The following is a 57,136-nucleotide window of genomic DNA, read 5'->3' as shown; positions in this document are numbered from 1 at the left end:
GCGGGCTCGGCTTCGCCGTTGACGCCGGCCAGATCTGCGCACTGCTCGGCCCGAACGGGGCGGGCAAGACCTCCACGATGCGGATGCTGGTCGGCCTGTCGTCCCCGGACACTGGCAGCGCGAGCATCCTGGGTGAACCGGTCGGGCTGGGCGCGGAGGTGCTGCGCGGTGTCGGCGTTCTCATCGACGGCCCGGCGTTCGTGCCGCACCTCACCGGCCGGGCCAACCTGCGGCTCCTGTGGTCGGCGACGCGACAGGCATGGCCGCCCCCCGCTTTGGACGACGCGCTGGACCTCGCCGGGCTGGGCGAGGCGCTCGACCGCAAGGTCAAGGGCTATTCGATGGGGATGAAGCAGCGGCTGATGCTGGCCCAGGCCCTGATGCGGAAGCCGGACGTGCTGATCCTGGACGAGCCGGCCAACGGACTGGACCCCGGCGAGGTCCGGGCTCTGCGCGAGTACCTGGGGGAGTTGGCCCGGCGAGGGGCCACCGTGCTCGTCTCCAGCCACCAGCTCGCCGAGGTGCAGCAGCTGGCGACCCACGTCGTCGTGATGAACCACGGCCGGCTGATCGCCGCAGGACCGATGGACGAGTTGCTCGGCGCCGCCGGCACCTACCGCCTCCAGGTGGACGACACCGAGAAGGGGGCCGCCGTACTGCGCGCACTGCCCGGCGTCGCGACGGCCACGACGCAGCGGGACGAGATCGTCGTCACCGCCCCCGGTGTGCTCTCCCGCGACCTGGTCCGCGCGCTGGTCACGGAGGGCATCGGCGTCACGTCCGTGCAGCAGGAGAGCAAGTCCCTGGAAGAAGCGTTCCTCACCATGACCGAAGGGGCCGGCGAGCATGCTGCGCGTTGAACTGACCACCCAACTACTGCGGATCCGCACCCTCGTCGTGCTCGCCTGTCTGGCCACCGTCCCCGTGCTGTCCGGCTTTTCGTACGCATCCCAGGCGGGGCATCGCAACGGCCGTCAGACCGGCCTGTTCGGCGCCTCCCCCTACTCCGCGCTCAACCACTCCATGGCGAGCATGGCGTTCATCGAACCGCTGCTCCTCCCAATCATGGTGGCTCTGCCGGCCGCCGCGATCGCCTCGTCCGACCGGGAGTGGGGAACCCTGCGCTACCTGTACGTTGCGCCCGTGAGCCGAGCACGCCTGCTGGCGGCCAAGCTCAGAGCTCTGGCCGTCTGGACTGCGACCGCCACCTTGTGTGTGCTGGCGGCCGGCCTGCTTGCCGGTGTTGCCATCTACGGCTGGCATCCGTTCCACATCGTTGGTGCTCCGAATCTCACCGGCGGGGAGACAGCCACCCGGGTCCTGTCGGCGACCGGCTACTGCCTGCTGTGCATGCTGAGCATCGCGACGATCGCGTTCGTCCTGGGACTCCTGCTGCCCCGCGGCCTCGAAGCCCTCGGCACCGCCGTGGCCTTGGTGATCGCTGCCGGCATCCTCAACGGCACGCACACCCTGCACGCCGTGCAGATCGTCCTGCCCATGCACTACTGGCGGGACTGGACCCACCTGTTCGACCCCTCTGGGACCGCCCACCTCGGCACCGGCATCGTGGTCCAGATCACCGCGATCGTCGTGGCCACCTGCGCCGCCGTCCTCGTGCTCCACCGACGGGACCCCGCGGCATGACACCCGCTCCGCCCGCGATGCCCGAACTCCGCGACGAGTTTCGCAGCTCCCTGCGCGGTCGGCGAGACGGTGGAGACCGCCGCGCCGACGACGGCCAATGCGACGCGCAACTACACCTCGGCCACGACGATGTAGAACGTCACCGCCGCGAAGAAGGGGCCACGCGTGAGATGGCTCAGCCAGGCTTCCGCCGCCCGGTCGCTGAAGTAGCCGGCTTCGACGGCGCGCCGAGTGGTGCGTTCCAGGCCGAGGATCCTGTCCGCGACCTGGACATCCCGGAAGAGCGGTGTGACAGGGATGACCGTGGGCACCGTGAAACCGCTCTCGGCCGCCAGCCGCGCCAACTGCCTGCCGATCCCCGCGTTGCGGACCACCCGTTCGGCAATATGGCGGGTGTAGACACGCGTCAGGTTGCTGTCCGGATGGTCGACGGCCAGGGTTTCCCAGTCGGGCTCGCCCATGACGAGCCGCCCGCCCGGCCGCAGGACCCGGCGGATCTCACCGAGCGCTGTCAGGGGATCTGCGACGTGCTGCAGGACCCGGTCGGTTCGGGCACGGTCGGCAGTGTGGTCGGGCACCGGCAGGTCGTGGATGTCTGCGTGCCGGACGTCCACCATGGCCTGGCCGGCGGTGCGTGTCCGCGCGGCGTCGACCATGTTCTGGTCGTGGTCGAAGCCGATGACAGCGCCGGTCGAGGTGACTGCCCGGGCGAGCGCCTGAAGGTCCGTACCGGGGCCGCAGCCGAGGTCGAGCACCCTGTGTCCGGCACGCAAGTCGAGTTCGTCGAGCATCCGCCGCTTGTAGGAGCGGCCGAGATCGCTTGCAGCGAGCCGGTCGAGATAGCTGACGGGATCGGGCTTGGCCGTCTCGAACGCAGCTGGTGTCATGCGTCCAGTCAACCAACTACCCAGCCCGCCATAGGCGTTGTATCGCGACAAAAACATGGCTCGGCCGCTCAAGCCGTACCGATGCGCTACTCCGGATCGGTGTCTTCGTTGACATTGCCCAAATGCACAGGGGCTCGATCAAGGCCCACGGCCGACAGGGCATCGGGCAGGAGAGAAGCCATCCTCTTCGGCCGGACGGTCTCCGCAGTGGCAGCGAGTTCCGCTGCCGACCACCAACGATGCCCGTAACGAGCCTCCTCCGTCCGGACGTTCATACCGCGGACCTCATCGGCCGTGACGCGGGCAAGGCGGTATTCCTCGTACTGGTCGAAGACACGGCCGTCGACGCTGAAGATCGCCTGCCGGGTCCAGACAACGGGGCTCAAACGCCCAGCGGGAAGAGACAGCGCCGTCTCCTCCCAGACTTCACGCACGGCAGCCTGAGGATAGTTCTCGCCGTCCTCGACAGCACCACCGACGGTGAACCACCATCGTGCCCCTGGACTGCGCGGATCACGGCCGCACAGCAGGAGCAGACGATCGTCGCCGTCCACCAGGAGAACACGGGAAGTCCACCGCAGCGTCAGCGTCATGAACCCCGATGCTATCCACGGATCACATGGTGAGGAGAAGGACTGGACTCTCCTGCGGAGGGACACATGAAGGTGGGGTCATGGACGGCGGCACCCTTTACTCGATCGGTGAACTGGCTCGGCGCACCGGGCTGACGGTCAAAAGGATCCGGTTCTGTTCCGACCGCGGCAGCGTGACGCAGGCCGATCGCACCCCCGCCGGATACCGCCGCTACGGCCCGGACGCCGTCGCTCGTCCGGCCCTCGTCCGGCCACTGCGCGAGCTCGGCCTCGGCCTCGACGTGATCCGGCGTGTCACGAACCCTGCGAACGCAGCCGCTCTCGCCATTGCTCCGGGCGCCGGCTGGCCGGCTCCGTCGTCGCGATGAAGTTCTCCAGAACGGAAAGGAAGCGTTGCGGATCTGTGTGGAACGGGAAGTGCCCCGAGCCCTCGAAGATCTCCAGACGGCTGCCGGGCATGGCGGCATGGGCCACCTCGGCGTGCAGGGCGGGCACGACCTGGTCGCGCGAGCCCCACACCAGCAGGGTCGGCATACCTGCGGTGAGATGGCAGCGGTCGAGCATGGTCACTACTTGACCGCGCCAGTCGACCACAGCGCGCAGCGTACGAATGAACGCCTCACGGGAGGCCGTATCGGGCAGGGCATCCACCACACGCAAGAGATCCGGCGCGTCCACGCCGAGCCCCGTGCCGAACAGCTGCAGCAGCCGGATCGCGATGGCGGTCTGCGTCCGTACCGTCGGAAGCCGCAACGCGGCCAGAGCCAGCTGGGCCCCGGGAAGCGAGGCCAGGCGCAGCGCCGGAGTGACACCGCGTCCCACCCCGCCCGTGCTCACCAGTGCCAGCCGCTCGGTCCGGTCCGGGAACTGGTACGCGAATTGCATGGCCACACCGCCGCCGAGGGAGTGTCCGACCAGCGTCGCCCGGTCGACGTCCAGCACTCCCAGTAGGTCCCGCATGCCGTTGGCGTACGCGGGCACCGAGTAGTCTCCGCGCGGCTTGTCGGAGCAACCGTGGCCCAGTAGGTCCGGGGCGATGACCGTGTGGTGCCGGGCCAGCTCGGGGATCAGTTCGGCCCAGGTGTCGGAGGAGTCCCCGATGCCGTGGATCAGCAGCAGGACCGGACCCTTGCCCGCCATGCGGAAGGCCCAGCGGTGACCGTGGATGACCTGGTACTGGCGTGCGAAGGACTTGTGGATCGCACGCAGCCGCGCGGACTCGCGACGCTGCGGAGGAATGCTTGCCACAGCAGCTCCTCTCCCGGGCGGGCAGATGGCCCCTCGGCGGTTAACGTGCTCGTAACGCTCACGTGCTGGGGGAATCTAAGTCGACAAGTCGATTTTCTGGAGTGGGCTACGTCACAGATCGCGACGGTGAATGCGGCACGAAGGAATCCCCAAACGCCGATGCGACCTGGGGTTTCGCATAGTCCGCAGGCGGCCACGACCCCCCTTGACGTGAGGTACGCCACGGCGCTGACGCCCAAAGCCGCAGCACTTTCGGCATGATCCAGTGCTCTGACCGGCAAGGTTCGCCGGGGTAGCGGTTGGATCGGTTGGATCAGTTGAACGGGCGGTGACGTCCATTGCGACGCATGTGAGTGGTCGCGGCGGCCGCCCCGGGCACCTCGATGACCTCCGCGTCCACGACGGTCACATCGCTACTGGGGCCGCTTCCTGGGACGCCCTGGAAAATTTGTGGGCCGTGTCGATCCGGCCACATCCCGTTCGACGTCATGATGTGCGGCGCCTCGCCGCACGATGACACGACAGGACCTGACGAGGACAGACGTGGATCAACTGCTGAGAGTCATGAACTTCAACGTCTCGAGTGACGGAATCGGTGCCGGTGAGCACCAGAGTCTCGAGCGGCCGTTCGGCTGCGACCATCCCGAGCGGCTGTTCGCCTGGGCCGGGGCCACGGCGAGCTGGCCCATGCGCACGGATCCCGGGGGGAGCCGGGGTCTCGACGACTACTTCACGCGGGACTTCGCACGCGACATCGGTGCCGAGATCATGGGCCGCAACAAGTTCGGTCCCCAGCGCGGGCCCTGGCAGGACCATGAGTGGCGCGGCTGGTGGGGGGAGGAGCCCCCGTTCCGCACGCCGGTGTTCGTCATGACCCACCACACGCGTCCGTCGTTCACGCTCTCCGATACCACGTTCCACTTCGTCGACGGAGACCCCGCCACGGTCCTCGAACGGGCGCGGGAAGCGGCGCAGGGCAAGGACGTCCGACTCGGCGGCGGGGTCACCACCATCCGGCAGTTCCTCGATGCCGGCCTCGTCGACACCATGCATGTGGCGGTCTCACCGGTAAAGCTCGGGTCCGGACTACGGCTCTGGGAGTCCCCCGATGAACTGCTCGACCGGTTCCACCTGGAGGTCGTGCCCAGCCCGAGCGGTGTGACGCACCACCTGTTCTGGCGAAAGTGACGCGAGGCCCCCTCGAGTTCAGGCTGCGACTGCGAGAAGGGCGTCCGCCCCAGCGGATGCCCTCCTCGCTTCGGACGCGGGCGCGTTCCCTGCGTTGAGCGGCGAGCACGTCGGGGTGGCGGGCGTTGGCGTTACGCCAGCGCAGGTAGCGGTGCAGGGCCTGGGTCTGCGCGGGACGGCTGCGGTGGTGGGAGTTGGCCAGGGTGAACTGTCGCAGTGGGCCGAAGTGGGCCTCGATCGGGTTGGCCCAGGAGGCGTAGTTCGGGGTGAAGCACAGCTCGACCTTGTTCTTCTTGGCCCAGCGGCGGATGTCCTGACCGGTATGCGATGTATTCCTTGATGATCCCGAGCGGTGCGCCGTCGCAGGATGCGGCGAAGGATGACGGAGACCAGAAGTGATCGCCCCACAGGTATGTACGTGGCCGGGGAACTCCTGCCGCAGGCGTCGAGCCGAGACGCCGTTGAGGCTGCCGACGAGCCTGGAGATGGCGACCTTCGGCGAATAGTGCACCAGTAGGCGGACGTGATCGTGCTCGCCGTTGAACTCCACCGGCTCGGTTTCGAAGTTGGCGCACACGGCGCGCGTGATCTCTTCGCAGTGTCGAAGGATCTCGTCGGTGAACGGTCCGCGCCGGTACTTGGGCGTGAAGACTCACCGATATGCCCGCCGTATGCATTCCAGGCGACGAAGGCGGCCCGCTGTGGCAGTTCCACCCCCGTGGTTCTTGGACCGGCTGATCAACACCAGCCGCCGATCGAATGACCAGGATCACTCCCACCAGTTGAACATCAGCTCGCCGACTGTGCTGGGACGCCAGTACCGCACCTGCCCCAGCTCTGCCTCGGCGAGCTCGCTGGTGTCAGCAGCGGCCAACGGCATGCTCAGTTCTTCGACGTCCAGCAGCCGGAAGCCGCCCAGCTCGAATGCGTCCGCCCAGGCCGGTGGGGATATGAAGTTCGTCAGGGGCCCACCGGGCTGCGGAGGACTCGCCGCAAAGGCAACGACCGGGAGTACCTCGTGGGACAAGACGGTCGTTTTACTGTCTGGGATGGCGATCAGAGCAGTATGGAAGTTCGGCGTTACTCCGGCCAGCGCCACTTCGTCGACCGTGCCCCGAATCGATCGGGCCACCGCATGGCAGACGCTCTTGAAGACAAGGGCGTCCACCTGCGGCAACGTGGCTTCGCCATGCCCCCAGAACCCGGTAGCACCTCGTGAGACACGGATCACGTCACGACTCAGCTCTCATTCCGCCCGTCAGGTCCTCTGAGGGTGCCATGCGGCCTGGCCGAGTGGTCAAGTGCCCACCTCCATGTACCGGAGCGGTTCCCGGCTTCGGAGGGGCCGACACCGGACATGAAGGGCGCACACCAGAAGTCGCGGCGAATGAAGGCCGACCTGTGGCCCTACAGTTGCTGAGTCAACTTGACCCGGCTCTAAAGGGACCGGGCTTGGAGGTGGCGCCCAACTGGCTGCTGGGTGGGCTCCTCCGTCCAGACACCCCGTTATGGGGTGGCAGGGACGCGTGACTCACGCCCCGCAGTCCACACGTTCTCACCCCTGCGGGCGAGGACGCGGGAAGCGTTCCGGTCGGCGTGCGCAACGACGCCGCACGACCGGCATACGAACGTGGCTTGAGAGATTCGGTTGAGCCGGTCCACGTGGCCGCAGTCGGCGCACTCCTTGGAGGAGTAGGCGGGATCGACGTACACCACGGGCACCCCGGCCCGGCGTGCCTTGTAGACGATGAACTCCCCAAGCTGGGCGAAGGCCCAGGAGTGGAGTGCGACCCGTTGGGGCTTGCGGAGCCGTACCCTCTGCCGGATTCCCTTGAGTTCTTCCAGACAGATTCCGGCGGAGGTGCGTGCAGCCTCGGTCACGATCGTCTTGGCGATGATGTGGTTGGTGTTCTTCACGTGCCGCTGCTCGCGGCGGGAGCGCTCCTTGAGCCTGCGCTTGGTGCTCTTGGTGCGCTTCTTCTGGAGCTTGGCCCGCAGGGCGAGCTGACGCTTGCGGTACCGGGTGAGTTGCCGTCCGGTGGCCTGGTAGCCGGTGGACGTGGTGGCGATGTTCACGATCCCGAGGTCCACGCCGATGAAGTGGTCAGGTTCGTACGGGGCGGCCTCGGGAATCTCGCACGTGGCGATCAGGTAGAAGGCGCCGTCACGCTCGATCAGGTCGCTCTCGCCCTTGCGGTACCGCTGGAGCACCTTGAGCGCGTCAGCCGAGCACACGAACCGGACCTTCTTGATCCGACCCCGCATGGTCCAGATGGACACCGTTTGCTGGTCGTACTGCCAGCTCAAACACCGGTCGTCATACGGCTGCGCAGCATCGGGCCGGAACATGATCGGCTTGGACTGCGCCTTGATCCGGCGCTTCGACGTCGACTTGCCGAGGTTCCCGGCATGGATGTTGGCGCGCAGCGTGGTGTAGGCATCGCGCACCTTCTTGATGACGTGCTGCGCGGCCTGCGCCCCCAGCCCGGAGGCTTTGAGGTGGGCGTACGTGTGCTTGCGCAACTCGTACTCACGGGGAACGTCGTTGACGAAGGCGACTTCGGAAACCCAGCACGCCAGGTCGTTGGCCGTGCGCAGAGTGGAGCGCAGCGCGGCGGCATGGTCGGCCTCCGGCATCAGCTTCACCTGCGTCACGATCTTCATACCGGCAACCTACAGTGCCGCACTGACAACGCCTCAGGCCGACAGTGCAGACCCGTGCGAACAAACAGGTCACCCCATCCAGAGAAGATCGGGTAGGGAGGCCGGTTCTCCCGGCCCCCCCTCCCACACCACCGGACATGCGGGCCTCGCATCCGGCGGTTCGTTCAGTTGATCTCAGGCGGTCCTGAGACGCTGCCACAATGCGGCAAAGGACTTGTAGCCCTCAGCGTCCCAGTAGGCGTTGTCCAGGGCGCGGCTCATTTCAATGGAGAGAGATGCTTTCCACTTCCGGTGTCCGGCGACCAACCGCACGTCATCGGGCACCTCTTGGCCAAGCCTTCGCACCATGCGGACTCGGTTGGTGGTTTCGATCCATCGCACCTGGCGAAGCCTCCGGCGGGTCCACTCATCGAGTTGCTTGAACGTCCAAGAGGAGTCCGCAACCTTGAAGTAGGCAACCCGTCCAGTCATGAACCTCCGCAGCTTCTCCAGTCGGTGGTCCATGGACACTCCCCAGGACCTAGAAGTGATCGTCCGGACCGTCTTCTTCAGGCGGTAGACCGCCTTCCGGTCAATCCGGATCCTCACCGGCCCTTTCCCACCGGCTCGGTAGTAGCCAAACCCGAAGAGGGAGACCTTGAACGCTGGAGCCGCTTTGGATTTCTCCCGGTTCACTTTCAGCTTCAGCCGCATCTCGATGAAGGTCGTAACCGACGCGAGCACGCGGCTGGCCGGCCGCTCCGAACGGACGAAGATCATGACATCGTCCGCGTAACGTACGAAGCGGAGGCTGCGCTTGAAGAGTTCGCGGTCAAGGTCGTCCAACATGATGTTGGAAAGCAACCGGGGAAAGCGGGGAGCCTTGCGGCGTCCCCTCCTCCGATGCCACGACCGACCCCTCGGCCATGATGCCGGCCTCCAGGTATCGGCGAATCAGCTTCAGGACCTTCTTGTCCTCCACCCGGCGGGCCACTCGCGCCATGAGCGCGTCGTGATTCACACGGTCGAAGAACTTGTCCAGATCCAGGTCCACCGCCCAGCAGTTCCCGTCCTCGACCGCCCGCTTTCCGACCTTCACGACCTGGTGGGCTGAGCGTCCCGTACGGAACCCGAACGACGCCCCGGAGAAATGAGGGTCGAAGACGGGCACGAGGGCCTGCGCAATAGCCTGCTGAATCAGTCGATCCAGCACACGTGGGACACCCATGTCTCGGCCTGCGCTGAACGGGCGGGCGACAGTCACACGGTGAGGTCACTTGATGGTGAGTGTGCAGGCCGTGGTCGTCGTGTGGGAGCTGTTGCTCAGGTGGATGTGGATGTCGCCGGATTCGACGAGGAACTCGCCCTCGGGGGCGTTCGTCCAGTAGCCGAAGTCCTCTGCGCCGAGGGTAAAGGTCACTGTGGCGCTTCGGCCTGCGGGAAGGTGGATGCGGCGGAAGGCTCGCAGACGACGAACGGGCTGGACGAGGCTTGCCACAGGGTCGTGGATGTAGAGCTGCACGACCTCGTCGCCGGCGCGGGCGCCGGTGTTGCTTACCGTCACGGAGGCTGTGACGGTGGCTCCTTCGAGGAGGGCCTGGGGGCTGAGGGCCATGGTGTCCAAGGTGGGCCGGCCGAGCTCGAACGTGGTGTAGCTGAGGCCGTGGCCGAAGGGGAACCGCGGTCCGTGGTCCAGGTCGAGGTACCGCGAACCGTAGCGCGGGGGCTGGGGTTCGGGGCCGCACGGGCGGCCGGTGTTCTCGTGGTTGTAGTGGATGGGGATCTGGCCTGTGGATCGGGGAAAGGACACCGGGAGTTTGGCACCCGGGTTGACGGCGCCGAACAGTACGTCGGCCACGGCGTGGCCGGCTTCGAGGCCCGGGTGCCAGGCGACCAGCACCGCCGGCACCACGTCGAGCCAGTCGCCGAGGGCGAGGGGGCGGCCGCAGGTCAGTACGACGACGCAGGGGCGGCCCGTGCCGGCGATCGCGGCGACGAGGCGGTCTTGCTGGCCGGGCAGGCCGATGGCGCTGCGCGAGCCGCCTTCGCCGCTCAGGGCCGCCGGCTCGCCGGCCACGACAACGGTCAGGTCGGAGGCCTCGGCCGCGGCGACGGCGGCCGCGATTCCGGACGTGTCCTGGCCCTGCGGGTCGACTCCCTTTGCGCAACGGATCTTTGCTCCCGGCATGGCCTGTCGGATGCCGTCCGCCACGGTGACGGCGGGGAAGGCGGCGGCGGCGGGCCCCGCCCACGCGCCGTTGAGGTCGGTCGACTCGGCGAACGGGCCGACCACCGCGATCGAGGCGACCTCTCGCGGAAGGGGAAGTGCGCTGCGCTCGTTCTTGAGCAGCACCATGGAGCGGGCGGCGGCTGCCCGCGCGGCGCGGCGAGCGTGCGCGGACGGGGTACGGATCTCTGTACGCTCGTCCGTGTAGGGGTGGTCGAAGAGACCGAGCCGGAACTTCAGGCGCAGCACCCGTGCCACCGCGTCGTCCAGACGGCCGGCCGTGAGGTGGCCGCCCGCCAGCAGTCTCGCACCGTGGTCGGCGAAGCAGGTGCTGACCATCTCCATGTCGACACCGGCGCCGAGGGCGAGCCGGGCGGCGTGCGCGGGGTCGGCGGCGAAGCCGTGGGGCACCAGTTCCGCGACGCCCGTCCAGTCGCTGACCACGACGCCGGCGAAGCACCAGTCCCGCTTGAGGATGTCGGTGAGCGTATGGGCGTTGGCGTGGGCCGGTACTCCGCTGAGGGTGTTGAACGCGGCCATGACCGTGGCCACACCTGCCTCGACGGCCGCCCGGAACGGTGGCAGGTGGAGGTTTCGCAACCGTGATTCGGACAGGTCCACCGTGTTGTACTCGCGGCCGCCCTCGACCGCGCCGTAACCGACGAAGTGCTTGGCGCAGGCGGCCATCCGGTCCCGTGCGATCCGTCCGGCGCCGGCGCCTTGGTATCCACGGATCTTGGCGGTCGCGAAGATTGCTGTGAGGCAGGGATCCTCGCCGCAGCTCTCGGAGATCCGACCCCAGCGCGGCTCGGCGGTGACGTCCGTCATGGGAGAGAACGCCCAGTGGACTCCGGCCGACCGCGCCTCCTGCGCGGAGATCCGGGCCTCCTGCTCGGCGATGTCCGGGTCGAAACTCGCCGCCTGGGCCAGCGAGATGGGGAAGGTGGTCCGGAATCCGTGGACGACGTCCATGCCGAAGACCAGCGGAATGCCGAGCCGGCTCTCCTCGACGGCCACGCGCTGGAGGTCGTTGGTTCTGCGGGCACCGTGGAGGTTCAGTACGGACCCCAGCCGGCCGGCGCGCGCGGCATGTCTCACGAGGTGTGACTGGTCGTCGCCGGGCCCGGTGTCGGCGGTCCAGGCGAGTTGCTGGAGCTGGCCCAGTTTCTCGTCGAGGGTCATCCGCGCGAGCAGATCGCAGATCTCGCTCTCGTACGGGGCGGCGTGGTGCTTGCCGGCGTGCTGTGCGACCTGGTCCTTGCCGGCGTGCGGTGCGACCTGGTCCTCGTCGGCGTGTGGTGCGGCGTGGCCGATGGCGTCGTTCGGCACAGTGCGGTCCATGGCGTCGTCTCCTGGGGTGCGAGTGCCCGGTGCGTGTGCACGCAGGACCGCTCGGCGCGCGGGGCGGGCGGCTGTGGTGCGTGGTGTGCCACGGGCACGGGGGAACCGGCGCTGTGCGCCGGGGAGATGAGCGGCGGACCGACGTCCTGACACGGCGGTTCCACTGGGCCGGGAACGATAGTGCACCGGGCCGGTGTCACGTCAACTCCGGGCCGGGCCGGGGGCCCACGGTGAGCCGAGGCCCGGGTGCGTGGAGCCGGTCCTGTCAGGGCAGCAGGCCGCGGCGCCGTGCCGCGACCACTGCCTCCAGCCGGGAGCGTGCCTGGAGTTTGCGTGTGGCGCTGCGCAGATAGCTCTTCACCGTCTCGACGGTGATGCCGAGGTCGGCGGCGACCTGCGGGTTCGTCCAGCCCAGAGCGACGCAGGCGAGCACGTCCACCTCGCGGTCCGACAGCGGTGCTGTCTGGCGTCGCACTGCCGTGCCGGCCGCTGGGCGGGCGTCGCCGCCGGCCGTGGAGAGCTTGTGGCACACCGCCTCGATGCGCTCCCGCAGCGTCGGGTCCTCGGTGTTCTTGGCCAGGATCCGCAGCTCCGCGTAGGCCTCGCGGAGCTGTTCCCGCTGGGTTCCGGCCGGCTCGTGGGTTCCCGCCGCCGTCCTCGGCTCCGGCACCCGCTCGTCGAGCCAGCGCAGTCGCCGCGCGAGTTCGTCGTCGACCGCCAGGTCCTGCTCCAGCTCCCGGGCCATCTCCATGACGGAGTGGACCGTACGGTCCCCGAGCGGTGTGGCGCTGCGGACGGCGCCGTACAGCACACCGCGCACCCGGCCGCGTACCACCAGGGGCACGGCGACCAGGGCGCGCAGGCATTCGGCCTGGATGATGTGGTCGTAGTGGTGGCTGATGCCCGGTGAGCCCACGTAGTCGTTGACCAGTTGCGGTCGGCGCCGTGTCACCACCTTGCCGCCGAGTCCGCGCCCGGGGTCGAGGACGGCCCCGCGCAGCGCCCCCGCGATGGCTCCGACGAACTGCGTGAGCTGCAGTTGCATGTCGCTGTTGACCGCTCCGCCGAAGGTGAGGGGCAGGTCGGTGGCATCCCGCAGCCGGGCGAGTGTGCGCTGTATCCGGGTCTGGTCGTCTGCTGCCACAGAGCGGTTCACGCCGCCTCCTGGAATGAGCCGCGTCGGCGGGGGCCTCCCCCTCAGTCGGGGGTACCTGGCCCTGCCACCGCGCCGGAAACATCTGGTTAACAGTCGGGCATCAAGGTGCCCCATGGATCCGGGAGTCGCAATGACTTTGCCACACGAACGCGTCGCGGGGACCCTGGCGGCGGTCGCCGGTCCGGACGCCGTCGCCGCCGAGTTGCTGTGCGACCGCCATCCGCCGGAGGCCGTCGCCGTGCGGGTGGTCGAGCCGGACCTCACCAGCACCGACCTGACCTACGGCGACCTGCACGACCGCTCGGCACGGCTGGCAACCGCGTTGGCCGGGCTGGGCGTCGAGGCGGGCGACCGGGTGGCCACGCTGATGGCCAAGTCGGCCGACCTGGTCGTGGCGGCCCTGGCGATCTGGCGGCTCGGGGCGGTGCAGGTCCCGCTGTTCACCGCCTTCGCCCGGCCCGCGATCGCCTTGCGGATCACCGGCAACGGCACCAAGGCGGTGCTCTGCGATCCGTCGCAGCGGCCCAAACTCGCTCCGGGCGATGGCATACCGGACGCCCCCGAATGGCGGGTCATCACCACCGGGGCCGCCACCGGAACCGACCTCGCCCTGCACGACCTGCTCACGGCGGAGCCCTGGCCGGAGCCCGTGGCCGTCGGGGACGACGGAATCCTCGTCGAGCTGTTCACCTCGGGCACGACCGGCGCCCCGAAGGCCGTACCGCTTCCGCTGCGGGCCGTGGCGGCGATCCTCATATACCAGGAGTACGGTCTCGACCACCGCCCCGACGACGTCTTCTGGAACGCGGCGGACCCCGGCTGGGCGTACGGCCTGTACTACGGGCTGATCGGCCCGCTCGCCCTCGGCCGGACCACACACCTGCTGCGCAGCACGTTCTCTCCGGAGCTGACCTGGTCCGTCCTGGCGAGGTACCGCGTCACCAACTTCACCGCAGGACCCACGGTGTTCCGCGCGCTGCGCGACCACGCCACCACGCGGACCGAGCCCCTCGCGCTACGGCACTGCTCCTCGGCCGGTGAGCCGCTCGGCGCGGACGTCGTCGCCTGGGCCGAGCGGACGCTGGGGGTGCCCGTGCGCGACCACTACGGTCAGACCGAGCTCGGCATGGTCGTGGCCAACGCCTGGCATCCCGAGATCGCGGCGCCGCTGCGGCCCGGTTCGATGGGCCGTGCGCTACCCGGCTGGCGTCTCGACGTGCTGCGGCCGGACGCGGACGAACCCGCGCCGCGCGGTATGACGGGCCGGCTCGCGGTCGACGTGGAGTCGAGCCCACTGATGTGGTTCACCGGCTACCGCGATGCCCCTGCGCGTACCGCGGAACGCTTCACCGCCGATGGCCGCTGGTACCTCACCGGCGACGCGGCGGCCCAGGACGACGACGGCTATCTCACCTTCGCCTCACGCGACGACGACGTGATCCTGATGGCCGGTTACCGCATCGGCCCGTACGAGGTGGAGAGCCTGCTGGAGCGGCACGAAGCCGTGGCGGAGGCCGCTGTCGTCGGCGCCCCGGACGACCTGCGGGGCGAGATCGTTGTCGCCCACGTGGTGCTGCGGCAGGGCGCCGAGCCGGGCGACGCGCTGGTGAACGAGCTCCAAAAGCATGTGAAGACGCATCTCGCCGCACATGCCTACCCGCGTGAGATCCGTTTCGTGAACCAACTGCCCCGGACTCCCAGCGGCAAGCTCCAGCGCTATCTGCTCCGCGAGAGCGGCGGCTCCCAGCAGTCCTGATCCGCGCCCGACTCCCCGGGCCCTGCCACCCCTCCTCCCTTGCGTCCCTTCCCCTTCCCCCATTCCCTCCCGTTCCTTTTCCACCGTCCCAGGAGGCGACGATGCCCCACATGGACAGACGCAGGTTTCTCACGAGTGCCGCCGCAGCCGCTTCAGCGGTCGTGTTGACGGCCGGCCCCGCCCGGGCCGAGGCTCTGCCGGCCCGGCACGCGGCCAAGAAGGCACGGCGCACGGCCGGCGCATTCGGCGACGCCCGCGTCGTGGCCGAGACCTACGTCGATCCCCGGACCCTCGACCTCACCATCGACTCCCCCGCTCTCGCCGACCCGGCGGTGAAGGTGCGGCTGCTGCTGCCGCCGGGCTGGACCCCGAACCCGGCCCGCACCTGGCCGGTGCTGTATCTGCTGCACGGCGCGGGCGACGACTACTCGTCCTGGACCCGCTCCACCGACGTCGCCGCGCTGACGCAGGACACCGGCGTCCTCGTGGTCATGCCGACCGGTGGCCGCGCCGGTTTCTACTCCGACTGGTGGAACCACGGATTCGGCGGCGCTCCGGCCTGGGAGACGTTCCACCTCGTCGAGCTGGTACGCATCCTGGAAGGCGGCTACGGCGCCGGCACACGGCGCGTCATCGCCGGTCTGTCGATGGGTGGCTTCGGCGCAATGTCGTACGCGGCCCGCCACCCCGGCATGTTCCGTGCCGCGGCCGCGTACAGCGGTGTCGTCCACACCACGTACACCGGGCCGCACGCCCCGAGCCCGTTCGACGGCCCCGCGCTCGTGCGGGGCACCCTCCAGGTGGAGGGGTTCGACCCGGACGCGCTGTGGGGCGACCCGGCCGTCGACCCGGGACGGTGGGCAGCGCACAATCCGTACGACCTCGCGTACCTGCTCAAGGACATCCCGCTGTACGTCTCCAGCGGCAACGGCCAGCCCGGCCCCTTCGAGCCGCCGGGCACACCGGCCGACCCCAACATCGAACCGCTGATCGAGATCATGACCGAGGCGTTCGTCGACCGCCTGCACCAGGTCGGCGCGAACATCACCGCCAACCTCTACGGCCCCGGTATCCACAACTGGCCTTACTGGGAGCGCGAGTTGCACGCGTCCTTCCCGCTCCTGATGAACGCGGCCGGCGTCTGACCTGACGCGGACCCGACCGTGAAGAGGGGTTCCGCGTGCCCGGCCTGACACGAGCACGCGGAACCGCCTCGACGCCTCGCCATCCGTTTCCCGACACCGACACACAGAAACGCAGGCACACCGACACACCGACACGACCACGGCCACGCAGGCACAGGACACACCCTGCTCGTGGCGAGAGGCCACCATGAACGCACCCGAACCTCCCCTCGAAGGCCCGGGCCACCGCTACGACGTCATCGTGCACCGCGACGTCCGCATCCCCACGGCCGATCCCGATGTCACGCTCTCCGGCGACCTGTTCCTGCCCGAGGGCGCCGCCCCCGCACCGCTCCTCCTCACGCTTCTCCCCTACCGCCGCGACGTCGCCGCACTGTCCGGCTCCGCCGCCTTCCGCTGGTTCGCCTCGCGCGGCTACCCCTCGCTGCTGGTGGACCTGCGCGGTCTCGGGTCCTCCGACGGCGTTCGCAGGCCACCGTTCCACCCGCAGGAGGCGGACGACGCACTCGACGCCATCGCCTGGGCCCGCCGGCAGCCCTGGTGCGACGGCAGGGTCGGCATGTGGGGCGGCTCCTACGGCGGGATGACGACGATGCGCACCGCGGCCCGGCGCCCCGCCGCACTGCGGGCGATCGTCGTACTCGAAAGCACGGACGACCCGGGCCACGACTTCGTCCACCCCGGTGGCACACGCGGCGCGCTCGGCCCCCTCGGCCTGTGGTCGATGACCATGCTGCTCGGTCAGCTGCTGCCGCCGCTCGACGACTACGCGGACCTGACCGAGCGCGCGCGCTGGCGCTCTCGCCGCAGCGAGCGCCCGCACCTGCTCGACCTCTTCGGCTCGGGCCCCGGCGACCCGGTGTGGGACCGCGCACGCATCGACGCGGCGGCGATCGACGTCCCCGCGCTGTGCTTCGCCGGCTGGCGCGACCTGTTCTGCGAGGGCACGCTGCGCGCGTACGAGAAGATGACCGGGCCGAAGCGGCTGATCGCCGGACCCTGGCTGCACACCATGCCCCACGAATCGCCGCACGTGCCCGTCGACTTCCTCGAGCTCGCGCTGGCCTGGTGGGACCGGTGGCTGCGCGACGAGCCGAACGGCGCGGACAAGGCTCCGCCCGTCAGCGTGTACGTCGAGGGAGGCGGCGCACCGCGTTGGCTGGGTCTGCAGGACTGGCCCACGGGCGACACCGCCGTTCCGGTGGATCCGGCCGGCTGGACGCGCACCGAGGCGGTGCGGCCCGATCCGGCGACCGGCGCCCTCAGCGGCCTGTGGGCCGTACCGGCCGGGCCCTTCGGCCTCCCTCTCGACCAGCACGACGACGACACGCACAGCCTGTGCCTGACATCGCCGCCGTGTCGCGAGCCGCAACTGCTGTGCGGGCGTCCCGTGGTCACCGTCACCGCGCCCTGGCCACGCCTGTCGGTGAAGCTGACGGACGTGGATCCGATGGGCCGTTCCACCCTGGTCTGCGCGGGTCTGTGGGCCGGGGGGCCGCTCGATGGCGGCACCGTCGACGTCACACTCGGCCCGACGACGTACGAGCTGCCTCGCGGACACCGGCTGCGCATCGCGGTCGCGCCGGGCGACTTCCCCCGAGTCTGGCCGCAAGAGCCGGGCCGCGGCGAGGTGTGGCCCGAGGTGACCGGGCTCGTGTTCCCCGTCCTGCCCGTGGAGCGCGTCGAGGCCGCCGGCGTGCTCGACTTCCCGGCCCCGGACCCGAGTTCGCTCCTGGAGTTGCTGTCCGTACCCACCGGCACGGTCTCCGAATCCCCGGCCACGGGCACGGGCACGGCACCCGCTCCCGCGGCCGCCGCGTCCGCTCCCGACCCACCCGTCTGGGAGATCGCCGACGACCACCTCGGCAACACGGTTTCCGTACGCATCGCCCTGAGCGACGACGGACCGGCCGTACCGCACACTCACGGCCGCGCCCACCGCATGCGCGGCCGGCAGGAGATCACCGCGACGGCCCACCGCGTGCAGCCGGAGGCCGCCTCCGTCACCGTCAGCGCCTCCGGCGAAGTGCACACCGACACCGGTCACCGCATCACCGTCGACGCCGACATCACCGCCCAGGCCTCCGGTGTGCGGGCCGGCGGCCGGATCACGCTCGACGGTCACCTGCTGTTCGACCGCCGGTGGACGGCCGACCTGCCTGACCCGCCCGCCCTCCCACACGACAGGAGCACACGATGAGCACCGCATCCCTCGGCGGGACACTCCCCGCCGGCCTCGCCGAAGACCCGGCACCGGGCCTGCCAGGCCTCTCGCGACGGCGGTTCGCGGCCACGGCCACCGTGCTCGCCTCCGGGCTGACGCTGACCGCCTGCAGCGGCGGCGACGGCTCCGCCGGCTCCCCGACCTCGCACAGCACCCTGCGCATGGGACAGTTCTGGCCGCCCGTCAGTCTCGACCCCGCCAAGGCCGGCGGCGAGTCGCTGTTCTACCTCAACCCTGCCTACGACCCGCTGATCCACCGCGCCGCCGACGGCAGCCTGCAACCGCGCCTGGCGACCTCGTGGAGGTACCTCGGCAAGGGCAACACCGCCTTCGAGATCAAGCTCCGTGCGGGCGTGACCTTCAGCGACGGCGCGCCACTCGACGCCGAGGCGGTCCAGCGGAACATCGCGTACTTCAAGAAGGCGGCGGGCCAGGCGGCGGCCTTCCTCGCGCCCGTCTCCAGGGTGGAGGCACTCGACGAGCACACGGTCCACCTCGGCCTTTCCCAGCCGCACCCCTTGCTGCCGGCACTCTTCACCCAGGACTACTTCGCAGGCAACCTGATCAGCCCCCGAGCGCTCGCCGATCCGGGCAGACTCGCGAGCCGTACCTGCGGTGCGGGCCCCTACATGCTGGCTCCCGCCGAGACGGTGATGGGCGACCACTACACCTACGTGCCCAACCCGAGGTACTGGAACGCCAGGGACCGCCACTACGGCAAGATCGTCATCAAGGTCCTGCCCAACGAGAACACCGCCCTCGCCGCGCTCAAGACCGGCCAGGTCGATGTCATCTCCGGAAGCTACGCGATCGCCGCCGGCGCGGCGCGCGCAGGCCTGAAGGTCGCCTCCAGCCCCAACATCGTCATGGGCATCCAGCTCAACGACCGCACCGGGAAGCTGAGCCCGCCGCTGCGTGACGTCCGGGTGCGGCAGGCCCTCAACTACGCCGTGGACCGAGAGAAGATCACCAAGGCATTGCTCGGCGCGTACGGCACACCCACCGACCAGCCCGCGGTTCCCGGTCAGGACGGCCACAACGACACCGTCTTCTACCCCCACGACCCGCTCAAGGCCAAGCAGCTTCTGACCGCGGCCGGGCACGCCGACGGCTTCACCCTGCCGGTGGTCATCCCGTCGACCCCCGCGTTCCCCGGGGAGATCGCCCAGGCCATGGCCGCCGACCTGGAGAAGGTCGGCGTCCGGATGCGGATCACAGCGAAGGAACCCACCAGCGCGGCGCAGGAGATCACCAAGTATCCGGCGTCGACGATGGGTTGGGGTGCGCTGCCGGTCTACTTCATGGGCCGGGGGCTGTGGCTGCGGGACGCCGTCGGCATGAACCCCTTCCACAGCTCCGATCCCGAGCTGGAGCGACTGGACCGGCAGGCGGCCGCCGCGGACGAGAAGACCCGCGCCGGGCTGGACCGGGACATCGTCCGGCGGGTGGTGGAACAGGCCTGGTTCCTGCCGGTGTGCCTGAGTCCGGTGTTCCTCTTCCACCGCGACAGCGTGCGGATCGAGGTGACGCGGGACAGGCCGTTCCCGAGCCTCGTCGACTGGCGCCCGGCGGCGGACCCGGGAGCCTGAACCCCATGCTGCGGTTGATCACACGTCGGCTGCTCGTCTCGGCCGTGCTCGTCCTCCTGGTCTCACTGCTGACGTTCCTGCTCCAGGCGGCGGCTCCCGGAGACACCGCCCGCACGATCCTGGGTGATCACTACAGCCCCGAGGCCCACCGACTCCTGACCCACCAACTTCACCTGGACGAGCCGGTGTTGGTTCAGTACACGCATTGGCTGGGACAGGCGCTGCGCGGCAACCTGGGCTCCTCACCGATCAGCGGACTCGACGTCGGTGCGGAGATCACGGGCCGTCTGCCGGTGACGCTCTCGCTGATCGTGTGCACCACCACCGTCACGGCCGTGCTCGGGGTGGCAGTGGGTGTGCTGAGCGCGGTGCGCGGCGGGCGTATCGGCCGTGCCGTGGACCTGGCGTCGCTCATCGGGTACGCGTTGCCGGGCTTCTGGCTGGCACTGGTCCTGGTCGCGCTGTTCGCCGTGGCCGTGCCGCTGTTTCCCGCGACCGGGTACGTGGCCTTCACCGACGCCCCCGGCGGGTGGGCGCACAGTCTCGTGCTGCCGGTGGTCACCCTGGCGCTGCCCGGCATCGCGGTGTTCGCCAAACAGACACGGGACGCGATGCTCGAGGCCCTGTCCCAGGACTTCGTCACCACGCTGCGCGCGAACGGGGCCTCCCGCGCCTCGGTCGTCCTGCGGCACGCGCTGCGCAACGCGGCCATTCCCGTGGTGACGCTGGTCGGCCTCACCTCCGTCGGCCTGCTGAGCGGCACCGTCTTCGTCGAGGCCGTCTTCGCCATGCCCGGTCTCGGCGGTCTTGCCGCGCAGGCCACGACCCAGCACGACATCCCCGTGATCCAAGGCGTGGTCGTGGTGTTCACACTCGTGGTCGTCGCCGTGAACCTGGCCGTCGATCTCACCTACGCCTGGCTCAATCCCAAGGTGCGTGTGCCATGACCGAACCGCCCTCCACCGAACGACGCCGCCGGCCCGCACCGGTTCTGCGCACCGTCCTGCGACGCCCAGCCGCCCTGGTGTGCCTGACGTACCTCGCGCTGCTGGTCCTGGCGTCCCTCACGGCTCCGTGGCTCGCGCCGCACGGCCCGACCGCCACCGACCTGGACCACGTCCTCACCGGTCCGAGCACGCAGCATCCGCTGGGCACCGACAACCTGGGCAGAGACGTGCTCAGCCGCCTCATGTACGGCGGCCGTCCCAGCCTGACGGACGCCGCCGTGGCCACCTCGACCGTGCTCGTCGTCGGCGCCGGCTGCGGAGTCACGGCCGGTTTCCTCGGCGGCTGGTTCGACCGGGTCTTCTGCTGGGCGGTGGACCTCATGCTCGCGATCCCCGTCCTGGTCACCCTGCTCGTCGTTCTCGCCGTCGTCGGCGACCACCAAGTCCTGGCGATGACCGTGCTCGGGGTGCTGGTCGCCCCCGGCGTCGCACGGGTGGTGCGGGGTGCCACCCTGGCCGTACGAGAGGAGTTGTACGTCGCGGCGGCCCGAGTGAGCGGTCTGGCCCGGCGTCATGTGCTCGTGCGTCATGTGCTGCCGCGCGTGGCGGGGCCGGTCGTCATTCAGGTCTCGCTGTTCGCCGGCGGGGCCCTGATGATCGACGCGGGTCTGAGCTATCTGGGCTTCGGAGCCGACCCGCCCACGCCCACCTGGGGCAACATGATCGCCGACGCGGCAGCCGTGACCGACCGGCAGCCATGGCTCCTCGCACCGCCCGGCGTCGTGCTCGGTCTGGCGATCCTGGCGTGCGGGGTGCTCGGCGACGCCGTTCGGGACGCCGGTGCGGGCCGGTCCACCCCGGCCGCGTCCCGCTCACGGCCATCGCGGAACCCGGAGTCCAGGCCCGGCGGGAACGCTTCGCACACGCCGGTACCCGGATCGGGCACGGACTCCTCCCCCGCCCTGCTGTCGATCCGCGACGCCACCATCGCACTCCCGGGGCCCCATGGCATGACCAACGTCGTCGAGGACCTGGACCTCGACATCGGCCGCGGTGAGACCGTGGGCCTGGTCGGCGAGTCGGGCTGTGGCAAGTCCATCACCGGCCGGGCGGTCCTGGGACTCCTGCCCGGCCGGGGCGAGTGCACCGCGGGCAGCATCGTCTTCGACGGCATCGAGCTCGTGGGCGCGGACCCGCGGACCGTCCGCGCGTTGCGGGGCAGGCGTATCGCGCTGGTCTCACAGACTCCGCTCACGTCCCTCGACCCCGTGATCCCGGTGGGCAGACAGATCGCGGAGCTGGTACGCCGCCATCACGGCGGCACGCGCCGGGCCGCCCGTGCCAGGGCCGTCGAGCTGCTGCGTGCCGTACGCGTCGCCGAGCCCGAACAGGTCGCCACCCGCCATGTCCACGAGCTCTCCGGCGGGATGGCGCAGCGCGTCGCCATCGCCCTGGCCCTGGCCGGGGAGCCGGACCTCCTGATCGCCGACGAGCCCACCACCGCACTCGACGCGAGCGTACGTGCCGAAGTTCTCGACCTGCTCCGGCAGGTGCAGCGCGAGCGCGCCCTGGCGGTCCTGCTCATCAGCCACGATTGGAAGGTCGTCTCCCGGATGTGCCGGCGGACGTACGTGATGTACGCCGGCCAGGTCGTCGAGTCGGGCCGGACGGCCGATCTGCTCGCGCGCCCGCTGCACCCCTACACGGCCGGGCTGCTCGCCTCGGCGCCCGGCCGCGCCGCTCCCCGCGAGCCACTGCGGGCGATCCCCGGCACGGTTCCGGCTCCCCACGAGTGGCCGCAGGGCTGCCATTTCGCCGCCCGCTGTGCGCTCGCGACGCCCGCCTGCGCCGCGGCGACCGTTGCCCTGCTGGAACCCGCGCCCGACCGCGGCACCCGCTGCCTGCGGCACACCGAACTCGGCGAAGGAGACGACCGTGACCGAGCGACCGCCGTACCCTCCTGACGCCAATGTGGCCGAGCGGCCACCGCCCACCGCGGCCGAGCCGCTGCTGGAGGTGCACGACCTGAGCGTCTCCTACGGGCGGCGCGGCCGGATCCGGGGCCCACTGCGCCCCGCCGTCGACGGTGTCACCCTGCGCCTCTCCCGCGGGGAAACCCTGGGCCTACTGGGCGAGTCGGGCTCCGGTAAGTCCACGATCGGCAACGCGATCCTGGGCCTGGTGCGGCCCACCGCAGGGCGCATCGTCTTCCACGGCGCCGTCCACGACGAGGACATCACGCACGCACCGCCCGCGCGGCGCCGCCGGCTCGCCCGGCACATCCAGGTGGTGTTCCAGGACCCCTACGGTTCGCTCAACCCCTCACGCACCATCGGCCAGACCTTGAGCGAGCCCTTGCACGTCACGCGGCGGCACACCCGCAGCCAGGCCGCGGCACGGGTGAGTGACACCCTGAACCTGGTCGGTCTGACCGCGGACGCCGCCGAGCGATACCCTGCCGCCTTCTCCGGGGGACAGCGCCAGCGCATCGCCATCGCCCGCGCCATCGTCCTCGAACCCGACCTGATCGTCTGCGACGAGCCGACCAGCGCCCTGGACCTGTCCGTGCAGGCGCACGTCCTCAACCTGCTCGTCGAACTCCAACACACCCTCGGTGTCGCGTACCTCTTCATCTCCCACGACCTCGACGTGATCCGCCACATCGCGCACCGCGCGGCCGTTGTGCGCCGCGGAACCCTCGTCGAGGAGGGCACCGCCCACCAGCTCACCACCCGCCCGTCCCACCCCTACACACAGACCCTCCTGACAGCTTGAGGAGCAGCACGTTGCGCATCACGGGAAACGTCGCACTGATCACCGGAGGCGGGTCAGGCCTGGGCCTGGCGACCGCGCACCGGCTCGTCGAGGCCGGAGGCAGGGTCGTACTCGTCGATCTCCCGGCCTCGGACGGGGCAAGAGCCGCTGAAGAGCTGGGAGACCAGGCGCGCTTCGTCGCGGCCGACGTCACCAGCGCGGAGCAGGTGGCGCGCGCCCTGGACGCGGCCGAGGTACTGGGACCCCTGCGCGCCGTCGTCACATGCGCCGGAATCCTCCGCGGAATCCGCCTGCCGGCGGGGGATCCGGTCTCCGGCCTCGCCGCCTTCCGCAGCGTGCTCGAGGTCAACCTGGCCGGAACCTTCAACGTCGTCCAGCTCGCCGCCCGGCGCATCGCCGCGCAGCAGCCGATCGCGGGCGAGCGCGGCGTCATGGTCACGACGGCTTCGGTGGCCGCGTTCGACGGGCAGATCGGCCAGGCCGCCTACGCCGCGTCCAAGGCAGGCGTCAGCGGAATGACGCTTCCATTGGCCCGTGACCTCGCCGAGAGCCTGATACGGGTGGTGAGTATCGCGCCGGGCCTGTTCGAGACCCCCATGCTCGCGGGTCTGCCGGACGCGGCCCGGGCGGCACTCGGCGCACAGGTCCCGCACCCCGCCCGCCTCGGCGCCCCGGACGAATACGCCGCTCTGGTGGAGCACGTCCTCACCAACCCCATGCTCAACGGCGAAACAGTCCGGCTGGACGGGGCCCTTCGCATGGCGCCCCGCTGACGCCCGGCATGCATGGGCAGTCCCCACGAATGCGCAGGCTTGGAGACCGTCTCAACTGGCTTGATCGCTGAGCTGACGGCCGTGACGACGATGGTGGAGCGGCTGGTACCTGACGCGGCGTCGCCCCCGCCCTGGTAAGGGGATCGGCAGGTGTTGGCTGCGATCGTGTTCGTGGCGACGACCGGGTGCACCTGGCGACAACTCCCTCTGGGCTTCGGCCCGTCTGGGGCGACAGCCCACCGGCGGTTCACCGAGTGGAGCCGGGCCAGGGTGTGGGGCAAGCCATCGGTATCTCCGCCGCGAACACCCACGACAGCCAAGGGCTCGAACCTCTCGTGCGCGGCATCCCGCCCGTCCGCTCCCGTCGGGGACCGCGGCGACGCAAGCCCGCCGAACTCCGTGCGGACAAGGGATGCGAGTTCGACCAACTGCGGCGGTGGCTGCGCTCCCGCAACATCACGCCCCGTATAGCCCGCCGAGGCGTCGAGGACTCTCGTCGACTGGGCCGCCCTGGCTGTCGGGATGCCGATGACTGCACCGTCGCTACGAGCGCAAAGCGGAATACTTCCCGGCTTTCGCCGGCATCGCCGCCGCCTTGATCTGCTACCGCAGGCTCAGCAACCCCTTGCCCAGGTAATTCGACGGCGTGCACCGACTCCACACTCATCGTCTACCAGGCATACGCGCCAGAGCTCGGCCTGCCAGCAGCCCGAGAGGGTCGCTTCCCAGCCGCCTGGCAGCGAGACCGGATGACGTGGGTCATCTGATCGTTGGTCCAGGGCTACCGTCTCGCCGTCCTTTGGCAGGTCGGCCTGTCAGGCTCGCGGTGGACCTGTTCACCAGCGGTCTTCCAGTCCGAGGGGCCACCCTTCGGCCGTCGTCGCACGCGGTGCCGCTCGCCGCGAAAGGTGGCCACTCGCGGTTCTACCGGCCGGGAAGAGGCCTCGGCCGGGCCGAGTTCAGGAGACCGCGGACGTCAGGTACGTCACGTAAACCCCTCCCTCGCAGTCGGGCATCTTCCGCAGCGTCCAGCGGCCCCGGACGGTCGCGGAGGAGAAGTTCGTCTCTGCGTCGTCCTTCTCCACCTCACCGTCCTTCGCGGTGAATCCGGCCTTGGGGAGCTGCTCGTGCAGAAAGGCCAGGGTGGCGTCGAAGCCGCTCCGTACGACCGTGGCGACGATCAGCCGGCCGCCGGTGCGGTGCTGCACCGAGGTCACGACCGCGCCCTCGGGCACCGGCAGATCCGCCGGGAAGTCCTTGGGAATCGGCAGTGAGGCGGCGGTGGGGCAGCCGCCGGGCGCGGACGCGGCCGTGTATGGCGTCGCACGCAAGGGCCCGGCGTTCCGGGGCGTGGGCGAGCATCCGGTGACGGCCGCCAGACCGAGGACGGCGCCGACCAGCACGGCAGCCGGGGCGAACGGCTTCACCTAGCGGCCTCCCTTGGATTTCTTGTGCTCGCCGGCGACCACGGCGTCGTACGCGCCGTACAGCGTGTTGCCGGAGGACTGGCGGGCGATGGAAGCCAGTGCGTCGTAGTTTTGAGCGCCGCCGGTGGCGCAGGTGCCGGTGCAGCCGTCGGCGTAGGCGGCGAGCACGCGGCCCTGGGCGTCGAGGGTGACGTCGATGAAGTCCAGGAGGTTGCGGTCCTGGCCGCAGGTGGTGCCGCCCGTGCAGATGGACCCCTTCTGTACCGGGTCGGTGGGGGTGGCGTCGACGGTGGCCCAGGACTGGCCGCCGTCGTACGTGGTTGCAACGTACAGGTGCCAGACGCCCTTGAAGTTGGCTGTGTCCTGGTAGTTGCCCCCGGTGGTGGTGCCCAGGAAGGTGAAGGCGGCGCGGTTGTCGTCGCCCGCGGTCACGGCGGGGAAGACGATGTTCTTGATGCCGAGGGACGCGCCCACGTTCTGGTCGTACAGCCACGTCCTGCCCTTGTCGTGGCTGGCGGCGATCCGCGCGGTGCCGTCGCTGTTCTGGTAGCCCATGTACACAGTCCCGCCGGCGCCGATTCCGACGCTCGGGTCGGAGTCACCGGGGGTACTGGACGGGTTCTTGCGGACGGTCCACGTAAGCCCGTTGTCCTCGGAGACGGCCACGGCCTGGTTGCCGCCGCAGCCCTTGTTGGGCACGTACACCGTGCCGTCCGGGGCGACCTTCACATGCCCGTGCAGGCCGCCGCAGTCCAGCAGCGAGTACATCGCAACGGCGGGCCCGTACGTCAGACCGCCGTCCCGGCTGACCGCGCAGGAGGCGTCGGCGATGTCCTGGGAGCAGTAGTAGACGGCGTCGGGGTACGCCGTGACGGCGCCCGGCGCGCCCGTGGCGAAGGGGCCGCCACCGATGGTCTGGTGGTCCACACCGGAGTTGATGCCCGAGCCGCCTGTCGGCGTCCACGTCTCGCCGTCGTCGTCGGTGTAGCAGGTCAGAGCGGTCTTGCCGGCGAGCTGCGACTCGAAGGTGCGGTGGGTCGCCGGGTCGGTGAACAGGATCGGGTCGAGGCTGGTGGTGCTGCCCTGGGGACAGCCGTTGGCCGCGTTGGCGCTCTTGTCCTGCCAGGTGGCGGCGCCGGCGCCGTCGTAGGTGACCTTCAGCGTCGAGGTGTACGCCTGGAACATCGCGGCACCGGTTGCGCGGTCGACGCCGATCGAGGGTTCTCCGGCGTTGTGCGCGTCCTTGATGCTGTCGGGCGCCGAGGAGTTCGCGTACGTCGGCGGGGTCGCCGTACTCGGCGTCGGATCGGCCGGATCGGCGACCAGGCTCGCGGTGCCGGTGAAGCTGTCGCCGAGCGGGGCGTACGGCACCACGCGCACGGTGTACGAGGCCGTCACCGCCGGAAGCAGCACGGTCTCCGGGTCGCTGGAAGAGGCGGAGGCGGCAACCTCTCGGCCGTCCGCGTCGAGGACGTACAGGTCGAAGTCGGCGGCGGAGTCCGGCCACTTGACATCGATGCGCAGGCTGTGACCGGCGTCGTAGCCCACGGGCACCGACACCTTCAGGGTGTAGTCGTCGCAGAGTTGCGCATTCCCGCAGCTCACCGTCCCGGCAGTGCCGGAGACGTTCGGGACGGCGAAGGGACCGGCGCTCCACGTGGTCGTGGGCGCAGTGTCGCTGACCGATCCGGAGGGCGGGGTGGCGGCGTCGGCCGACACACTCGGCAGGGTTCCGGCGATGAGTGCCAGCAACGCGACGGCGAGACGCCCCCGCGACCGCGGGTGGCGGTGAAGACGGAGTGTCGAGAGGAAAGCCACAGGTACCTCGTAGGTTCGCGAGTCGGACCAGGGGTGGTGGTGCGTAGCGGTACGGGTGGTGCCATCGTCTGCTCTACGAGGAGGCAGGCGGCGTCCGTCGCGAGAAACCGAACTCTTTCGAAGCGGGGCCGGACAGTGCACACGGGGGTGAAGGGTTCGAAGGGGCGCGGGGGCACGCGTGCCTGTCCCACCACGAGCGCGGACTGCGCTCCGACCGAGCAACGTGGAAGCGGCAGCTGAAGCGGGCCTCGGCGCGTGTCCGATGGGACCCCGAGCGCGATGTGCATCTGCAGCCCCTTCCCTACCGCGCGCGCTGCGACTCGGCCTCATGAACCTCCCTACCCCGTGCCCGACGGACTCCTGGACCGCCTGCGCCAATGAGTCCAGGCACCAGTTGAAATATCGGCTTAAACAGCGTTTTGTCCCGGTAAGGTTGTTTGGTTCGAAGTTCAGGTGTCGCGCCAGTTCGGGGTGGATTCGCGGGTGGGCCTGCGGGTTGTGAGGTCGATCATCGCGACGTGGATTATGCGGCTGACCAGGGCAGATGGAGAACTGGGACGGGAGTATCTATGGTCAGCACGTGGCTTTCATCATGGTGTGCGAAGATGACGCGGCGGTCCGCGGCGTCCTCAAGCGCGCCCTGGAGCATGACGGCCACACCGTCTCCGTCGCCGCCACGGCCGACAGCCTGCTGCGGCAGCTCGCACCGGCGCCCCATCTGGTCGTCCTGGATCTCGGGCTCCCGGACGCCGACGGCCGCGACGTCTGCCTGGCCCTCCGGGCTCGCGGCGTCGACGCGCCGGTGTTGATGCTCACCGCCTTGGACGGCCTGCATCACAAGGTGGACGGCTTCGAAGCCGGCGCCGACGACTACATGACCAAGCCCTTCGACGTCCCGGAACTGCTGGTCCGTGTCCGGGCGCTGCTGCGCCGGGCCACCGTGGCGCCCGCACCGCGCGAGGTTGTCCTGGATCCGGCGAAGCACGTGGTGACCTACGATTCGGTGAGCATGAGCCTTACCCCGACCGAGTTCCGGCTCCTGGGCCGCCTGATCGCCTCGCAGGGCGATGCAGTACGCCGCCACGCCCTCATCGCTGCCGGCTGGCCGCACGGAGCGCAGGTCAGCGACAACACCCTCGACTCCTTCGTGCGCCGGCTGCGGACCAAGCTCGGTCCGCTGGGTGTGGCCGAGCGTCTGGCGACCGTTCGTGGCGTGGGCTACCGATGGCAGTGACGGGATTCCGCAGCAGGGTCGTCGCGCTCACTGTACTGATCGCCACCGCCGTGGTCGCGATACTGGTCGTGGTCTCGCACGTGATGCTGAGCGGGGTGACGGACGCCGACGCGCACGATCTGGCGCGTACCCGCGCCGAGGCGGTCGCGGCGAACGTCACCGCAGTGGGCGGCCGTGTCGTACTGACGGAGAACAGCAGCGAGGCGCTGGACGAGGTCGCCTGGGTGTATGCCGACGGCCGCCTGATCGACGGGAACGTACCGGCAAGCGTGGTCGGGCGCGTCGAGGCGCTGGCAGGCTCAGGGCGATCGCAGACCGCCGCCGTCGGCAACTACCTCCTGTACGCGCGGCAGGTCCCGATCGACGGCCACCACGTCATGGTGATCGTCCGGGTGGACCTCACGCCCTACGAGACATCCGCGCAGCGCAGCCTGGCCTTGTCGCTGATCCTGGGCGGCCTCGCAATCCTCCTGGCCGGCGGTGTCGCACACCTCGCAGTGCGCCGCGCGCTGCGGGTCGTGCAGGAGATGGCCGCCCTCGCCGACGACTGGGGCCATCACGAACCCGGGCGCCGCTTCAACCTCGGAGTCCCCCGCGACGAGTTCGGGGAACTGGGGCGGACCCTGGACAGCCTGCTGGAGCGCGTCGACAACGCTCTGGCGGACGAGCGCCGGCTCACCGATGAGATCGCCCACGAGCTGCGGACACCGCTCACGGTCCTTCGGGCCGAGGCTCAGCTGGCGCAGCTGTCCGGAGAGCCGGTGCCGCCGGAGGCGGTGCTGAACGAGGTCGACCGCCTCGATACGGCGATCACGACGATTCTGCGCGCCGCGCGCGCACGGACAGACGCTGGTACCCGATGCGATCTGCGCTCCGCCGCGCTGCAGGCGATCGCCGGCCGCGCGGTCGAGGTCGCCTTTCCCGCGAAGACCGAGGTTGCCATGGCGGCCGACGTCGCCGTGTCGCTGCTGTCGCCCCTGCTGGAGAACGGCCTGCGGCATGCGCGGTCACGTGTGTGGATCACCGCGCGCATCCAGGATGAGGCAATCGTGGTCGATGTCCTGGACGACGGCCCCGGGTTCGATCCCGCGGACGTCGACCGGGTCTTTGAAGCGGGTGTGACCAGCGGCGGCGGGTACGGGCTGGGGCTGCCGGTGGTCCGGCGCATCGCCGCCTCGGCCGGTGTGGAAGTCCGCGCGATCGCGGACGGCCGCGGCCACGTCGAGGTGACGCTCCCGGCCGCCCGTGCGGCCACGTAGTCAGGTTACGTGCAGGTTCCTCGCGTAAACCTCAGTGCATGACAACGACAACGGAAGCACCCACGCGCCGCGGGCGCCTCATGCTCAACAAGGTTCCCGAGGTCACCCTCTGGTTCTGGGTGATCAAGATCCTTTGCACGACGGTGGGTGAGAGTTTCGCCGACTGGATCAACATGAAGCTGGGCGTCGGCCTGGTGAACACGGCCTGGATCTTCACCGCGGTTTTCGTGGTGGTCCTCGCCGTCCAGCTGCGGCTGAAGCGGTACGTCCCGTTCCCCTACTGGCTGACCGTCGTCGTTGTCAGCGTCACGGGCACCTTGTACACCGACATCCTGACCGACCAGCTGAACGTGCCGCTGTGGATCAGTTCCGCGGTCTTCTCGGTGCTGCTCGCGGTGGTCTTCGGCATGTGGTGGCTGCGTGAGCGCACGCTGTCGATCCACTCGGTCACCACATTCTCGCGGGAGTCGTTCTACTGGCTGACCGTCCTGGTCACCTTCGCGCTCGGCACCGCGACCGGCGACTGGACTCTGGAGCTGACCGGCTGGAGCCCGGGCGTCTCGGTGTTGCTTCCGCTCGGCCTCATCGCGGCGATCACGGCGCTGTGGAGGTTCGGCGCGAACCCGGTGCTGTCCTTCTGGCTCGCCTACATCCTGACCCGCCCGCTGGGCGCGAACATCGGCGACTGGCTCGCCTCCCCCAAGGTCGCCCAGAACCCGGGCGACCCGACCGGTCTCGCGCTGGGCACGTTCACCACCAGCCTGATCTTCCTCGGCCTGATCCTGGCGACGGTGGTCTACCTGACCGTGACGCGCTCGGACGTGACCGAGACCCACGAGGCGACCCACGCCGCACCGGCCACCAGCAACCCGGGCAAGGAGCGCGTCGCGCTTGCCGGCTTCGGAGTGCTGGCCGTCGCCACCGCGGGCCTGCTGGTCTGGGCCCACGGTCAGCCGCACGTCGGCCCGGCGCCGGAGGAAGACAACACCTCCGCCGTCCAGATGGCTCCCGGCCAGGCGGTGAAGAAGTTCCCGCCCGCGAAGGTCGGCGCGCTGCGGACCCTCGCGTCCACCTCGCTCAAGGACGCACGCTCGGGGGACGCGGCCGGGGCCCACGCGGCCGCCCAGTCACTGCGTGACCTGTGGGATGCCGACCAGGCCTCGCTGCAGCCGCTGGACCAGACCGGCTGGACCTCCATCGACGCCCAGATGGACAAGATGCTCAAGACCTTCGGCATCGATCACTCGAACCCGCCGATGTCGTCTGCGCAGCAGGAGAAGGAACTGACCGCCCTCCTGACCGACATGGGCTGACAGACCGCACAGCGCCGGGCCGGCCCACCCGCCCGTCGGGCTCGGTGTGCCGGGCTGCGCGGAGAACCGCGCCGCCTCGGCACACGCCGGCGGGCCGCGGACAGGCGGCCGGGGCCGCCTGTGGCAGCCCCGGCAAGTCCGCAGACTCCCGTGGGGCGATCGCTGACCTGCTCGACATCGCCACCCGTTGCGGTGGTCCCGGCCATCGCCCGGCCGCCATCCAGCTCCCCGTCCCGCTGGTCATGCTCAAGCCGGCCGAAGGGGCCACGCGTCTACGACTGGGCCGCAGCAAAGCTGCCCGCCATCGCGGACTTCGACGGCGATCAGCCCACCCGCGACCGGTGGGTACTGGCCCGTCGCAGCGTGGCCCGCCCGGACGAGCTCGCCTACTACCTCGCCTATGCGCCCATCGGCACCACCGTCGCTGAACTGGTGCGCATCGCCGGGACCCGCTGGGCGATCGAGGAGGCGTTCCAGGCCGCGAAGAACGAGTGCGGTCTGGATCAGTACGAGGTCCGCCGCTACCCGGGCTGGTACCGGCACATAACGCTCGCCGTGCTCGCCCACGCCTTCCTCGCCGCGATGGCCGGCGCTACAGGGAATGAAAAGGGGGCCGCAGAAACGGTTCCGACACTCTCGCACCGCTCACCGTGGCGGAAATCCGGCGACTCCTGGCAGCTGACCGTCCTTCGTTGACGCACCTGCGGCGCACCGACCACACACTGAACTGGTCCCGCTGGCGGCGTCGCCACAGGCCACCGCCCGCCGCTGACATTACCGCCGCCGAACCCAAGGTCACGAACTTGCTCAACCTGACGTCACGTCAGTCGAGTAGACTCAGAAATGCAGCTCTGACCAGCGGCGATAGCGAACTGCGACTGGAGTACTAGGCGGGGTCGGGTGTCGCAAAGGCCGCCACCTCCCCCTCGTGGAGGATCACCAGCGCCGCACAAGTGCACCGGCAGTACTCGACGCGGCCGCCTGACGTGGCGTGGCTGGACATCAGCTGCCAGTCGGGCTGTCGCAGCCCGGTACGGCAGCCCCGAGCGGCCAGCGGGCAGGCCTCCTGGACCGATGCAGTCGAAGGGGACGTCACGTACCAGCTCACTGCTCGTCGCACTTCGTCGTCCTTCCGTGACGGGTTCTGCGGCCGGCCCGCTGGTCAGGGACGGGGGCCGGTCAGAGACGGCTGTGCTCGGTGGACTGGCTCCCGGTCTCCTGCGCGGCTTCCTCGCCGCGGTCTCCCAGCAGCGCCTTGAGCACGGCCGGTTCGGGCAAGGTGCGAAACAGCAGCCAGCTCAAGGCGGGCATCGCAATCAGGGGCATCAGGGCCGTACGCAGCGAGGTGGCGTCGGCGATACTGCCGATAACGGGACTGGTCAGACCGCCGACGCTGACCATGAGGCCGAGGGTGATCCCGCTGGCCGTTCCCACACGCGTGGGCAGATAATCCTGGGCAAGCGTGACCTGCAGCGAGAACGGTACGTACAGGCCGATCGAGGTCAGCGCCACGAACAGGTAGATCGCCGGGCCCGGTACGAACACCACGCCGGCGACCGCGGCCACCGTGATCAGGTACGACATGCTCACCACCGTGACCCGGTCCCAGCGGTGGGCCAGATTGCTGCCGACGACCGTGCCGACGGCGCCACCGAGATAGAGCACCAGCAGCGCGGCCGTCCCCGCCGCCGTACCGCCGCCCGTCTGCTCTCGCACGTGGAAGGCGATGAAGGTGCTCAGCCCGACGAAGGCGATCGACCGGCATACCACCGCCAGCGACAGCCGCACGAACGATGCCCAGTCGTCTCGCCCCTCCGCGGCCCCCTTGCCGCCATCGGTGCGCGGTGCCTTCTCCAGCGCCCGCAGCACCGGCAGCGTCAGCACGCTGCCCACCAGCGCGGGCAGGATCAGCAGCGGGGAGAACCGCAGGCCGCCGGCGGTGATCACGAGGGTGACCAGGAGAGGAGCCGTCGCGAAGCCGACGTTGCCGCCCAGAGAGAACCACCCCATGGAGCTGTGGCTGCCCTTGCTGACACCCCGTGCGACCCGCGCGGATTCCGGATGGTACGCGGCGACCCCGATGCCGGACAGCGCCATGAACAGCAGCGTGAGCGCGTACGAGCCGGTGATCCCGCTCAGGGCCACACCGAGCCCGCCGAGCACCGTGCTCACCGGCAGCAGCCAGGGGATCGGGTGCCGGTCGGTGAGCGCGCCGAAGAAGGGCTGCGCCACCGAGGACAACAGACTGGCGGCTAGCACGATGCCCGAGGCCGCGGCATAGGTATAGGCACGTTCGGCGACGAAGAATGGGAGCAGGGCCGCCACGGCGCCCTGGTAGACGTCCACACAGGCATGTCCGACCGACAGCAGGACGATCGACTTGTTCCTTGACATGGCGCCATGGTCGCCCGTGGCCACCCTGTCGCACTTCCGATAATCTGCCAATCAATGAGGGATATCCGCCATGAGTCGGTAGCGCCGACCACCGCCCGCTGGCTGGCCCCGGGCACAGGCATCGACGCCCACCGGCACGACGACCACCAGATCGTCTACGCGGGCCGGGGCGTGCTTGCCGTCACCACCGGCGCGGGTTCATGGACGGCCCCGGCCACCCGAGCGATCTGGGTGCCGGCCGGAACCGTGCATTCCCACCAGGCACACGGCGAGCTCGAGCTGCACCTGATCGGCCTTCCCGCCGATACCAACCCGCTCGGCCTGGACGAGCCCACCGTCCTGACCGTCAGCCCACTGCTGCGGGAGCTGATCCTCGTCTGCACCCGCGAGCCGGCAGACGACAGTCCGGAACAACGGCGCCTGCGTGCCGTCCTGTGCGACCAGCTGCGGGTCTCGCCCCAGCAGCCGCTGCACGTGCCGACGCCGACCGCGCCGCAGCTCAAGGCGCTGTGCGCGATCCTGCACGCCGACCCGGCCGACAACCGCACCCTGGCGGCTCTGGGCAGACAGGTCGGCGCCAGCGACCGCACCCTCTCACGCCTGTTCAAGGCCGACCTCGGCATGACGTTCCCGCAGTGGCGCACTCAACTGCGGCTCTCCCACGCCCTGGTGCTGCTCGCCGAGGACGCGCCGGTGACGGTGGTGGCGCACCTGTGCGGCTGGTCCTCGGCGAGCGCGTTCATCGACGTCTTCCGCCGCGCCTTCGGCCACACGCCGGGACGCACCCCGGGCGCGGCGCGGGCGACGGGTCAGCACGGGTAGTGGGCGCCGTACCTATCTAGGGTTGGAAGTCGAGCCCGGCCTTGGTCTGTGTCTGGTGAGGTTCTCCGGGCTGTCCGAGGCGCAGTTCGCCAGGCTGCGGGCGTGGGCACGGCGTCGTGGCGGCGATGTTCAACGCGGCCGTCCCTGGCGGATGCCACTACCGGTCCGGGTGCTGCTGGTGGCGGCGTACTGGCGCACGAACCTCACGTTGCGGCCGGTGGCGCCGCTGTTCGGAGACTCGAAGTCCGCGGCCGACCGCATCCTCGACGGCCTCGCACCGCTGCCGGCCATCTCGCCGGCCCGCCGGCCGCGCAAGGACACCGGGTCATCGTCGACGGCGCCCTGGTGTCCACCCGCGATCGCAGCATCGCCGTCTCCGGCAGAGCTACAGGTACTCGACCAACCTTCAAGTCGTCATCGACGCCAACAGCCGCCTGGTCGTGGCCATCGGCCTGCCGCGGAGCCCCGGTCGTCGCCGACTGCGGCCACCAAGGCACCGGCCTCACAGCTGCCGTGTCAGGGCAGCAGCAGTTGCTCCAGGTCCGCCGGCGGCCGGCGGCCGACGAAGGAGCCGAGCGGGGAGCGGGACCCGGTGTCACCCGCGAGGATGCCGCCGAGAAGACTGCCGGTGTCCGGCCGCAGAAAGACCTTGGCATAGCGGGCGATGCCATCGGCGAAGGCGACCTCGACCGGCCGGGGGTCCCCCGGGTGAACCGTCGTTCCGAAGGTGGCCACGTGCACGCCGAGGAGCTTGAGCGTCGTGGAGCCGTCGGTCCGGTTGAAGGGCTCCACGTCCCGGCCCGTCAACTGAGCCGCCACGGACTCAGCCATGGCGTACCCAGGGGCGACCAGGCCGTGGCAACGGCCCTGTACGGCTGCGCACTCGCCGACGGCCCAGATGTGCCGGTCGGCGGTACGGCAGTACGCGTCGACGAGGAAGCCGCCGCGCTCACCACGCGCCAGGTCCAGCGGTCCGGCCAGCTCGTCGCGGGGCCGGATCCCCGCGGCGAAGACGACCAGGTCCGCGTCCAGCGTCGCACCGTCGCCAAGCGTGACCGCGCGCACGGTGCCGTCGGAGCGGGCGTGCACCTCCGCGACGGCGGTGCCGCAGTGCAGGCGGAGGCCGAGGCCGGCGGCATGCCGGTGCAGCACCTCGGCTGCTCCGGCGTCGAGTTGAGCGGGCATCAGGTGGGGTGCGGTCTCCACAACGTGCGGGCGCACGCCCAGTCGGCTCAGGGCGTGGGCCGCCTCCAGGCCGAGCAGACCGCCACCGACCACCACGCCCTGGCTGCCGGGGCGTACCGTGCGGAGGATCGCGTCCAGGTCCTCGAAGGTGCGGTAGACGAAGCAGTGCGTGAGGTCCCGGCCGGGAACCGGAGGGACGAATGGGCGGGAGCCGGTGGCCAGGACCAGGGCGTCGTAGCGGATCCGGTCGTCGTCCGCCGTCACGACCGTATGTGCCGTGCGGTCGGCGGAGACGACGGGCGATGCCAGGCGCAGCTCCACACGGCGGTCGTTGAGGAAGTCCGGGTCGGTGAGGGTGAGTTCGTCCCGGCTGCGGCCGGCCAGATAGGTGGACAGGGCCATGCGGTCGTAGGCGGGGTGGGGTTCCTGGACATGTCGACCGCGGCCAAGCGCGCGTTCCTGGAGACCTTCCAGGACGTGATCCTGCGCCCGCGTGAACTGCCGTACAAGGTGATGTTCCCGGGCCCGACCGGCACCAACGCCGTCGAGGCGGCGCTCAAGCTGGCCCGCAAGGTCAAGGGCCGCGAGACGGTCGTGTCGTTCACGAACGCCTTCCACGGCATGTCCCTCGGCTCGCTCGCCGTCACCGGCAACACCTTCAAACGGGCGGGCGCGGGAGTCCCGCTGGTGCACAGCACCCCCATGCCCTACGACGGCTATCTCGACGACGCCCCTGCCTTCGCCTGGTTCGAGCGGCTCCTGGCGGACAAGGGCTCCGGACTCAACCGGCCCGCGGCCGTGATCGTCGAGACCGTACAGGGCGAGGGTGGCATCAACGTGGCCCGGCCCGGGTGGCTGCGCGAACTCGCCGAGCTGTGTCGGCGCCACGACATGCTCCTGATCGTGGACGACATCCAGATGGGCTGCGGCCGCACGGGCGCCTTCTTCTCCTTCGAAGAGTCGGGCATCGTCCCCGACATCGTCACCGTGTCGAAGTCCATCAGCGGTTACGGACTACCCATGGCGCTGTGCCTCTTCAGGCCGGAACTCGACATCTGGGAGCCGGGCGAGCACAACGGAACCTTCCGCGGCAACAACCCCGCCTTCGTCACTGCCACCGCCGCGCTCAACGCCTACTGGACCGACGACCAGTTGGAGAAGCAGACTCTGGCCCGTGGCGAACAGGTCGAGCGGGCACTGGCCTCGATTCGTGCCGAACACCCCGAGGAGACGAAGGAGTTCCGGGGCCGGGGCCTGGTGTGGGGCCTGGAGTTCCACGACACGAATCGCGCGGCGCGCGTCGCCGCACGGGCCTTCGCACTCGGCCTGCTGGTCGAGACCTCCGGCCCGGACAGCGAGGTGGTCAAGCTCCTGCCGCCGCTCACCGTGACCCGCGACGAACTCGACGAGGGCCTGCACGCGTTGGCCTGCGCGGTACGCGAGACGGCCTGGCCCTCGCATACGGGCGCCGGCACCGCCCCACGCGCAGACAGCGCCGGCAAACACCGGCAGTCGTCCTGACCCTCGGCGCCGGTATCGCCGGACGGCCGGTTGCCAGTGGGTGGCGCCGAAGGTCCCCTCGAAGCGGTGGACAGCGATCTCCTGGCCCCACTGATCCACGGCCTTGGGCGTGGTGGCCGGCAGGCGTCGGCAGGCCGCGCCGGGCTCAGCCGTGCCGGTGGCGGCCACCGGCACGAACCCCGTCGACCAGGCCGCCACCCGGCGGGGCGTCGAGATCAGAGTCCGCCGGCATCGTGAAATGCGTCGGGCGAGTTGGCCGAGCGGTTGGTGCCGGACGGTTGGTGGGAACTGTTTCAGCGGGTGCCGCCGACCCCGGTGCGACCGCAGGGTGGCGGTCGCAGACGGCACGGCGACCGGGAGTTCCCGGCGGCAGTCGTGTTCGTCGCCACGTCAGGCTGCACACGGAATCGGCTTCCGCCCGGATTTGGCCCATCGGGGTGTGACGGCGTTTCGCCGGTTCCCCGAGTGGTCGCACCTCATCGTCGATCGCCGCGGCCTGCCCATCTCGCTGGGGACATCCGCAGCGAACACCCCCAGGACAGTCAGGCCCTGCAGACGCTTGTGCAAGGCGTCCCGCCGATCCGTGCACGCCGCGGGCCACGACGCCGACGCCCGGCCAAGGTGCACGCGGACAAGGCGTACGACTACTTCCGCCTGCGGCGATGGCGCCGCACGCGCGGCATCACCCGTCGCATCGCTCGCCGCGGCATCGAGAAATCCACCCACCGGGGCCTTCACCGCGCTCGCGGCCGCTCTGATCTGCTACCGGAGACTCCCCAAACGAAATGACCTGTTCGATCCCGGTGATGCGCGCGACCTCACATCTCGGGCTCGCCCGCGGGGTCCAAGGCGAAGATGACTCTTTCTCCGACCCGCACTGCAGCCTCGATCATTCTCTGGTGCTCGTCACCCGAGTAGAGGTCGGCACAGGCGCTGATCGCCGGGTACAGCTCCGAGAGGATGAGAGCAGCTGATTTCGGAATGACCTCGGATGTCCGCCACTGCTGCCCGAGCCGGTCGATCTGCCTGCACAGCTCGTCCAGCGCGGGCTCGTCGAAGCCGTCGTTCAGGCGCAGGCGACCGATGAATCCCTCAGCCGCGTCGTCCAGTTGGGACAAGAGTTCCTCATCCACTGGATCATTCCCCATCTTCGACCTTTCCGAGCATGGCGTTTGAGGTTATGCATTCGCAATAAACAGCTCGGCGAGAAAGCCCGCACAGGACACTCCCGCGCGTTCGTTGCACGCGAGGGTGTCGGCGCCCTGGGCTCGCATGGTGGGCAGCCGCAGTCTCCGGCAGGCAGTGGAGCAGGGCGGCTCACGCCGCACTCCGGTCGTGGGGTCCGGACCACGGGCGGCAGGACGCCGCCTCCACCGAAGTGCAGCCTCTGATCCCATGACGGCAACTCCACGCCGTAACGGATCGCCCAGATCTCAGCAGGCCTTCGCAATGTGCCGCAGTGCCGTGGCGAGTTGGGCGAGGTCGTGGCCGGCGAGATTGTCGAGCACGCGCCGCCGCACGCTGGCCAAATGAACGGGCCACGCCTCCCGCAGGCGGGCGAGACCCTCTTCGGTGAGGACCGCGTTCCAGCCGCGCAGGTCCTCGTCGCACCGGACTCTCTGGACGGCCCCCCGTTTCTCAAGGCGGATGACGACACGGGTCATCCCGCTGAGCGTGAGGTTGCAGGCCGCGGCGAGTTCACTCATCCGCATCCGGCTGTCAGGGGCCTCGGACAGGAACATGAGGGGGGTGTACTCGGAAAGCCGCAGGCCTCCGTCGCGGATCATGTCCGCGTCGACGGCGCGCGGCAGCGCCGTCATGACGTCGCCCAGCGCCCGCACCAGTGCTTCTTCGGCGGCGTCCAAGGGGTGCAGGGTCTGCTCTCGAGGGGACATGCCTCACACCCTACCTCCTTGACACGTCAATCAAATCTCCCATCTACTTGACGCGGCAAGTATCTGCACATGCATTTACTTGACTCGGCAAGCACTTCTTCCTGCAAAGGTGAGCAAATGACGAAAATAGGCATCATCCTCGGCAGTACGCGGCCCGGGCGTAACGGTGAGGCCGTGACCCACTGGGTGCTCGAGCACGCCCGGCGCCGCACCGACGCCGAGTACGAGCTCGTCGACCTGCTGGACTACAAGCTGCCGCTGCTGGATGAGCCCTACCCGGCGGCGATGGGTCAGTACAGCCAGCCGCACACTCACGAGTGGGCCGCGAAGATCGCCTCTCTGGACGGCTTCGTGATCGTCACCCCTGAGTACAACCACTCGGTGCCCGGTGCGCTGAAGAACGCCATCGACTTCCTGGCGGCCGAGTGGGCCAACAAGTCCGTCGGCTTTGTCAGCTACGGCTCCACCGGCGGCACCCGGGCCGTGGAGCACCTGCGCCTGATCGCCGGCGAGCTGCAGATGGCGGACGTCCGCTCCCAGGTGGCGCTCTCCCTCTTCACCGACTTCGAGAACTTCAGCGTCTTCAAGCCCGCCGACACCCAGGCCGATGCCCTCGCAGGCACGCTGGAGCAGGTGGTCGCCTGGAGCAAGGCTCTGGCGCCGCTCCGCGCCAGCTGACGAACCGCCCAGCCGACGCCGTCCTCCCGCCCTGTGCACGACGCCGGGGCGGGAGGCGGCCCGTGCCCACCTTCCGCCGTTACCGCACGTGAGAAGCCTGTCCATGACTCATCAAGCTCCCTCCACTTCGGCTGGGCACCCGATCACTCTCGGCCTGGACACGTTCGGGGACGTGTCCCACGATGCCCAGGGACGGCCCCTGCCACACGGCGCGTCCCTCCGCAATCTCGTGGCCGAGGGCGTCCTCGCCGACCAGGTCGGGCTCGACCACTTCGCCATCGGGGAACACCACACCGACTGGATGCCCCTCTCCGCGGCGGACGTGGTCCTCGCGGCGATCGCGTCGCGCACCTCCCGCATACGGCTGGGATCCGGCGTGACCGTCATCAGCTCCGACGATCCCGTCCGGGTCTACCAGCGCTACGCCACGCTCGACGCCGTCTCCAACGGCCGCGCAGAGCTGATCCTCGGCAGAGGCTCCAGCACCGAGTCCTTCCCCCTGTTCGGCTACGACCTCGCCGACTACGACATCCTCTTCGAGGAGAAGGTCAATCTCTTCGCCGAACTGCGCAAAGAGGAGCCCGTCTCCTGGTCGGGAAGCACCCGACCGGCCCTCAAGGACCAGCCCGTGTATCCGCACAGCGAGTCGGGAGCGATTCCGACATGGATCGGCGTCGGCGGAAGCCCCCAGTCCGTCGTGCGCGCCGCACGCTACGGGTTCCCGCTCATGCTCGCCATCATCGGCGGCCCCACGGCACGCTTTGCTCCCTTCGGACAGCTCTTCCGGCAGGCACTGACGCAATACGGCCACCCCGACCAGCCCGTCGGCGTGCACAGCCCCGGGCATGTCGCCGCGACCGACGAACAGGCGATCGACGAATTCTGGCCCCATTACGAGACGGCCATCCGCAAGGTCGCCCGGCAACGGGGATTCCGCCCTCCCACCTTCGAGCAGTTCATGCACGATGTCGGCCCCGGAGGTGCGCAGTTCGTCGGATCACCCGAAACAGTGGCCCAGAAGATCGTCACCACCCTCCAGGACCTCGGAGCCAGCCGCTTCGACCTCAAGTACGGGATGAACGGCCTCCCCCACGAGGCACTCATGACCAACATCGAACTCTTCGGCGCCGAGGTAGCCCCACGGGTCCGAGACCTGATGAGGCCGTGACGCGCATCGCCGTTCCACTTCCACCTCAACCAGTGCGGCAGCACCTGCTATCTCGTGTCAGGACGGCAGGAGTTGACGGCTGACCGGAAGGAGCAGCCTGGGCGGGTACTGCGTGCAGTGGACGCCGGGGACACCGGTCGCAATGGCCACGCCCGTGTGGCGGGCGATCGTGGCCGCCGGCCGGGTGGACGCGAGCGCCTACGGACATCTCGACGGCGCTACCCCGTCCCGTGACCTCGCGGACGCGGTCGACGCGCATATCCGGCTGATCCAGCCATCAACCGCAGCGCGACCGGAAAACGCCGACCGGGCAAGGCTCGCCGCCGTCGGCAGCGAGGCCGCGAGCTTCGGGGGCCGGCTCGCGTGGGACAAGGGCGACGCCGAGCCGGCCCGGTCCGGCCCCGGACGGCCTGGTGGGCGGCATGGACGATCACCGTTAGGACGCCTCGCCCCTGCCGCCTCCACCGATCCCCGCCACGCCCTCGGCCCCCGCATCCAGTACCGGATCACCAAGGCCGAGTGCAGCCCCGGGCTCGCCAGGAACCACGAGTCAGGACGCGACTTCACACGCCGAACAGACCGATGAGGTCCGTCTTTCTGGGGCCGGTCGGTCTGCCCGGCCTGGTCGACGTCCACACGCCCCTCATGCCCGAGCGTGTCCGGTACAAGGTCTGGGACTACTTCGACACGGGCGGACCACTGCTCGGGGCATCGAGTGGCCGGTCTCCTAGCGGAGGGGGAGTCGGAACGTACAGCCCGGCTCCGGGAGTTCGGCGACCGGCCGGTACCGCGATGCCCTACCCACACAAGCTCCGACTGTCTCTACACCGCGCCCCTCCACCCCGAGCCGGGCGTCGCGACGTACGTCCGTGAGGTCGTCGAAGCGGGCGCGCGTATGTTCAAGGCGCATGTACAGGTGGGGCCTACGACCCGGCCGACGAACTTCTCCAGTCGGCCTGGGGTTGCCGGCCGAGGCGCTGATTCCCGTGGTGATCCACTGCGGCTCCGGACCCGCGGCCGGCAAGCTCACCGGTCCCGAACGGATCGCTCGCGTGGTACAACCAGGTACGGGTCGACACGACGATGGCGTTCACCGACTTCCCCGAGGACTGCATGCCGGTCTTCCGCCATGCCCTGGCCCGGCTCGCCGCGCTTGGCGACCGCGTTCTGCTCGGCTACGTCCACCAGCTCCACGCCCTGGAGCGCCTTGCATCTCGGCCGGAAGTGGCCGCGGGCCGTATGCCATGACAACGCGGCATGGCTGTCCCAGCGGAAGATCGCCCGCGCCCGGATCCGCACGCGCGCCGCGATGAAGGGCAGGCCCGGGCCGCTGTCTCGGCGGCGTTCTCGCTGCGCGTGGATTTCATCACAATTTATTCCCTTAAACAGGATGAATGAATAAAAGTAGTCCTTTAAAGCCGATTGCACTCCTCGGGTAAGCAGCTCCATGGATTCAACTCAGGTAAAGCAGCTCCATGGATTCAACGACCAGCGGCATGGGAGAAGCGTTTGATCACGGCACGTAAGCGAAGCACCGGGCTGATGGCTACGGCCGGCGCACTCGGCGGCGTACTCGCACTCACGGCCCTCGGCGGTACCAGCAACGCTGCCACCAGCGGCAACGACACTGCGAACCATCCGACATCGCCGGCGCGGGGAGATCAGGCCGGCGCTCAGGACGCTTCCGACGCCCGAATAAAGATCACGCCTGGGCAAGGTGCCTACAACGTCGGGATCAACGGCCCCGTCAAGGTCACCGTCAGCAACGGCAGGCTCACCAAGGTGACCATGACCGCCGTCGCGACCGGTGCCGAGATCTCGGGCACCCTGTCCGCGGACGGCACGTCCTGGAAGCCGAACGGCCGGCTGGAGCGGGCCACCAAGTATCAGGTCGCCGCGGAGGCCGAGGACGCCAAGGGCCGCTCCGTCACCGGGAACGCCACGATCACCACGGTCTCCCCGGCCAACGACTTCATCGGGCACCTCTCCCCCGAGGACGGCTCGACCGTCGGCGTGGGCATGCCGGTGACGGTCAACTTCGACAAGGCGATCAGCGACAAGGCCGCCGTAGAGTCGAAAATCCAGGTCAGCTCCAGCAGCGGCCAGCGTGTCGTCGGTCACTGGTTCAACGACGGCCGTCTGGACTTCCGCCCCGAGAACTACTGGAAGCCCGGCTCCACCGTCACCGTCAAGCTCACCCTCCACGGCATCCAGAAGACGGTCACGTTCAAGATCGGCCGGAGCCAGATCAGCACCGTCGACGCCAAGACGAAGCAGATGACCGTCGTACGGGACGGCAAGACGATCAAGACCATCCCGATCTCGTCCGGCAGCCCCGAGCACCCGACGTACAACGGTCAGATGGTCATCGCCGAGAAGTACAGGCAGATCCATATGAACGGTGCGAGCGTCGGCCTCACGAAGAAGGACGGCAAGCCCGCGTACGACATCGACGCCGTACCGCACGCCATGCGCCTGACCGCCTCAGGCACGTTCATCCACGGCAACTACTGGGGCGCCGACTCGATCTTCGGCAAGGCCAACACCAGCCACGGCTGCGTGGGCCTGAAGGACGTCAAGGGCGGCGGCGACGGCAAGCAGCCCGCCGCGTGGTTCTTCGACAACTCGATGATCGGTGACGTCGTCATCGTCAAGAACTCCGAGGACAAGACCACGTTGGCCCCGGACAACGGCCTCAGCGACTGGAACATGCCGTGGACCGAGTGGGTCTCGGGCAGCGCGGCCAGCTGACGCCAGGTCACTCCACGCATATGAACCTGAATCCCTTCCGCCGGGCGGCGGAGCGCTCGACCAGCCCTCGCCCCCGCGAGCCCTCGCACATCGTCAAGCTCCGCCTGCCCGCCTGCCCGCCTGCCGACTCACGGGTGACTGTTACGTGAACGCCGACTCTGCGGGTGCCGCTACATCGTCCACCCAGGTGGAGGGCCTGATCGACTGACCTCAGATCACGCTCGCCGACCACTTCAGTGTCTCGAATACACACCGGCCGCCGGTCCGCGCACGGATCCTCCGCCGTCACCCGACAGGCCCAGCGCCGACTGAGGACTGTGACCAGAATGAGGTGCTGACTGCTCGGGATGACGGGATGTCAGTTCTCGTTGCCAGGCAGGGGTGGGTCCGGCAGAAACGCGTGGTGGGACCAGCCGGGGCTGGTGGAGGACGGGCTCAGGAAACGGTGTAGGCGCTACGGCGCGACCGGCTTGCTTGGCGGTTCCCAGCCGTGGGTGAGGATGTCGAAGATTGCCTCGATGGCGGCCCGGCGGTCCTGCCTGCCGCGAGCGAGGACCGGGATGTCGAGTACGAATCGGGCAAGAGCCATACATGCGAGGTTGTCGTGGTCCACGCCGAACTCGTCGGCGACGGCTGCGCTGAGGCTGTCGGTGTACCGGGTCCACATGCGTTCGGCGTAGGCGCGCAGCACCGGCGTGGAGTTCACCAGGTGGGTGAACTCGGCCGCCTGAGGATGCGCCTCGATCGATGGCCAGGTGTCCAGGACGTGCTGTCGGAGGGCGTCGAGGATGCTCTGCCCGGAGGGGCGCTGCCGCACCGCGGCGATCAATTCAGACTCTCGGTCTTCGTCCTGGTCGAAGACCAGCGCTTCTTTGCCGCTGAAGTGCTTGAACACGGTAGCGGTCGACACGTCGGCGGCGTCGGCGATGTCACGGATGCTCACTTGATCGTAGCCGCGCTCCAGGAAGAGTTGCAGCGCGGCGTCGGCGATCGCCTGCCGGGTGGCCGCCTTCTTGCGGTCGCGGCGGCTGACAGGGGGCACGGTCATGGCTAGAGCGTACCCGATAGTAGAATCTCTCGCTAAGTAGAGTCGTTGTACTTTTCTACTTGCTCTGATTGTATGGGCATTGCGAGTACGTGAGCGGCGCGTCCTCGTCGGCCTGGTCATCACGGCTCCTCTGCGTGGCACGTCCGGTCTCGAGGGCCGACGCCGCCCAGCCCTGCTCGTCCCCCTCTTCTCTTCGCGACTGAAAGGAACAACCATGAAGTCCCCTGAGCCCGCCCGGGCCCGCATCAGCATCATCGGTGCCGGACCTGGCGGACTGACCTGCGCCCGCATCCTCCAGCAGCGCGGTATAGCGGTCACCGTCTACGACCGCGACCCGGGCCCCGACGCACGCAACCAGGGCGGCACTCTCGACCTGCACGCCGACAACGGCCAGTTCGCCCTGCGCGAAGCCGGCCTGCTCGACGAGTTCTTCACACTGGCCCGCCCCGAAGGCCAGGAAATGCGCCGGATGGACCCGAGCGGCACGATCACGTCCCATCAAGTCCCGGAGGCCGACGAGCTGTTCAAGCCGGAAATCGACCGCGGCCAGCTGCGCAACCTGCTGCTCGACTCCGTACAGCCGGGAACCGTGCACTGGGGCCGCGCCCTCGACACGATCAGCGGACCCGCCGACGGGCCGCGGCGGTTGCACTTCGCCGACGGCACAAGCATCGAGACCGATCTGGTCATCGGCGCCGACGGCGCCTCCTCCCGGGTGCGCCCGGCCGTGTCCCCCGCCGTCCCCAGGTACACCGGGGTGAGCTTTCTGGAGGCATGGTTCACCGACATCGAGAACCGGCACCCGCACATCGCCGAGCTGGTGGGCCAGGGCAGCGCGCACGCAGCCGACGGCGAGCGCGGCCTGTTCGCCCAGCGCAACAGCGGAAACCACATCCGCGTTTACATCATCCAACGAGTCCCGGTCGACTGGATCAGCGCGAGCGGCCTGACCGTCGAGGACACCGACGGCATCCGGGCCCTGCTCTTGAATGAATACGCCGCCTGGTCGCCCCGCATGCGCCAGATGATCACCGAAAACGACGGCCCCTACGTCGACCGCCCGATCTTCGCTCTCCCGGTCCCGCATATCTGGGAACACAACCCGACGGTGACCCTGCTCGGTGACGCCGCCCACCTCATGCCCCCGCTCGGCGTCGGCGTCAACCTCGCCATGCTCGACGCCAGCGAACTCGCCCTCGCTCTCGCGAACGCCGCCACCGTCGACGACGCCATCCGCACCTACGAGAAGACCATGCTCCCCCGCTCCACCGAGACGGCCAAGGCCCTCGAAGGCGGCGCCGAACATCTGCTGTCCGCCGATGTGCCCGACTTCGGCAGCGACAACGACGCCCAGCCCTATGGATTGGGGTCAGAGGGAGGTCTCCAGCCGTCGCCAGAGCAGTAGAGCGAAGGCGGTTACCCAGGCCACGCAGGTCACAGCGGTAGGTGTCGTAGTCGTAGCCGCGGTCGGCGTACACCAGCTCGGGGCGTCGACGGGGACGCCCGCGCTTGCCGTTGACCGTCGGGATGGCGTGGACCAGGGGCATGAGCTGGGTGACGTCGTGGCGGTTTCCGCCTGTCAGCGTGGCGGCGAGTGGGATGCCCTGGGCTTCCACGATCACGTGGTGCTTGCTGCCGGTCCTGCCTCGGTCCACCGGAGAGGGCCCGGTCTTCGCACCGCCCTTCATCGCCCGCAGGTGCGAGCCGTCGACCACGGCCCGGGAGAAGTCCAGCAGGTCGGCCGCCCGCAACTCGGCGAGTAGCAGCTCGTGCAGGGCCTGCCACACCCCGGCCTGGTGCCAGTCCCGCAGTCTGCACCAGCGCGTACTCCACCGAGCCGTACCCCAGCTCCTTGGGCAGGAACTCCCAGGGGATCCCCGTGTACAGCACGAAACGGATGCCGTTGACACCCGCCGTCCTCCAGCCGCCTGCGCCCCGGGTACCGTCGCCGACGCTCGACCACCGGCGGCCGCGGAGCGATCCGCTCCCACAGCCCGTCATCGACCTCCCACGGCCTCCGTGCCCATGCCCCACCCCGATCCATCAGATGTAGGGGTCACAGCAACTGGCGGTCTGTCATTCCAAGGCCGCTGCCGCTCATTTCGCCAGGAGTCCTGAGGGTCGACGACATCGACGGCGCCGTGCCCGGAGCGCGCCGCGCTCCGAAGTACATCAAGCTCCAGCGCCAGGACTCGGCCCCGCGCCCCGGTCCGGGATCAGGGCTTCCAGGTGCGCAGGAACGAGGCGATCCGGGCGGCGGTGCAACGCGGGTTGTTCAGCTCCTGAGCGAGCGCGGTCAGTTGCTCGCGAGTGGGGCTGACCGGGATATTGCTGGCCTCGAGATACATGACGGCGACGGCGCAGGCGACGGTGAGGTTGGAGCGCTCCAGCCAGCGGCAGCGGCCCAGGGTGTGCACCAGGGCGGCGGCGCGGGCGACGGCGCCATCGTAGACGGGTGTATCGAGGAGCTCGCCGCGGTGACGGGCGACGGCAGCGATGGGCACGCCGTAGTCGTCGGCGGCCGGGTCACGGTGCCCGGCCCGTTCCGCCACTTCCAGGAGCCAGGACTCGTCGACGTACAGGATCACGCGGCGGCGCCCGGCTGCCGCTGCTCGAACGGGGCGTCGAGCTGCTGCTCCAGATCATCAAGGAATTCGCCGTGCTCATCGATGAGCCGCTGGGCAGCCGCCATGCCGGCGGCGCGAGTGCCGGTGGTGTCCTCGATGATCAGCCGCTCCACGTACCTGTTGAAGTCCAGCCGGCGGGCGCGCGCGGCGGCCTTGCCGGCCTCCGGCACGTCCTCCTCCAGCCTGACCTGCGTCTGCTTCTTGGTGAAAGTCACATCTGCATGGTAGCAGGGTGGTAGCAGCTGTCGCATGGCGCAGCACAGCCGACGTCCATAGTGCGTCCTGGGACGGAGGGTCGGCTCACGGCCACCAGGATCTCCGCCATGACGTCATAACTCGCGCGCCTGCCTTCATGGTTGCCGAGAAGATGCCACTCAAGGCGAATGGCGCCAAGGCCTCGAGCTTCCTCGCCCTCCGGCGACTCGACCCGTTTGTGATTGTGAGGATGCTGTGGGTGGAGGGGGAACAGGGTTCCGGCGTCAGGAGCCTCTCCCTACGCTCCGGTTCACATGACAACAGAACACGCGCAGCAGTCCCGGGAGAACGCCGGACACTCCCGCAGGCGCTTCCTGGCCGCCGCCGGGGCGACGGTCGCCGGCGGATCGGTCGCGGCCACCGCCTTATGGCCCGCCGGCAGCGCCGCGGCCGCGCCGTCCGAGAAGCGCGTCGCCGTTCTGGGCGGCGGCGTCTCCGGCCTCAGCGCCGCCCATGAACTCGCCGAACGCGGCTACGCCGTCACCGTCTACGAGTACTACGACGCCCTCGGCGGCAAGGCCCGCTCCATGGACGTCCCCGGCACTGCCGCCGGCGGTCGCGCACCGCTTCCCGCGGAGCACGGATTCCGCTTCTTCCCCGGCTTCTACCGGAACCTGCCGGACACCATGCGCCGCATCCCCTTCCCCGGCAATCCCGGCGGCGTCCACGACAACCTCCGAGGCGGTACCGAGGCGTTGTTCGCGCGCGGCTCAGGCCGCCCGGACCTGCACTTCCCCCTGCGCCGGGTCACCACCCCGCCCGCACCCGGTGACATCACCCCGGCCTGGCTGCGCGACCAGATCCTGTCCGTCCTCGACCTCGGCACCCGGCTGCCCGCCCATGAGGCCGCCTACTTCGCCGACCGTGTGCTCGTCCACCTCACCAGCTGCGACGCCCGCCGTGAGGATCAGTGGGAGAAGACTGCGTGGTGGGACTTCATCCGGGCCGGCGAGATGAGCGCCGAGTACCAGGTGCTCCTCGGCATCGGCCAGACCCGCAATCTGGTCGCCACCCGCGCCGAGATCGCCTCCACGCGAACGGTCGGCCGCGTCATCATCGAGGCCCTGCTCCTGTGGGGCCTGCTCGGCCGGGGCGTGGACGGCGACGCCGACGTCGACCGGGTGCTCAACGCCCCGACGAGCGAGGCCTGGATCGATCCCTGGGAGCGGTGTCTGCGCTCCCTCGGCGTCGAGTTCGTGCTCGGCACGGAGGTCCGGGAGGTGCTGTACGAGGGCGGCCGCGTGACCGGCGTCCGTGTCGCGCCGCGTGACGGCGGCCCGGAACGCACGGTCACCGCCGACCACTACGTCTCGGCGATGCCCGTCGAACACGCCCGCGCCACCTGGGGCCGGGCCCTGCGCGCGGCCGACCCGCAGCTCGGCCGGTGCGACGCGCTGAAGACGGACTGGATGACCGGCGTGATGTTCTATCTGCGCACGCCCACCCCCGTCGTGCACGGGCACATCAACTGCCTCGACTCACCCTGGGCGGTGACCGGCATCGGACAGGCCCAGTTCTGGGACGTACGGGACTTTTCGCGCGACTATGGGGACGGGCGGGCCCATGAATGTCTGTCCACGATCATCTCCGAGTGGGACAAACCCGGCATCCTGTACGGCAAGACCGCCCGCGAGTGCACCAAGGACGAGATCGTCGCCGAACTCTGGGCCCAGCTGAAGGACGGGCTGAACGACTCGGGCAAGACGACCCTCACCGACGAGGACCGACTCGGCTGGTTCATGGACCCGGCCGTGACGGGTCTCGGCGGCCCCGACCCGCGCAACCGCGAGCAGCTCCTCATCCACCCCACGGGCACCCTCTACAACCGGCCCTCGGCCCGCACCAGAGTGCCGAACTTCTTCCTCGCCGGCGACTACGTCCGTACGGACGTGGACCTGGCCACGATGGAGGGCGCCAACGAGTCCGCACGGCGAGCGGTCAACGCGCTGCTCGATGCGGACAATTCGGACCTCGATCGGTGTCGCGTCTGGGAACTGTTCCGCCCGCCGGAGCTGGAGCCCCTGAAGCGGGTCGACGAGGTACGCCATCGGCTGGGGCTGCCCAACACCTTCGACCTGGGCTGAGCCCGTACGGGTGCCCGGGGTGAGCCTGAAGGGCCGCTGCCCCCGAGCGGCTGCGGCCCTTCACGCGTGTGGCGTCGTGCTGCGCCATGCGCCTGGAGCACTCGCACGCTGCTCGACGTCGCCGGGTTCCTGCGCCGAGCGGGCCTGCACCTCAGCCCAGGTGGCCGGATTTCGGCGCCGCCAGGGCGGCGTCCAGAAGGACCTCGGCGGTCGCCCGGGCCGCGGCCGCCGCGCCGGGGTCGCCGTCCATGCGTACCGAGACCGCGCACCCGTCGTACAGCAGGTGCAGGCGGCGCCCGAGGCTCTCCGCGTCGGGGACGCCGGCCTGCCGGGCCAGATCGGTGAACAGGCCCCGTACCCAGGCCCGGTAGTCGTTGGAGGCTCGTTCCGTGCTGCTTCCCGGCCCTGCCTCCGCGCTCGCGGCGATGAAGGCGCAGCCGCGGTAGCTGGGGCCCTTGAACGACTCCGACAGCGCGTCGAAGACGCCGAGCAGCCGGTCGCGGGGGTTCTCGAAGCGCTCGAGGGCGGCGAGGATGCGGGCGGATGTGGCGGCGTGCCGGGCCTTGAGATAGGCGTGGACCAGCTCATCCTTGCTGCCGAAGGTGTTGTAGAGGGAGGCCTTGGCCACCCCGGCGCGTTCGATGATCCGGTCGATTCCGACGGTCTGCACGCCCTCGGCGTAGAAGAGTTCGTTTGCCGCGGACAGCAGACGCTCACGCGCCGAAGGCTTGGCCCCGGTGCGCGCGTCGTGTGCCCTGGCGCCGTCGGCAACCATCGCCGCCTCCTTGCTGGTTCGTGCCATCGCCCGGCCCTCGCGGTCACTTTAGGCAATGCCGGGCCGCGAACGGCTGCTGCGCCGTTCCGTCAGCAGTCCGAGCACGGCGAGCAGTGCCAGGACGATGACGGCCGCGCCGTACTCCCGGGCGGTGGCCAGCAGGCCGCCGGCGTGGACGACGAGGTAGCCGGCGATCACCGACGGCACTCCCATGCCGAGATAGGACACCACGTACAGCAGGGACAGCACGCCGGAACGTTCGTGGGCGGCGGTCAGCGGTATCACGGTGCGGATGCCGCCCTGGAAGCCGCTGCCGAAGCCGATGCCGGCGACGGCCGAACCGGCGAAGAACAGGGCGGAGGAACCGTTCTCGACCGCGATCAGGGTCAGGGCGACGCCGGCGACGAGGGTGCCGATCCCGGTGAGCATGACGCCGCGCGGGGGCGCCGCGCGCAGCACGAGCGTTGCGGCGGCGGCCACGCCGGCCAGTACGAACAGGGCCAGTCCGCCGTAGACGGCCGACGTGGAGTGGGTGAGGGTCCGCACCAGGGCCGGGCCCAGCGAGGCGTAGAAGCCCGCGAGTGCCCAGACCGCGATCAGGACCGGTGCGGCGTTGAGGACAGCGCGCCGTACGGTCCGGGGCAGCTTGATGTCCGGGACCAGCGTGGCGAGCGCCCCCGGGGTGGGCGTGAGGGTCTCCCGCATCAGGGCCACACCCAGCGCCTGCACCGCCATCACGGCCACCAGCGCCAGGTAGACCAGGTGTGTCGGCGCGGGCAGGTACTGCACGAGGAAGGCCGATGCCAGGGAGCCGGTGGCGGTGCCGAGTCCGGGAGCGAAGGAGTTGGCGACGGTCCCGCGGGGGCGATCGATGTCCAGCATGCCGGCCCCGACCGCGCCCAGTGCGGCACCGGTGGACAGGCCCTGGATCACCCGGCCGATCATCAGTTCCGGCACGCCGTGGGCTGTCGTGAAGACCACCATCGCGGCCACCTGCACGGCAAGGGCCACGAGCAGGACCGGGCGGCGGCCCAGATGGTCCGACAGCCGTCCCAGGGTGAGCAGCGAGACGAGGACGGCGATCGCGTAGACGCCGAACACCACCGTGGTCGTCACCGGGCTGAAGCCCCATTCCGCCTGGTACACCGCGTACAGCGGGGTGGGAGCGCTGGAGGCCGCCAGGAACGACACGATGATCGACGCCAGCAGGTAGAAGGCCACGCGCGCAGGCAGCACACCTGCGGAGGACCTTCTCTGCGCGGGCCGGGCCGGAGAGGCGAGCGGGGCCGGGCCGCCGGTCTCCTCTCCGGCCGGGCCGGTATCGGCCGTCAGCGTGGTGATCACGTCGTGGTCCTGCGAGGTGCACTGCTCCGGCATGCCGCTGTCCTTAGTTTGAGTAGACCGGTCTGTTCATTCTGGACAGCGATGTCCAACAGCGTTTCGAGGTGTTTCCTTCCCGCCGCGCCGGCCGGGTTGCCGTCACCTGTGTTCAGGAGGAGGCGACTCAGGGGACGGCGGGAGCCGGACGGGGGGCGGGACCTGCTGACGGCCCTGCGGTCGCCAGCTGTTCCCGCCGGCCATGCCTTCGGCCGGGGCGTCGGCCGTCCAGTCCAGGAGCAGTCGCAGCGAGTCCGCGGAAGCGCTGCCGGACTCGGGCGCGTAGACCACGAGGGCCTGGGCGGGATCGTCGGCCAGCCGCAGCGTCTCGCAGGAGAGCTCGAGGTCTCCGACGATCGGGTGGTGGAAGGCCTTGGTGCCCGCGGTCTTGTCCCGCACTTGGTGTTCTGCCCACAGGCTGCGGAAATCCGGGCTCCCGGCGGCCAGATCGCCGACCACCGATGTCAGCACCGGGTCATCCGGATACAGGCCGACCTCCAGGCGCGGGTAGGCCACGCGGCCAACCTGGCCGAGGGACCCACTCGACTGCGGCCACCCCGCCGCAGTCGGCAGGTCGACCACCGGGCCACAACCGCACCCCCTGGCCAGGCCTTCCGACAACTTTTCCGTCCTTGACAAATTTACTTGTCGGTCGGATGCTGAAGTCGTGCTGGACGTCACTGTGATCGAAGAACCCGCCGCGACCGAGGCGCCCCGGACCCAATACGGTCCCGGACCCTCGCCACCCTGACCGAGCCCGGGCCGGCCGCCACGCCGGCCGGCGGCCATGCCCGGCAGAAGGTCAACTACCACCGCTGGACGGCGAACCGACCTGGCCGGGCAACGAACGCATCGAGCGGCCGACGGCCTCGTCGCCTGATGCCCCGCGCCCGGCACTACCGGCTCATCAGCACCCGCAGCGGTCCGTGCCCCCCCTTCAGGACACTCCCGCCGCACACGGCGGCCCCGACACGTATCGGTCCGTCCTGCCCACGCGGCTACACCATCAAGGAAAATCCCATGCGCACTGTGATCAGCACCGCCTTCGTCTCGCTCGACGGCGTCGTCGAGGCGCCGGGCGGCGAACCCGGCTACCGCAACAGCGGCTGGACCTTCAAGGAGGTGGAGTTCGTCCCCGAGGCATTCGAGATCAAGGAGCGGGAACAGCAGGAATCCACCGCGATCCTGATGGGCCGGGTCAGCTACGAGGCATTCAGCCCGGTCTGGCCGGACATGGCCGAGTTCGCGCACTACAAGCCGATGCCCAAGTACGTCGTCTCCACCACCCTCACCGAGGACAAGCTGGTCTCCAACTGGGGCGAGACCACCATCCTGCGCTCCCTCGACGAGGTCGCCGCCCTGAAGAAGACCGAGGGCGGCCCGATCATCGTCCACGGCAGCGCCTCCCTCAACCACAGCCTCTCCGACGCCGGCCTGATCGACCGCTACCACCTGCTCGTCCACCCGCTGCTGCTCGGCGCCGGCAAGCGCCTGTTCAGCACCACGGACAAGGACACCCAAAAGCTCAAGCTCATCGAGCACGAGGCCTACAGCAACGGCCTGCAGAAGCAGGTCTTCGACGTCATCCACTGACAACGTTCCGGGCATCCAGCCCTGCCGGCGCCTGCGAGGACGGACGCCACCCGGCCGCGAAGGCACAGGCCGATCCTCCAGCCGCGAGGGCCAGGGCAACACAGCCCGGCCCTCGGCCGACCGGCCTCTCCCAGCGCACCCGCGGCCTGCACTCCCGAGGCCGAGAGCAACGCATTCGAGGCCAGTTGCCGCAACGGCCGCCCACGCTCGAACCGCTTCCAGAGCCATCCAAGGCCACCACGCCCGCCACCGTCCTGGCCGCCACCACTGGCGAGCTCGCCCCGCCCATGCCCAGAGGAACGAACGACGGACGAGCCAGTCACATGAACGGGCGAACGCTGATCCTTCAGTCCGCGACGAATGGGGCGTATCCGACCGGGACCTCTGTGACCTGTAGGTGGGAGAAGAGCAGGGTCAGCCGGTGAGCGTTGGTTTCGATGACGACGTCGTGGAAGTCGATCCCAAGGGTGTGCGACCAACGGCGGGCCGCATCCGACTGGGGAAGCAGTTTTGCGCCCGGGTACATCGGATGCCACTTCACACCCCAGACGAACCCGTCGAGGTCGACACCGGTCTCATGGTCGATGAGGCGGTCATCCAACGAACGCTGCCACGTCTCGGTCGGTACTGACGTCTCGCATCGAGCCTCGACGCAGTACCGGAAGAGATACTGCAGGTAGGACGGCTGGATCCCCGTACTCGGAGCCGCTGTCATGTAGACGACGACCTCGTAGTCACGCATGTAGTTGGTGTACCCGTGGTGCACGACGGCGTGATCAAAGGTCTCTTCCAGCATCTGCTCGAGTACTGCGGCGTCCATGTCGTCGTTCTACCTCAAGACCGAGACTCCCAGGCAAGAGGTAAACCTGCGTCGGTAGCAAGGATCCGCCGGGCAAGTCCCAGCGCGCGACGGTCACTGGTGTCACCACCCCTCGCTACTCTCACCACGTCGAGATCGAGGAGGATCGGTGCTTGAGGGCGTACTGATCGCCGAAAGTCTGAGGGTCGGGGCCGAGTTGACCGGAGTCCCGCTTCACATCACCAAGATCGCGAGAGTGGAGGTGAACAGCGCGACGGCCGAGCAGCCGCAGCAGTGGACTCTCCTGGACTTCGCCGCCGGGGAGGCCGACGCCGAGCGTCTGGCCGAGCAACTGGCTGCATCTCTGGCCCCGACCGGGGGCTGGTATGTCAACTACAACACAGCCACGGAGGCGTTCGTGGTCTTCGCCGGCAAGGTCTTCCGCTACCCGCGCGGACAAGTGGAAGGCCGCCGGCAGGCGCAGGATTACGCGCGCTCCACAGGTATCCCCGAACCGCAGTTGGACTGGCAGGACTGACCCATCGGGCTGCGCATCACGAGCGGAGCCCGCCCGCCGCGGAGGCCACCACCTGGGATCCACCGGATCCACAGGCCAGGACGCGGATCGGTAGGCCGTTCACGGCCCATCAGATGACCACCATGGGCGGGGTCCTGGGCCGCACGCTGGACCCTCCCCCGGCTGGCGCGGGCCTCGCACGCCCTGTACGCGCGTGGCCCGCCGAGTCCTGCGGCCGCTCGCCGACGACCTGGCCACCGGTGTTCCCGGTCCGGGAGACCGGGGATCCATCAGGGTTCGGTGCCGGTGACGAGGGTGCCGCTGACGTACGCGGTCACCTTGGTGGTGTCGGCGTAGGCCGTGTTGGTGCCGCGGCTGTAGTCGTCGCTCTCGTCGAAGTTCGACCAGTCGGTCTTGTTCAGCCGGGTCTGGATGTCACCGGTCGACTTGCCCGCCGCGAGGGAACCGGCGCCGGTCGTGAACCCGACCTCCAGGTAGTGGTCGGCACCCGCCTTCGGGGTCGACATCGCCACCACCTTCTGGGTGACGTTGGCCGCGCCCAGGGCCGCGTAGTCGACCCAGGTGCTGTAGGTGCTCGCGCCGCCCTCGCCGGTGAAGTAGTAGCGCAGGGTCACCTTGGACAAGTCCAGCGGAGCCGTACCGGTGTTGACGATCTGGATTCCCGGCTTGATCTGGTTGTCACCGGGGGCGCTGTCGTTGTTCTTGTACTGCACCTTGAACGCCCCGGTGCCGGTGCCGCCGCCGGACTGCGTGGTGGCCGTCACCGCGGCGGAGGCCGCCGACACGTTCCCTGCCGCGTCCTTGGCCTTGACGGTGTAGGTGTAGGCGGTGGAGGCGGCGAGGCCGGTGTCCGTGAAGGACGTGGAGGTGGTGCTGCTCACCTTCGTCCCCGCCCGGTAGACGTCGTAGCCGCTGACGCCCACGTTGTCCGTCGACGCCGACCACGTCAGCGACACCGAGGTGTCCGTGGCGCCGGAGACCGCAAGGCCCGTCGGCGCCGACGGAGGCGTCGTGTCGGACACGCCGGGCGCCAGGGAGTCGCGTACGGCGGTGTAGGCGGGCTTGGGTTGCAGATTCTCGTCATAGAGGCAGGCGGCCCCCTGACCCGAGAAGGTGCTGGGAACCCACGAGTACTTGTCGTCGAAGTCCCACACCGTGATGCCGGCACAGCGGGACACGGCGAGGCAGGCATTGGTGACCTGCCGGTAGTAGTCGGCCTGGGTCGCGAGTTTGGTGGCGTCCGAGGGAAGCTGCATACGCACGTCCAGCTCGGTGATCGCGACGTCCAGCCCGAGGTCGGCGAAGCGCTGCAGGTTCTGGCGCATGTTCGTGGGGAAGCCGTACTGGATGGCCAGATGTCCCTGGAAGCCGATGCCGTCCAGCGGAACGCCCTGGCTCTTCAGGTCACTGGCCAGCCGGTACATGGCGTCGGCCTTGGCCCCGGTGCCCTCGATGTTGTAGTCGTTGATGTACAGCTTGGCGTCCGGGTCGGCCGCGTGCGCGGTGCGCAGCGCGTCCGCGATGTACTTCTCCCCCATGGCGTTGTAGAACGGGTCGGCCCGGAAGGTGCCGTCATCGTTGAACGGCTCGTTGACCACGTCCCAGGCGTAGATCTTGCCCTTGTAGTGGCTGGCTTCCTTGGTGATGTGGCTCTCCATGGCCGCCTGGACCTGGCCGGCAGGCAGGCTGCTCATCCAGCCGGGCAGCTGACTGTGCCAGACCAGGGTGTGACCGCGGACGCGTTGGTTGTGGGCCTGGGCGAAGTCGACGATCTTGTCGCCGCCGCTGAAGTCGAACTGGCCCTGCTGCGGCTCCGTGGTGTCCCACTTCATGGAGTTGCCGGGCGTGATCATGCCGAACTCGCTGCCCAGGACGGTGGTGTAGGGCGTGTCGGTGAGTTCCGGGTTGTCGGTGGCCGAACCGAAGTAGCGGCCCTGAGCCTCCGCCAGCTGATCCAGGGTGCTGCCCGCGGCGAGGGCAGGAGGGGCAGCACCGACGGCCAGCAGCCCGGAGGCGGCGGTCACGACGGCGGCCAGCGTGCACACGAGCCGCTTGCCGCGGGAGGAGCGGACCGGCTTCCTGGCGGCGGACGCGGACGGCCGTGGTCGTGGTGCACGAGGCAGGGGGAAGGGCATGGCGGTCTCCTTCTCAGCGTGGGCGAGGTGCGCCGGAGGCGGTACGGCGGAGGCAGTACGGCGGCAGCCGTCGCGTGCGCCTGTCGGCGGCGTGCTGGGACCCGGTGGCGGGAGGGACACGGCGAGCGGCCTTCTCCTCCCGCCACCGGACGTGCAGGGGGTTACGGCTCGACGCCGGCGACGAGGGTGCCGTCGACGTACACGGCGATCTTGGTGTTGTCGGCGTACGCCGTGTTCGTGGCGCGGCTGTAGTCGTCGGCCTCGTTGAAGTTCGACCAGTCCGTCTTGTTGAACCGGCTCTGGA

General features: G+C 69.5%; 47 protein-coding genes and 11 pseudogenes (1 of these 58 cut by a window edge). 32 read left to right on the top strand and 26 right to left on the bottom strand.

What is annotated here, in order from left to right:
- A protein-coding gene (locus tag SRB17_RS13495; RefSeq protein WP_153537916.1) for an ABC transporter ATP-binding protein crosses the window boundary here: on the top strand, window positions 1–860 show its 3' portion. It extends 88 nt beyond the left edge of the window; 860 of the gene's 948 nt are visible here — the last part of the coding sequence; the start codon falls outside the window, past its left edge; it ends in the stop codon at window positions 858–860.
- Window positions 847–1,644 carry an ABC transporter permease gene (locus SRB17_RS13490; protein WP_153537914.1) on the top strand — a complete coding sequence of 266 codons (798 nt, stop codon included), beginning with the start codon at window positions 847–849 and terminating at the stop codon, window positions 1,642–1,644. The genes SRB17_RS13495 and SRB17_RS13490 overlap by 14 nt, the downstream gene beginning before the upstream one ends.
- Window positions 1,645–1,754: 110 nt before the next feature.
- Here SRB17_RS13490 and SRB17_RS13485 read toward each other — a convergent pair whose 3' ends face one another.
- Together SRB17_RS13485 and SRB17_RS13480 are read right to left on the bottom strand one after the other, a co-directional pair.
- Window positions 1,755–2,603: a methyltransferase domain-containing protein gene (locus SRB17_RS13485; protein WP_228395972.1), complete on the bottom strand. Its 849-nt coding sequence runs from the start codon at window positions 2,601–2,603 to the stop codon at window positions 1,755–1,757.
- Window positions 2,604–2,617: 14 nt separating this feature from the next.
- Window positions 2,618–3,124 (bottom strand): NUDIX hydrolase, encoded by a 507-nt coding sequence (locus SRB17_RS13480; RefSeq protein WP_153537912.1) that lies wholly within the window; start codon window positions 3,122–3,124, stop codon window positions 2,618–2,620.
- 80 nt (window positions 3,125–3,204) lie between these two features.
- Here SRB17_RS13480 and SRB17_RS13475 point away from each other — a divergent pair.
- Window positions 3,205–3,426 (top strand): annotated as a pseudogene (locus SRB17_RS13475) (MerR family transcriptional regulator); the annotation flags it as partial.
- Here the strand turns inward: SRB17_RS13475 and SRB17_RS13470 are convergent.
- Window positions 3,419–4,372 (bottom strand): alpha/beta fold hydrolase, encoded by a 954-nt coding sequence (locus SRB17_RS13470; protein ID WP_416237043.1) that lies wholly within the window; start codon window positions 4,370–4,372, stop codon window positions 3,419–3,421. The pseudogene SRB17_RS13475 and the gene SRB17_RS13470 sit on opposite strands and share 8 nt — an antisense overlap.
- 543 nt (window positions 4,373–4,915) lie before the next feature.
- Here SRB17_RS13470 and SRB17_RS13465 point away from each other — a divergent pair.
- Complete coding sequence (locus tag SRB17_RS13465; RefSeq protein ID WP_323375395.1) at window positions 4,916–5,560, top strand: dihydrofolate reductase family protein; 645 nt, start codon at window positions 4,916–4,918, stop codon at window positions 5,558–5,560.
- 37 nt (window positions 5,561–5,597) lie between these two features.
- On the opposite strand, the pseudogene SRB17_RS46250 reads toward SRB17_RS13465, so the two are convergent.
- The 8 genes and pseudogenes from SRB17_RS46250 to SRB17_RS13430 form a co-directional block, all read right to left on the bottom strand.
- Window positions 5,598–5,934 (bottom strand): annotated as a pseudogene (locus tag SRB17_RS46250) (IS630 family transposase); the annotation flags it as partial.
- Between the two features lie 101 nt (window positions 5,935–6,035).
- Window positions 6,036–6,170: pseudogene (locus tag SRB17_RS47585) on the bottom strand (transposase); the annotation flags it as partial.
- Window positions 6,171–6,329: 159 nt separating this feature from the next.
- Window positions 6,330–6,728 (bottom strand): hypothetical protein, encoded by a 399-nt coding sequence (locus SRB17_RS13450; protein ID WP_153537909.1) that lies wholly within the window; start codon window positions 6,726–6,728, stop codon window positions 6,330–6,332.
- A 338-nt stretch (window positions 6,729–7,066) separates the two neighbouring features.
- Window positions 7,067–8,224 carry an RNA-guided endonuclease InsQ/TnpB family protein gene (locus SRB17_RS13445; protein WP_153537907.1) on the bottom strand — a complete coding sequence of 386 codons (1,158 nt, stop codon included), beginning with the start codon at window positions 8,222–8,224 and terminating at the stop codon, window positions 7,067–7,069.
- 174 nt (window positions 8,225–8,398) lie between these two features.
- A complete protein-coding gene (locus SRB17_RS47580) occupies window positions 8,399–9,052 on the bottom strand; it encodes a group II intron maturase-specific domain-containing protein (protein ID WP_267133424.1) in 654 nt (217 codons plus the stop codon).
- Entirely contained in the window at window positions 9,036–9,431 is a 396-nt protein-coding gene (locus SRB17_RS46240; protein ID WP_267133432.1) for a reverse transcriptase domain-containing protein, read from the bottom strand. Before SRB17_RS46240 ends, SRB17_RS47580 begins: the two co-directional genes overlap by 17 nt.
- A gap of 45 nt (window positions 9,432–9,476) precedes the next feature.
- Complete coding sequence (locus SRB17_RS13435) at window positions 9,477–11,612, bottom strand: glycoside hydrolase family 3 N-terminal domain-containing protein (protein WP_228396056.1); 2,136 nt, start codon at window positions 11,610–11,612, stop codon at window positions 9,477–9,479.
- A 424-nt stretch (window positions 11,613–12,036) separates the two neighbouring features.
- Complete coding sequence (locus SRB17_RS13430; RefSeq protein ID WP_323375394.1) at window positions 12,037–12,927, bottom strand: helix-turn-helix transcriptional regulator; 891 nt, start codon at window positions 12,925–12,927, stop codon at window positions 12,037–12,039.
- A 130-nt stretch (window positions 12,928–13,057) separates the two neighbouring features.
- Between SRB17_RS13430 and SRB17_RS13425 the strand changes: the two genes are divergently transcribed.
- The 10 genes and pseudogenes from SRB17_RS13425 to SRB17_RS13380 all read left to right on the top strand — a co-directional run.
- Complete coding sequence (locus SRB17_RS13425) at window positions 13,058–14,683, top strand: AMP-binding protein (RefSeq protein ID WP_153537902.1); 1,626 nt, start codon at window positions 13,058–13,060, stop codon at window positions 14,681–14,683.
- Window positions 14,684–14,793: 110 nt separating this feature from the next.
- On the top strand, window positions 14,794–15,828 hold the full coding sequence (locus tag SRB17_RS13420) for an alpha/beta hydrolase (RefSeq protein WP_228395970.1): 1,035 nt from the start codon (window positions 14,794–14,796) through the stop codon (window positions 15,826–15,828).
- A 187-nt stretch (window positions 15,829–16,015) separates the two neighbouring features.
- Window positions 16,016–18,028 (top strand): CocE/NonD family hydrolase, encoded by a 2,013-nt coding sequence (locus SRB17_RS13415; RefSeq protein ID WP_153537897.1) that lies wholly within the window; start codon window positions 16,016–16,018, stop codon window positions 18,026–18,028.
- Window positions 18,025–19,641, top strand: coding sequence for an ABC transporter substrate-binding protein (locus SRB17_RS13410; RefSeq protein WP_153537895.1), 1,617 nt, complete (start codon window positions 18,025–18,027; stop codon window positions 19,639–19,641). The genes SRB17_RS13415 and SRB17_RS13410 overlap by 4 nt, the downstream gene beginning before the upstream one ends.
- Before the next feature lie 5 nt (window positions 19,642–19,646).
- On the top strand, window positions 19,647–20,588 hold the full coding sequence (locus tag SRB17_RS13405; RefSeq protein ID WP_153537893.1) for an ABC transporter permease: 942 nt from the start codon (window positions 19,647–19,649) through the stop codon (window positions 20,586–20,588).
- Entirely contained in the window at window positions 20,585–22,552 is a 1,968-nt protein-coding gene (locus SRB17_RS13400; protein ID WP_153537890.1) for a dipeptide/oligopeptide/nickel ABC transporter permease/ATP-binding protein, read from the top strand. The genes SRB17_RS13405 and SRB17_RS13400 overlap by 4 nt, the downstream gene beginning before the upstream one ends.
- The gene (locus SRB17_RS13395) at window positions 22,524–23,363 is read left to right on the top strand and encodes an ABC transporter ATP-binding protein (RefSeq protein ID WP_323375392.1); all 840 of its coding nucleotides are present in this window, start codon (window positions 22,524–22,526) and stop codon (window positions 23,361–23,363) included. Before SRB17_RS13400 ends, SRB17_RS13395 begins: the two co-directional genes overlap by 29 nt.
- A gap of 11 nt (window positions 23,364–23,374) precedes the next feature.
- Window positions 23,375–24,136 (top strand): SDR family NAD(P)-dependent oxidoreductase, encoded by a 762-nt coding sequence (locus tag SRB17_RS13390; protein WP_153537888.1) that lies wholly within the window; start codon window positions 23,375–23,377, stop codon window positions 24,134–24,136.
- 138 nt (window positions 24,137–24,274) lie between these two features.
- Window positions 24,275–24,773, top strand: a pseudogene (locus tag SRB17_RS13385) (transposase); the annotation flags it as partial.
- 13 nt (window positions 24,774–24,786) lie between these two features.
- A pseudogene (locus SRB17_RS13380) lies at window positions 24,787–24,897 on the top strand (DUF4291 family protein); the annotation flags it as partial.
- Window positions 24,898–25,095: 198 nt separating this feature from the next.
- Here SRB17_RS13380 and SRB17_RS13375 read toward each other — a convergent pair.
- Together SRB17_RS13375 and SRB17_RS13370 are read right to left on the bottom strand one after the other, a co-directional pair.
- Entirely contained in the window at window positions 25,096–25,563 is a 468-nt protein-coding gene (locus SRB17_RS13375; RefSeq protein ID WP_153537886.1) for a hypothetical protein, read from the bottom strand.
- Window positions 25,564–27,282, bottom strand: coding sequence for a sialidase family protein (locus SRB17_RS13370; RefSeq protein ID WP_153537884.1), 1,719 nt, complete (start codon window positions 27,280–27,282; stop codon window positions 25,564–25,566). It lies immediately after the preceding gene.
- 167 nt (window positions 27,283–27,449) lie between these two features.
- Here SRB17_RS13370 and SRB17_RS46235 point away from each other — a divergent pair, with 167 nt between their 5' ends.
- From SRB17_RS46235 to SRB17_RS13345, 5 genes and pseudogenes are all read left to right on the top strand, one after another.
- Entirely contained in the window at window positions 27,450–27,713 is a 264-nt protein-coding gene (locus SRB17_RS46235; protein ID WP_416237051.1) for a DUF4291 family protein, read from the top strand.
- 248 nt (window positions 27,714–27,961) lie between these two features.
- Window positions 27,962–28,615, top strand: coding sequence for a response regulator transcription factor (locus tag SRB17_RS13360; protein WP_323375390.1), 654 nt, complete (start codon window positions 27,962–27,964; stop codon window positions 28,613–28,615).
- Window positions 28,606–29,874, top strand: coding sequence for a sensor histidine kinase (locus tag SRB17_RS13355; RefSeq protein ID WP_153537879.1), 1,269 nt, complete (start codon window positions 28,606–28,608; stop codon window positions 29,872–29,874). The genes SRB17_RS13360 and SRB17_RS13355 overlap by 10 nt, the downstream gene beginning before the upstream one ends.
- A 38-nt stretch (window positions 29,875–29,912) precedes the next feature.
- Entirely contained in the window at window positions 29,913–31,187 is a 1,275-nt protein-coding gene (locus SRB17_RS13350) for a hypothetical protein (RefSeq protein WP_153537877.1), read from the top strand.
- Window positions 31,188–31,535: 348 nt separating this feature from the next.
- A pseudogene (locus SRB17_RS13345) lies at window positions 31,536–31,883 on the top strand (IS701 family transposase); the annotation flags it as partial.
- A 483-nt stretch (window positions 31,884–32,366) separates the two neighbouring features.
- On the opposite strand, the gene SRB17_RS13340 reads toward SRB17_RS13345, so the two are convergent.
- Window positions 32,367–33,581, bottom strand: a complete 1,215-nt coding sequence (locus SRB17_RS13340) for an MFS transporter (RefSeq protein ID WP_153538408.1) — start codon at window positions 33,579–33,581, stop codon at window positions 32,367–32,369.
- Between the two features lie 54 nt (window positions 33,582–33,635).
- On the opposite strand from SRB17_RS13340, the gene SRB17_RS13335 reads away from it, so the two are divergent.
- The gene (locus tag SRB17_RS13335; RefSeq protein WP_153537875.1) at window positions 33,636–34,403 is read left to right on the top strand and encodes an AraC family transcriptional regulator; all 768 of its coding nucleotides are present in this window, start codon (window positions 33,636–33,638) and stop codon (window positions 34,401–34,403) included.
- Window positions 34,404–34,425: 22 nt separating this feature from the next.
- Window positions 34,426–34,876 (top strand): annotated as a pseudogene (locus SRB17_RS13330) (transposase family protein); the annotation flags it as partial.
- A 43-nt stretch (window positions 34,877–34,919) separates the two neighbouring features.
- Here SRB17_RS13330 and SRB17_RS13325 read toward each other — a convergent pair.
- Window positions 34,920–35,990: an NAD(P)/FAD-dependent oxidoreductase gene (locus tag SRB17_RS13325; RefSeq protein WP_153538406.1), complete on the bottom strand. Its 1,071-nt coding sequence runs from the start codon at window positions 35,988–35,990 to the stop codon at window positions 34,920–34,922.
- A 24-nt stretch (window positions 35,991–36,014) separates the two neighbouring features.
- Between SRB17_RS13325 and SRB17_RS13320 the strand changes: the two are divergent.
- Window positions 36,015–37,037 (top strand): annotated as a pseudogene (locus SRB17_RS13320) (diaminobutyrate--2-oxoglutarate transaminase); the annotation flags it as partial.
- A 324-nt stretch (window positions 37,038–37,361) separates the two neighbouring features.
- A pseudogene (locus tag SRB17_RS13315) lies at window positions 37,362–37,850 on the top strand (transposase); the annotation flags it as partial.
- Window positions 37,851–37,927: 77 nt separating this feature from the next.
- Here the strand turns inward: SRB17_RS13315 and SRB17_RS13310 are convergent.
- Both SRB17_RS13310 and SRB17_RS13305 read right to left on the bottom strand, forming a co-directional pair.
- A complete protein-coding gene (locus SRB17_RS13310; RefSeq protein ID WP_153537873.1) occupies window positions 37,928–38,242 on the bottom strand; it encodes a hypothetical protein in 315 nt (104 codons plus the stop codon).
- 300 nt (window positions 38,243–38,542) lie between these two features.
- The gene (locus SRB17_RS13305; RefSeq protein ID WP_323375388.1) at window positions 38,543–38,974 is read right to left on the bottom strand and encodes a MarR family winged helix-turn-helix transcriptional regulator; all 432 of its coding nucleotides are present in this window, start codon (window positions 38,972–38,974) and stop codon (window positions 38,543–38,545) included.
- Window positions 38,975–39,121: 147 nt separating this feature from the next.
- On the opposite strand from SRB17_RS13305, the gene SRB17_RS13300 reads away from it, so the two are divergent.
- The 5 genes and pseudogenes from SRB17_RS13300 to SRB17_RS13280 all read left to right on the top strand — a co-directional run bounded on the left by SRB17_RS13300 (window position 39,122) and on the right by SRB17_RS13280 (window position 43,601).
- Window positions 39,122–39,682, top strand: a complete 561-nt coding sequence (locus SRB17_RS13300; RefSeq protein ID WP_153537868.1) for an NADPH-dependent FMN reductase — start codon at window positions 39,122–39,124, stop codon at window positions 39,680–39,682.
- Between the two features lie 103 nt (window positions 39,683–39,785).
- A complete protein-coding gene (locus SRB17_RS13295; protein ID WP_153537866.1) occupies window positions 39,786–40,850 on the top strand; it encodes an LLM class flavin-dependent oxidoreductase in 1,065 nt (354 codons plus the stop codon).
- A gap of 142 nt (window positions 40,851–40,992) precedes the next feature.
- Window positions 40,993–41,436, top strand: coding sequence for a hypothetical protein (locus SRB17_RS45390; protein WP_194293985.1), 444 nt, complete (start codon window positions 40,993–40,995; stop codon window positions 41,434–41,436).
- Window positions 41,318–42,252 (top strand): annotated as a pseudogene (locus SRB17_RS46230) (amidohydrolase). The gene SRB17_RS45390 and the pseudogene SRB17_RS46230 overlap by 119 nt, the downstream one beginning before the upstream one ends.
- A 140-nt stretch (window positions 42,253–42,392) precedes the next feature.
- Complete coding sequence (locus SRB17_RS13280; protein ID WP_194293984.1) at window positions 42,393–43,601, top strand: L,D-transpeptidase; 1,209 nt, start codon at window positions 42,393–42,395, stop codon at window positions 43,599–43,601.
- A gap of 454 nt (window positions 43,602–44,055) precedes the next feature.
- On the opposite strand, the gene SRB17_RS13275 is transcribed toward SRB17_RS13280, so the two are convergent.
- Entirely contained in the window at window positions 44,056–44,649 is a 594-nt protein-coding gene (locus SRB17_RS13275) for a TetR/AcrR family transcriptional regulator (protein ID WP_153537860.1), read from the bottom strand.
- A 214-nt stretch (window positions 44,650–44,863) separates the two neighbouring features.
- Here SRB17_RS13275 and SRB17_RS13270 point away from each other — a divergent pair, with 214 nt between their 5' ends.
- On the top strand, window positions 44,864–46,054 hold the full coding sequence (locus SRB17_RS13270) for an FAD-dependent oxidoreductase (protein WP_153537857.1): 1,191 nt from the start codon (window positions 44,864–44,866) through the stop codon (window positions 46,052–46,054).
- A gap of 13 nt (window positions 46,055–46,067) precedes the next feature.
- Here the strand turns inward: SRB17_RS13270 and SRB17_RS46225 are convergent.
- The 3 genes and pseudogenes from SRB17_RS46225 to SRB17_RS13255 all read right to left on the bottom strand — a co-directional run.
- Window positions 46,068–46,693: pseudogene (locus SRB17_RS46225) on the bottom strand (IS5 family transposase); the annotation flags it as partial.
- A 172-nt stretch (window positions 46,694–46,865) separates the two neighbouring features.
- Window positions 46,866–47,237: a fic family toxin-antitoxin system, toxin component gene (locus SRB17_RS13260; RefSeq protein WP_323375386.1), complete on the bottom strand. Its 372-nt coding sequence runs from the start codon at window positions 47,235–47,237 to the stop codon at window positions 46,866–46,868.
- Window positions 47,234–47,491, bottom strand: coding sequence for a hypothetical protein (locus SRB17_RS13255; protein ID WP_323375384.1), 258 nt, complete (start codon window positions 47,489–47,491; stop codon window positions 47,234–47,236). The genes SRB17_RS13260 and SRB17_RS13255 overlap by 4 nt, the downstream gene beginning before the upstream one ends.
- 294 nt (window positions 47,492–47,785) lie before the next feature.
- Here SRB17_RS13255 and SRB17_RS13250 point away from each other — a divergent pair, with 294 nt between their 5' ends.
- The gene (locus SRB17_RS13250) at window positions 47,786–49,615 is read left to right on the top strand and encodes a hydroxysqualene dehydroxylase (protein WP_153537853.1); all 1,830 of its coding nucleotides are present in this window, start codon (window positions 47,786–47,788) and stop codon (window positions 49,613–49,615) included.
- A 151-nt stretch (window positions 49,616–49,766) separates the two neighbouring features.
- Here the strand turns inward: SRB17_RS13250 and SRB17_RS13245 are convergent, their stop codons facing one another.
- From SRB17_RS13245 to SRB17_RS48045, 3 genes are all read right to left on the bottom strand, one after another.
- Complete coding sequence (locus SRB17_RS13245) at window positions 49,767–50,417, bottom strand: TetR/AcrR family transcriptional regulator (RefSeq protein WP_228395968.1); 651 nt, start codon at window positions 50,415–50,417, stop codon at window positions 49,767–49,769.
- A 21-nt stretch (window positions 50,418–50,438) separates the two neighbouring features.
- Window positions 50,439–51,767 carry an MFS transporter gene (locus SRB17_RS13240; protein WP_194293983.1) on the bottom strand — a complete coding sequence of 443 codons (1,329 nt, stop codon included), beginning with the start codon at window positions 51,765–51,767 and terminating at the stop codon, window positions 50,439–50,441.
- Between the two features lie 102 nt (window positions 51,768–51,869).
- Window positions 51,870–52,283 (bottom strand): hypothetical protein, encoded by a 414-nt coding sequence (locus tag SRB17_RS48045; protein WP_153537851.1) that lies wholly within the window; start codon window positions 52,281–52,283, stop codon window positions 51,870–51,872.
- A gap of 504 nt (window positions 52,284–52,787) precedes the next feature.
- On the opposite strand from SRB17_RS48045, the gene SRB17_RS13230 reads away from it, so the two are divergent.
- The gene (locus SRB17_RS13230) at window positions 52,788–53,360 is read left to right on the top strand and encodes a dihydrofolate reductase family protein (protein ID WP_153537849.1); all 573 of its coding nucleotides are present in this window, start codon (window positions 52,788–52,790) and stop codon (window positions 53,358–53,360) included.
- A gap of 346 nt (window positions 53,361–53,706) precedes the next feature.
- Here SRB17_RS13230 and SRB17_RS13225 read toward each other — a convergent pair whose 3' ends face one another.
- Window positions 53,707–54,180 (bottom strand): hypothetical protein, encoded by a 474-nt coding sequence (locus SRB17_RS13225; protein WP_153537847.1) that lies wholly within the window; start codon window positions 54,178–54,180, stop codon window positions 53,707–53,709.
- A 148-nt stretch (window positions 54,181–54,328) separates the two neighbouring features.
- On the opposite strand from SRB17_RS13225, the gene SRB17_RS13220 reads away from it, so the two are divergent.
- Window positions 54,329–54,697 (top strand): hypothetical protein, encoded by a 369-nt coding sequence (locus SRB17_RS13220; protein ID WP_323375382.1) that lies wholly within the window; start codon window positions 54,329–54,331, stop codon window positions 54,695–54,697.
- Between the two features lie 269 nt (window positions 54,698–54,966).
- On the opposite strand, the gene SRB17_RS48040 is transcribed toward SRB17_RS13220, so the two are convergent.
- A complete protein-coding gene (locus SRB17_RS48040) occupies window positions 54,967–56,832 on the bottom strand; it encodes an endo-1,4-beta-xylanase (RefSeq protein ID WP_153537845.1) in 1,866 nt (621 codons plus the stop codon).
- Between the last annotated feature and the right edge of the window lie 304 nt (window positions 56,833–57,136).

Source organism: Streptomyces sp. RB17, assembly GCF_009604455.1.
GTDB lineage: Bacteria > Actinomycetota > Actinomycetes > Streptomycetales > Streptomycetaceae > Streptomyces.
Note: the sequence above shows the minus strand (reverse complement) of the source record. Positions and strands in the feature narration are given on the sequence as shown.

Excerpts from the sequence above, each read along its gene's own strand:
- SRB17_RS13490 (WP_153537914.1), top strand. The coding sequence starts at position 847 with ATGCTGCGCGTTGAACTGACCACCCAACTACTGCGGATCCGCACCCTC.
- SRB17_RS13480 (WP_153537912.1), bottom strand. The coding sequence starts at position 3,124 with ATGACGCTGACGCTGCGGTGGACTTCCCGTGTTCTCCTGGTGGACGGC.
- SRB17_RS13445 (WP_153537907.1), bottom strand. The coding sequence starts at position 8,224 with ATGAAGATCGTGACGCAGGTGAAGCTGATGCCGGAGGCCGACCATGCC.
- SRB17_RS47580 (WP_267133424.1), bottom strand. The coding sequence starts at position 9,052 with ATGTTGGACGACCTTGACCGCGAACTCTTCAAGCGCAGCCTCCGCTTC.
- SRB17_RS46240 (WP_267133432.1), bottom strand. The coding sequence starts at position 9,431 with ATGGGTGTCCCACGTGTGCTGGATCGACTGATTCAGCAGGCTATTGCG.
- SRB17_RS13435 (WP_228396056.1), bottom strand. The coding sequence starts at position 11,612 with ATGACCCTCGACGAGAAACTGGGCCAGCTCCAGCAACTCGCCTGGACC.
- SRB17_RS13425 (WP_153537902.1), top strand. The coding sequence starts at position 13,058 with ATGACTTTGCCACACGAACGCGTCGCGGGGACCCTGGCGGCGGTCGCC.
- SRB17_RS13420 (WP_228395970.1), top strand. The coding sequence starts at position 14,794 with ATGGACAGACGCAGGTTTCTCACGAGTGCCGCCGCAGCCGCTTCAGCG.
- SRB17_RS13415 (WP_153537897.1), top strand. The coding sequence starts at position 16,016 with ATGAACGCACCCGAACCTCCCCTCGAAGGCCCGGGCCACCGCTACGAC.
- SRB17_RS13410 (WP_153537895.1), top strand. The coding sequence starts at position 18,025 with ATGAGCACCGCATCCCTCGGCGGGACACTCCCCGCCGGCCTCGCCGAA.
- SRB17_RS13405 (WP_153537893.1), top strand. The coding sequence starts at position 19,647 with ATGCTGCGGTTGATCACACGTCGGCTGCTCGTCTCGGCCGTGCTCGTC.
- SRB17_RS13400 (WP_153537890.1), top strand. The coding sequence starts at position 20,585 with ATGACCGAACCGCCCTCCACCGAACGACGCCGCCGGCCCGCACCGGTT.
- SRB17_RS13355 (WP_153537879.1), top strand. The coding sequence starts at position 28,606 with ATGGCAGTGACGGGATTCCGCAGCAGGGTCGTCGCGCTCACTGTACTG.
- SRB17_RS13350 (WP_153537877.1), top strand. The coding sequence starts at position 29,913 with ATGACAACGACAACGGAAGCACCCACGCGCCGCGGGCGCCTCATGCTC.
- SRB17_RS13340 (WP_153538408.1), bottom strand. The coding sequence starts at position 33,581 with ATGTCAAGGAACAAGTCGATCGTCCTGCTGTCGGTCGGACATGCCTGT.
- SRB17_RS13335 (WP_153537875.1), top strand. The coding sequence starts at position 33,636 with ATGAGGGATATCCGCCATGAGTCGGTAGCGCCGACCACCGCCCGCTGG.
- SRB17_RS13325 (WP_153538406.1), bottom strand. The coding sequence starts at position 35,990 with ATGGCCCTGTCCACCTATCTGGCCGGCCGCAGCCGGGACGAACTCACC.
- SRB17_RS13300 (WP_153537868.1), top strand. The coding sequence starts at position 39,122 with ATGACGAAAATAGGCATCATCCTCGGCAGTACGCGGCCCGGGCGTAAC.
- SRB17_RS13295 (WP_153537866.1), top strand. The coding sequence starts at position 39,786 with ATGACTCATCAAGCTCCCTCCACTTCGGCTGGGCACCCGATCACTCTC.
- SRB17_RS45390 (WP_194293985.1), top strand. The coding sequence starts at position 40,993 with ATGGCCACGCCCGTGTGGCGGGCGATCGTGGCCGCCGGCCGGGTGGAC.
- SRB17_RS13280 (WP_194293984.1), top strand. The coding sequence starts at position 42,393 with ATGGCTACGGCCGGCGCACTCGGCGGCGTACTCGCACTCACGGCCCTC.
- SRB17_RS13275 (WP_153537860.1), bottom strand. The coding sequence starts at position 44,649 with ATGACCGTGCCCCCTGTCAGCCGCCGCGACCGCAAGAAGGCGGCCACC.
- SRB17_RS13270 (WP_153537857.1), top strand. The coding sequence starts at position 44,864 with ATGAAGTCCCCTGAGCCCGCCCGGGCCCGCATCAGCATCATCGGTGCC.
- SRB17_RS13250 (WP_153537853.1), top strand. The coding sequence starts at position 47,786 with ATGACAACAGAACACGCGCAGCAGTCCCGGGAGAACGCCGGACACTCC.
- SRB17_RS13245 (WP_228395968.1), bottom strand. The coding sequence starts at position 50,417 with ATGGCACGAACCAGCAAGGAGGCGGCGATGGTTGCCGACGGCGCCAGG.
- SRB17_RS13240 (WP_194293983.1), bottom strand. The coding sequence starts at position 51,767 with ATGCCGGAGCAGTGCACCTCGCAGGACCACGACGTGATCACCACGCTG.
- SRB17_RS13230 (WP_153537849.1), top strand. The coding sequence starts at position 52,788 with ATGCGCACTGTGATCAGCACCGCCTTCGTCTCGCTCGACGGCGTCGTC.
- SRB17_RS13225 (WP_153537847.1), bottom strand. The coding sequence starts at position 54,180 with ATGGACGCCGCAGTACTCGAGCAGATGCTGGAAGAGACCTTTGATCAC.
- SRB17_RS48040 (WP_153537845.1), bottom strand. The coding sequence starts at position 56,832 with ATGCCCTTCCCCCTGCCTCGTGCACCACGACCACGGCCGTCCGCGTCC.